A 57,671-nucleotide genomic window follows, 5' to 3' on the forward strand; every position below is an offset into this window, starting at 1 on the left:
ACCAGGGGGTGCCGCCCGCCCGGTTCCGTGTTCCGGTCGGAGGTACCACGGATGTCCCTGCCAGCGGAACGTCATTCCGTGGAGCTGAGTTGGCGAAGATTTTCGTGACGTACCCGGGCGAAGACACTGAGTTTCCAGTCAGTCCCGGGGTGCCCCGGGGACCCAAGACGGAGTATCCTGGCGTCAGTGGGAGGGGCCGCTTCCCCCGTGGCGGCCCCTCCCGCTTCTTGTTGTCCCGCCCCTTCCGAGTCCGGGTGGTGCGGTGTCGGCTATGCCGGGTGCGTCCGATACGGTGTCCGGCGTGCGTGGCCGAAGCGGCATTCTGACAGCGTCCTGGTTGGTCCTGCTGACCGCCGTGCAGGTCCTCGCGTTCGTCGTGGTCTGGCGGTTCGCCGTCGGCACCGAACACGGCCAACTGCTGGACACCATCGCGCTGACCGGGAACTCCATCGGGCAGCAGCGGATCGAGGGCATCGTCGGCGGTGTACTCAACGCGGTCTCGCTGCTCTCGCTGCTCGTCGCCACCGCGGTCATCGGCTTCATCGCGCTGATCCGGGTCCGGATCACCCTGGCGGTGGTGACCGTACTGCTGATCGCGGGGTCGAACTTCACCACCCAGATACTCAAGCACTTCATCGAACGGCCCGACTTCGACGTGGACGAGGCTCGGGAGGCAGCCGGCAACAGCCTGCCCAGTGGACACACCACGGTCGCCGCCTCGGTGGCGATCGCGCTGGTCATGGTGCTGCCGCCCCGGGTACGCGGCTGGGGTGCCCTGGTCGGCGCCGGCTACGCCGCCGCTGCCGGCGTCGCCACCCTGTCCGCCGGCTGGCACCGGCCCAGCGACGCGGTGACGGCGCTGCTGGTGGTCGGCGCCTGGGCGTCGGCGGCCAGCCTGGTGCTGCTGCTGACCCAGCGGGAGACCGCGCAGGTCGAGGCCGCCGACGGCAACCGCCGGGTCACCTCCGTACTCGCCATCGTCGGCCTGGCCCTGCTGCTGGTCGCCGCGATCGCCCTCGGCTGGACCGACGGCGTGCGGTCGACCCCGATCCCCGAGTTCGACCGGCACCAACTCCTGGTGGCGTACGGCGGCAGCGCGGCCGGAATCGCCGGCACCGCCGCCCTGATGACCGCACTGGTACTCGTCGCCCTGCACCGGGTGGTGCCCCGGCACACCGGCCGGGGCGCTGTCCCGGCCGAGGACGAGCCGGATGGTCCCTAGCCTGGTCGGCCGAGGCGCTGTCCCGGCCGAGGACGAGCCGGATGGTCGCTAGCCGGGTCGACCGGGGCGCTGTTCCGGCCGAGGACTAGCCTGGCGACGTGCGGGTGATCGAGGCGTTCCGGTCCGAGGCGGCCCGGCTCGCCGAAGTGTTGGCCGGGCTGGCCGAACCGGACTTCACGCGGCCCACGCCCTGTCCACCCTGGACCGTGCGGGAGCTGGCCGCGCACGTCGGCACCGGGGCCGGCCGGGTGGTCGGGATGTTGGCGGCGCCGGCACCACCACGCGCCGAGGTCGACGCCGCCCGGTACTTCGGGCCGGCCAAGTTCACGCCCGACACCGACGCCGCCCGGATCGACATGGCCCGGACCGAGGGCGCCGGGTTCGGCAGCGGCCGGGAACTGGCCGAGGACTTCGCCCGCACCTGGCGCGCCGCGTACGCGGCCAGCGTCGCGGCCCCGCCCGGACGGGTGGTCCGGACCAGGCACGGCGATCCGATGACCCTGGAGGAGTTCCTGGTCACCCGGGTGGTGGAGCTGGGCGTGCACGGACTCGACCTGGCCACCGCCCTGGACCGGGAGCCGTGGCTGACCGAGCCGGCCGGCGAACTGATCGCCGGACTGCTGACCGGAGCGGCCGGCCCGGCCGGCGCCGGGCTGGCCGAGGAACTGGGCTGGGACCGGCTGACCCTGGTCGCCAAGGCCACCGGCCGGCAACCGCTCACCACACCGGAACGGGCCGAGGTCGACCGGCGCGGCGTACGCTGGCTCGCCTTCGGCTGAAGCGTGCGCCGGCCGCGTTCCGGCTGGCTGGCGTGGTCGCGGTCTCCTGATCGACGCCAGGCTCGCCGGCTCCGCTTCCGGCTGACCGGTGCGGTCGCCGTCTCCCAGTCGGCGCGGCGTGCGCCGGCCGTGTTTCGGCTGGCTGGCGTGGTCGCCGACTCCCGATCGGCGCGGCGTGCGCCGGCCGCGTTTCGGCTGACCGCCATGCGCTCGCCGACGCCCGCACCGTCACCGCCGTGGTGCCGGCCCGCTCGTCAGGACCGGGCGCGCAGGTGGGCCAGCACCACCGGGTCGATCCTGGCCGGCACCAGCCGTTCCTCCAGGTTCTCCACGCCCGCCCAGGCGGCGAGCCGGGCGTCCAGCTCGGAACGGTCGCCCCGGAAGCCCAGCCCGGCCAGCAGACGGGACACCTCGTCGGCCAGCTCGCCGGTCAGCTCGCGCAGCGTCTCCGGGTCGGGCCGCTCGAAGAGCATCCGGTGCACCTCGAGCAGCCGGGCCAGCTCGGTAACCGGATCCGGATGGTCGTCCACCCGCAGGTCCACCACGACGTCGCTGCCGCCGCCGTACCCGCCACGGCGGCCGACCACCAGCAGGGCGGCGCTCTGCCGGCCGCGCCGGTCGCCACCGGCCAGGTCACCGGCCCGGAGCGCGTCCAGCAGCCGGTCCGGGAAGCGCCGGTCGACACCGCCCAGCCAGGCGTCCCGCATCTCGTCGACGACCTGCGGCCCGACCAGGATGTTGCCCTGGACCGCCCAGCCGGTACCGGCCTGCCCGCCGGCCCAGTCGTGGCAGTCGGCCCCGGTGTAGGTGGCACCCGTACCGTCCGCGTCGACCACTCCGAGCTGCCGGTGCGTACGGCCGGAGTCGGCGGCGACCAGCCCGGCCACCGCGTCGGCCGCGCCCAGACCCGTACGCAGGAAAGCCAGCCCCTGCGGCCGGTACGCCAGGTTCGCCTGCGCCTGGGTGGCCAGCGCGCCCACCTCGGCCTCGGCCGCCGGCACCAGGGCGCCGACCCCGAGGAACTTGCTCGCGACCGCGACACCGTGCAGCCGGCCGTCGTCGGATCGCGCCACGATGGAGAAGGTCACCCGGCAGAGGCTACAAGATCTGGCCGGAGATGTTGCCGGGGCAGAGCGGAGCGGGCACCATCGATCGGTGACCACACGCTGGGCAATGACGGTGCCGCTGAGCGGCGTGCCGCTGGACGGGCACGACGGGATCTACGCCGCGCTCGCCGAGGCGGGGTTCACCGACCTGTGGTCCGCCGAGGTGGCCGGCAGTGACGCCTTCACCCCGCTGGCGCTCGCCGCCGCCTGGCAGCCGGCGCTGCGGTTGGGTACCGCCGTCGCCCCGGTGTTCACCCGGGGCCCCGGGCTGTTGGCGATGAGCGCGGCGGCGCTGGCCGAAGCCGCGCCCGGCCGGTTCTCGCTCGGCATCGGCGCCTCGTCACCGGTGCTGGTGCAGGACTGGAACGCGGTCCGGTTCGACGACCCGTTCCGGCGCAGCCGGGACGTACTGCGCTTCCTGCGGGCGGCGCTGCGGGGCGAGCTGGTCGACGAGGTCTACGACACCTTCACCGTACGACGGTTCCGGTTGGAGCGTCCGCCGGCCGTACCGCCGCCGATCCTGCTGGCCGCGCTCCGGCCCCGGATGCTGCGGCTGGCCGGCGCCGAGGCGGACGGGACGATCCTCAACTGGCTGGCCGACGACGACGTGCCGAAGGTGCTCGCCGCGTTGGGGGAGCGCCGACCCGGGTTCGAGGTGGCCGCCCGGATCTTCGTCTGCCCGACCGAGGACGCCGGGTACGCCCGGACGTTCGCCCGGCGGCTGATCGCCACCTACCTGACCGTGCCGGCGTACGCCGCGTTCCACCGCTGGCTCGGCCGGGAGCCGGTGCTCGCGCCGATGTGGCGGGCGTGGGCGGCCGGCGACCGCCGGGCTGCCGCAGACTCGCTACCGGACGAGCTGGTCGACGCCCTGGTCGTGCACGGCAGCCCGGAGACCTGCCGGTCCCGGGTCCAGCGTTACGTCACGGCCGGAGTGGACGTACCGGTGCTGGCCCTGCTGCCCACCCCGGAACTGGCCGCCGGTGGCGCGGCCGCACTGACCACCCTGATCGCCCAGCTCGGCCCGGTGACCACACTGCCGGACTGATCCGGTGGTGGCTGCCGGTCAGCGGCGCCAGCGGAGCGGGCCGGGATGCAGCGACCACAGCACCCGACGCCACCACGGCCGGCCGGCGCGGAGTTCGGCCGCGTACGCCACGGCCAGCTCGCCCGCCTGTCGGGCCTGCTCGTCGGTGGCGTTGCCGGGCGCGAACGCGGCCAGGTTGACCAGCGCGGCCAGGTCGTCCACCGGCGGTGCGGCCGGACGGAGCGGCTCGGGACGGCCCGGCTCCGGCGTCTGCGGAACGAGGTCGGCGTGCGGCCCGAGGTCGGAGCCGGGGCCGGCCGCACCGGCCAGGCTGGACCGGGCGTGCGCGGCGACCTCGGTGGCCGCGAGATGCTCCGGCACCGGCCGTCCGGCCAGCCGCAGCGCGTCGGTCACCTCCCGCCAGGCACCGGCGATCCGCTGCGCCGGCAGCCCTTCGGCGAGCCGCCGGCGGCGCTGGGCCCGGCGCAGGCCGACGACCAGGGTGGCCAGCCCGGCCAGCAGGAGCAGCAGGCCACCGGTACCGCCGCCGACCAGTACCGGCGTGCCGAGCCCGGCGCCCCGGCCCGGACCGGCCTGTGGACCGGCGCTGCCGCTGGGTGTCGCCTCCGGGCTCTGCGTCGCCTCGTCCGGCGGCGGGGTCGGATCCTCCGGCTCCGGCTTGAAGTCCTGCTCGACCGGCTTGGGCCGGGTGTTCGGCTTCGGCAGCGGGTCGAACGCCACCCAGCCGAGACCGTCGAAGAGCACCTCCGGCCAGGCGAGCGCGTCCGCGCCGCGTACCGGTCCGGTGCCGGTGGGCGCCTGGAAGCCGACCACCACCCGGGTGGGCAGCCCGGTCATCCGGCCGAGCACGGCGAAGGCGGCGGCGAACTGCTCGGAGGTGCCGCGCTGCCCGCCGCCGGTGCTCGGGCCGAAGAGGAAGAAGTTGAGGTTGGGATAGGCATGCCCGCTGGGCGCGTCGGCGACCACCCGGTAGTGCTCGGCGAGGAACGTCGCGATCGCGTCGGCGCGGGCGTACGGCGCCCCGTTGTCCTCGGCGAGTTGGGCGGCGAGCTGCTGCATCTGCTCCGGCGCGCCCGGCTCGACCTTCAGGTATCGGGCCACCGCGTCCCCGGCCGGGACGTTCGCCGAGGTCAGCAGGCTGTAGTCCGGGTACTCCCGCCGCGAGGTGACCGAGTAACTCAGGCCCGGCGTCAGCCCCTCCGGCCGGATCAGCGTCCCGCTGTCCTGGTCGTACGCGACCCGGGCGCCGGTCACCTCGCGTGGCGTGGACACCGCCGGCAGCAGCCGACCGGTCAGACTGTCCACGGTGATCTGCTGCACGACCTGTTCCACCCGGGCGTCCGGCAGCGGGTCCGTCTCCGGCAGCACCCGCCCGGCGTTCCGGTACGTCGCGCCGACCCGCCAGGTCACCCCGTCGTAGTCGCCCAGCACCGCGAGCCGGATCCGCAGCCCGGCCGGCGGACCGTCCTCCTCCTCGACGGCCGGCTCCTCGCCCTCGCCGCTCGGGGTCGGCGCGGCGGTGGCCGCCGGAGAGCCGGCCGGCGCCGGTCCGCCCGGTCCGCCACTCGCCACGTCTAGCAACTTCTGGTCCGGGTTCAGCGCCCAGCCGGAGATCCGGATCAGTGGATTCTCGTCCAGGCTGTCCACCTGGGGCGGTTGGACGTAGCGGCGCGGATCGACCGGGGTGGTGCCGACCTGCCGAGCCACCACCGGAGCCAGCAGCGCGGCGAGCCCGAGTACCAGGACCAGGCCGAGTGCGGTGCTGGCGAGCGTCCGGGCCCGTAGCGCGGCCCGGACGGCGGGAGTCAGGTCGCCGGCCGGGTCGGGCGAACCGCTCCGGTCCGGCCGGGCCGGCCGTGCACCGGCGGCCAGTGCCACCGCTCCGGCGGCGGCGAACGCGATCGTCAACCAGGGCGTCGTGTCGGCGTTCGGGCCGACCACGTAGAGCGCGCCCGCGTACAGGCCGGCGGGGGCGGTCAGGCCGAGCAGCACCCTGTCCGCCCGGATCCCGATCTCGGCACCGGCCAGCCCGGCAAGCCAGGCCGCGACGAGTGGCACGATCACCGTGTCCGGCAACGGCTCCACCGGGATCAGCGCGGTGAGCAGCCGAGGAATGCCGTTGCGGGCGGCGTCCGCCGCCACGGTGCCGAGCGAGCCGGGCAGGTCGGCGCGCTGCGCGGTGAACCAGAGCGCGGCGGCGGTGTAGCCGAGCAGGGCCAGCACCGAGAGCGGGGCGACCAGCCAGGACGGCAGGCGCCGGGTGGCCAGGCTGACCCCGACGGAGCCGATGGCCGCGCCGAGAACCAGCCGGCTGAGCAGCGGGTCGGCGTACACCCCGCCGAGGACCGCGCCGGCCAGGCCGATCATCGCCACCAGGGCCAGCGGCACCGGCAGCGCCCGGAGCAGGCTCACCACCGGCGTACCCCGTCCCACTCGGCCGCGAACTCCGCCCCGTCGGCGGCGTCGATCACGACCAGTCCGGTCGAGCCGGCCGGGGTCTGGCCGCCGGCCCCGAACATCCCGGCCACCACCGACGGGTACGCGGGGCGCAGCGCGCCGACGTAGCCGAGGTCGGCGGCGGCGCCCGGACCGGTGAGGAAGACCAGGGTGTCGCCGAGTTTCTCCTGCCGCAGCCGCAGTGTCGTGGTGCGCAGCGGGTCGCCCTCGCCGCCCCGCGTCCCCGGCACCAGGTCGGCGGCGGCCAGCCGGTCCAGGAACTCCCCGGAGCCGTCGGTCTCGGCGACCAGCAGCAGGGTCACCGGCAGGTCCTCCCGACGGGCGGCCACCACCACCGAGGCCGCCGCCTCGCAGGCCGACTCGAACGTCTCGGCGACGCCGTCGACCCGCCCCGGATGGGCACCGGCCCGGTTGTCCAGCAGTACGACGATCCGGGGCAGGCTGGTGTCCAACTGCTCCTTGACCATCAGCTCGCCGACCTTGGCACTGCTCCGCCAGTGCACCCGGCGGAGTTCGTCGCCGACGACGTACTCCCGGAGCGAGTCGAAGGTGATCGAGCCCTGCGGCACCTTGTCGATCCGCCCGTCCATGCTCCGGGCGATCCCGGCGGGGACTGCGGCCAGCGGGTGGATCCGGGGGTGCACCCAGACCTGGGCGGTGTCGCCGTGCGAGCGGGCCACGGTGATCAGCCCGAGCGCGTCCCGGCCGGTGACCCGGAGCGGACCGACGGCGATCACGCCGCGCCGGGTGGTCGGGACCGGATAGCTGACCGTGGTGTCCCGGCCGGGACGCAGCCGGAGCAGTGGCACCGGCACTCCACGGTTGCCGCAGCGGTCCTCGGCGATCAGGTTGGCCGAGCGGAGCCGGGCGCTGTTACGCACCGTCAGGGTCATGCTGGCCGGCTCGCCCCGGCCCACCCGGTCCGGGTCGGCCACCCGGGTCACGCCGAGCCGGGGCCGCCAGGCGGCGTTGCCGGCGGCGCAGGCCAGCGCGATCGTCGCGGCCGTGCCGAGCAGGGCGAGCCCCGGGTAGCCGAACTGGAAACCGGTGACCAGGAGGATGGCGGCACCGACGAGCAGACCGATGCCACGTGAGGTGATCGTCATGACGCGGTCAGGTGCCTGCCGGGGCCAACTGCCCCGAGGGCAGCGGCACCGGCACCGACGCGACCGCCTCGTGCAGCACCTCGGTCGCGGTCACGCCCCGGACCTGGGCGTCGGGGGAGAGCAGGACCCGGTGTGCGAAGACCGGCTCGGTGAGGAGTTTGAGGTCTTCGGGGAGGATCCAGCCGCGCCCGTCGATCAGGGCGTACGCGCAGGCCGCGCGGGTCAGCGCGATCACGCCCCGGGGACTGACCCCGACCCGTACGTGTGGATGGTTGCGGGTCGCCGCAGCCAGCCGGACCGCGTACGCGTAGAGCGGGTCGGCGATGTGCACCCGCTGGGCCATCCGGACCATCTCCCCGACGGTGGCGGTGTCGGTCACCGGCTCCAACGCCTCCGGGGAGCGCATCGGGGCACCCCGGAGCACCTCGATCTCGACCGCCTCGTCGGGATAGCCGACCGAGAGCTTCACCAGGAACCGGTCGAGCTGCGCCTCGGGCAGCCGGTAGGTGCCGTCCATCTCGACCGGATTCTGGGTGGCGACCACCAGGAACGGCCTGGGCACCGGGTGCCGGACGCCGTCCACGGTGACGTTGCGCTCCTCCATCACCTCCAGCAGCGCCGACTGGGTCTTCGGGGACGCCCGGTTGATCTCGTCCGCGATGACGATGTTGGCGAAGACCGGGCCGGGGTGGAACTCGAAGCTCCGACTGCCCTGGTTGAAGATGGTCACCCCGGAGACGTCGGCGGGGAGCAGGTCGGGGGTGAACTGGATGCGCCGCCACTGACCGTGCACGGTGGCGGCGATCGCCCGGGCCAGGGTGGTCTTGCCCACCCCGGGCACGTCCTCCAGCAGGACGTGCCCCTGGGCGAACAGCGCGGTGAGCGCCAGCCGGACCACGTGCGGCTTACCCAGCACCACCGAGTTGATGTTCTCGGCGATCCGGGCGGCCAGGTTGGCGAAGCCCTGCACATGGTGCGGGGTAAGCGGCTCGTGGTTGTTCACGGTCGTGGTGCTCCTTGTTACCGCAGGGTGCTGCCTGTTACCGGTTGACGCGGTCAGCAGGTGGGCAGGATGTTGATACTGTCGCCCCCCTCGAGGTTGAGCCAGGCGAACGGGATGTACGGCGTACCGCCGTTCCACTCGATCCGGACCCACCACGTGCTGCGCTTGTCGTTGTTGTAGACGTACGCGTAGACCTCTTCACCGGATGCCTTGCAGAGCGACTTGATCCGGGTGCCCGGCTTCGCCCAGCCGGCCTTGCGGTCGTCGTCCTGCCGGGTCACCGAGAATATCTCGTTGCCGTTCCGGCCCGGACCGTCGGAGTCGCAGTACGTCCGCTGGTCGCCGGAGGAGCCGTTGTTGCAGGTGGCGATGCCGAAGACGGCAGCGGTCGCCTTGCCGACCGTGTCGGTGCCGTTGCCGGCCGCGTTGGTCGCCGTGACGGTGAAGTCGTAGTTGGTGCCAGGAGTCAGTCCGGTGACCCGGATGCTGGAGCAGTTGCCGTTGACCTTGGCCCGGCCGGCCGGGGTCACCGAGCAGGCCGCTTCGCCGCCGCCGTCGTTCACGGTGAAGTTGACCGTGACCGAGGTGGCGTCGGCGGTGGTGCCGGTGATGGTGACCCGGGGCGCGGCGACAGTGCTGGCACTGTCGGTGGCGGCGGCGCCGGGACCTGCCTCGTTGACCGCCTGCACCCGGACGGTGACGTTCGCGCCGTCACCCAGCTCTCCCACGGTGGCCTGGGTGTCGGTCACCTCGCTCTTCTTACCACCGGCGTCGACCACGTACTTCGTGATCGGGCGGCCGTTGTCGGCGGGCGGGTTCCAGCTCATCGAGATGGTGCCGCGCGAGCCGGCGACGGTACGCGCCTCGAGGCCGACCGGCGCCTCCGGAGTGGTGAACGGCACGACGCTGTTGCTGGCCGGCGAGGCGGCCGAACCGGCGCCCTTCTCGTTGATGGAGACGACGGTGAAGGCGTACTGGTTGCCGTAGTCGAGTTCGCCGGCCGGGATCACCAGCTCGGTCTTGGTCGACTCGCCGACGGGTGCGTTGGCGCCGGCCGAGATCGCGGTCACCGCGTACTTGTTGATCTTGTAGCCCTGCCCGTTGGCGGCCGGCCACTTGACCACGACGGTGCCGTCCGGTCGCTCCTCGGCGGTGACGCTGGCCGGCGGGTCCGGCACCTCGGAGGTGGGTACCACCGGGTTGCTCTTCTTCGCCGGGCCGGCGCCCTTGCTGTTCACCGCGTGCACGGAGAACTGGTAGGTCTCGCCGTTGGTCAGGCCGGTCACCTCCAGCGAGCGCTGGTTGGCGCCCACCTCGAAGGTCCGGCCGGCGCCCTGCACCACGTAGCGGGTGATGGCCGCACCGTTGGCGGCGGCGGGCCGCCAGTTCACCCGGGCCTGGGCGTTGCCGGCGGCGGCGGTCACCGACTTCGGCGCGCTCGGCTTGCTGATCACCGGCTTCGGCGGCGGCGGAGGCGGCGGCGGGTTCGGCGGCGGGTCACCACCGAGAATGTCGTTGGCGTACTTGTTGACGTCCTTGACCTGGTGCTTGTCGTCGATGACCCGGGCGACGGCGGAGTTCGGGGCGTTGATGAAGAGGTGGTTCTCCCGCACCTCCAGCTCCAGCGGCCCGTTCGCACCCGGAATCTCGATCTTCTCCAGCAGCTTCCCGGTCTCGTCGAACGAGTAGACCGTGCCGGTCTCCTGTTCCGCGCAGTAGAACCGGTTGGCCCAGGCGACGGCGGGGCTGAGCTGGCTGCCGGCGCCGGGCACCTTGAACTGCTGCCCGACGGCGCCGTTGTCGGCCACCACGACGTTGCGGTCGTCCAGCACCGTGACCGGCACCCGGGGGCCGGTGGTCCGGGGCGGCATGAAACCGGGCCCGGTCAGCGGCAGTGTGACCGGCCGCTTGTCCTTGCCGCGCAGCGTGGTCAGCGTGTTGGTGGTCCGGTCCAGCACGGCCACGCCGTCGTCCAGTGTGGAGATTCCCAGGTCGTGGCTCGGGTCGGCGACCGCGTCGTTGAAGACCTGCTCCGGGCTGACGCCGCCGCCGGTGCCGCCGCTGCCGGACTCCGGCAGCTTGGCGGCGGTGATGGCCGAGACGGTCCCCTCGCTGGGCACCGCGACCCAGAGCCGGCCGGTCCCGTCGAACTGGCCGCCGGTGATCCCCGGTGGATAGTTGATCTGCTCGCCGACCGGGGTCAGCGAGCGGGGGTCGAGCTGCCGCACGATGCCCTGCACCGCGTCGACGACGAATGCCGCGTCCTCGTGCAGCGCCACGTTGACGCCGAGTCCGGCGGTGGTCTTGGTGGTCGCGACGATCTGGAGGGTGGCCAGGTCCAGCGAGCTGACCTGGCCGGTGTTGAGGTCGCGCAGGATCAGCAGCCGGTCGGTCTGCACGACCTGCATCTGGTGGCTGCGGCCCTGCGGGACCTGCACCCGGGTGTCGACCCGACCGGTGACCCCGTTGACCCGGGCCAGTTCGCTCTTGGTCGTGCTCCACAGCCAGGAACTGGCGTCGAAGCTGGCCACGGCGTTGTCGGCGGCGCCGAGGCCGAGCACGGTCAGCCCCATCGCGGCGGCCAGCGCGGCCACGGTGGCGATGGTGACCACTCCACCCCGGAGCCGGGACCGACGGCGGGCTGGAGGCGCGCCCGGCGCCACATCGGCGGGAGGGGCCCCGCCGATGCCGTCACTGCCTGTCAAGCCGTTGCCTGTGGTGACCACAGCCGGCCGCCTCCCCACCCCGTGGGCGGTCGTGTCCAACCGCCGTTGTCAGCGAATCTTTCCCGAAACCGCGTGCCATCATAGGGCCCCGGCTATGCCTGCGGGTACCCGGAACGTGCCGTTGTGGACAGACGCGGCGTGAATTGTGGATAAGCTCCGTGGTCCGCTCCCGTCTCCGCAGGTCAGCGGGGTGGGAACGGTTGTCGAATTGTGATCAGCCTGGCGTCGCCCCGGCGCCGTCCCGCTTCGTGCAGGCGAGATCCGACGGGGCGAATTCGTTGGTCGAATAGACGGCGAGCACCGAGAAGCAGTAATCGAGCTTGGGGTTCAACGCGTTTACCTTGTACGTGGTCTCGCCAGCACTGAGCGTAGTCATCGGCTTGGTCTGCTGGCCCGCACGGGCAGCCGCGACGACGAACGGTACCGTCCCGCCGCTCGGGTCGGTCCAACTGATGGTGATCGCCGTACCCTCGTCGACCAGCTTCAGGTCGGTCGGCGGTTCACCGGCCACGACCGGCTCGCCGCGCTCGTCGGCCGGCCCGGAGTCCGGGGAGCCGCTCTTGTCGACGACGACTGCGACCACCACCACGATCGCGGCGACCACCGCTGCGGCGGCGGCCACCGCGGCGGCCACGGTCGAGCCACGGCCCCGGCTCGGCTCCGGGGCCGGTGCCGGCGCGGCGGAGGTGGGGGTCGGCGTGATCACCGGGTACGACTCGAGCTGCGCGACCGACTGCGCCGAGTACGGCGGGTACGTCGACGACGTCTGCTCGGCGGCGGTCGGCGCCCACGCCGAGGTCTGCGCTACCGCCGGATATCCCGACACCGGCTCGGTGGCCGACGGGTAGGTCGGAGTGCTGGCGACCGACTGGAACAGTCCGTCGCCGCCCGGCCGGGCCGGCGGTGCCTGCGTCGGGTGCGGTGCCGAAACCGGCGGCACGGGCGGTGCCGAGGCCACGGGCTGCGGCCCGGGCGGCGCGGAGAATGGGGCGGGTGGTGCCGACAGGGGAGCGGGCGGGGCCGAGTACGGTGCGGCCGGTGCCGAGACCGGCGCGGGCCCGACCGGTTCTCCGCCGCCGCCGGGCGCCTCGCCGAGGTAGTCCCGGGCCGCCCGGACCTGCCAGTGGTCGTCGCCGAGCACACCGGGACCGAACGACGCGACCCGGCCGAAGTTGCGGCGGGCCTCGTGCCGGTTGCCCAACTCCTCGGCGACGGCGCCGAGTTCGAAGCTGAGCGCCAGCATCAGCGGGTCGGCGTCACCACGGTGCTGGGCGTCGAGCAACGCCTCTTCCAGCAGCCGTCGGGCCGCCGCCGGGTCGTCGGCCTCCCGGTGCCACTGGGCCAGCACCTGTACGGTGCCGAGCACCTCCGGATGGTCCTTGCCATACGCCGGTCGCGCCGCGTCGAGTGCCTGTGCGAGCAGCCGCCGGGCGGCCGGATCGTCGCCGCCGTCGCGGAGTGCCCGGGCGCGGCCCTGTACGGCGGCGAGTTGTGGAGGCTGAGACACGCCCGCCATGCTGCCCCCTGGACGGGGTACGGCGCCAGCCGGGTCCCTGGTCCGGTCCCGCCGTTCCGGCGCGCTGCCGGCCGTTGTTCCGGCGTGGAAGGGCGCTGACCAGGGACGGCGACGGACGCCTCGATCCCGGTCGAAGTTTTGCGCCATCCGTCTTCAACGTTCCGTCACCGGCCCGGGTCCTTCTGGTGTCCGGAACTTCCGAACGGATGCGGGGAGTACTCATGCGAAGGAGATCCACACGGTGGGGCGGCGGCCTGGCGGTCGCCGCCTTCGTCGTCTCGTTCGGCGGCGCGGCCGGTCCGGCCGGCAAGGCGCCGGCAGCGGCGGCGCCGGCGCCGGCCGCCGACGTGGCGGAACGGCTGCCGGAGGCCCGGTCGGTCACCCTGGTCACCGGGGACCTGGTCACGGTGGGCGCCGACGGCAACGTCGGACTGGCGCCCGGCGCCGGTCGGGACGACATCTCCATCCAGGCCCGCCGGGTGGGCGGGCGTCTACACGTGATGCCGGCGGACGCGGAACCGCTGGTCCGGGCCGGCCGAGTGGACGCCCGGCTCTTCGACGTGACCACGTTGCTGGAGTCCGGTTACGACGACCGGCGGGCCGACCTGCCGCTGATCGTGACCTCGACGGGGAACCTCGGCGCGGCGCGGGGCACGGTGACCGGGCCGGGCGCCCGGGTGATCCGGGAACTGCCGGCGGTGCGCGGTCTCGCGGTCCGGGCCGACAAGCCCGAGCTGGCCGAGCTGTGGCGGGAACTCGCCGACGGTGCCGGCCCGGCCGCGCTGCGCGGCGGCGTCTCCACGCTCTGGCTGGACGGGGTACGCAAGCCGACGCTGGAGCAGAGCGTGCCGCAGATCGGCGCGCCGTCGGCCTGGCAGGGCGGGCTGGACGGCACCGGTGTGAAGGTCGCGGTGCTGGACGGCGGGGTGGACGCCGGCCATCCGGACCTGGCGGGTCAGGTGGCCGGCCAGGCCAACTTCACCGAGGGCATGGAGGACGACCGGGACCTGGACGGACACGGTACGCACGTCGCCTCGACCATCGCCGGCACCGGCGCGGCCTCCGACGGGAGGAACAAGGGGGTGGCGCCCGGGGCACGGCTGCTGGACGGCAAGGTGTGCGTGGTCTACGGGTGTCTCGACTCGTGGATCCTCGCCGGCATGCAGTGGGCCGTCGAGCAGGGTGCCTCGGTGGTCAACATCAGTCTCGGCGGCACGGACACCCCCGAGGTGGATCCGGTCGAGCAGGCCGTGCAGTCGCTCACCGAGCGGCACGGCACCCTCTTCGTGATCTCCGCCGGTAACGAAGGTGCGGACGCCACCATCGGCTCACCGGCGAGTGCCGAGGCCGCGCTCACGGTCGGTGCGGTCAACCGCGCCGACGAACTGGCCTGGTTCTCCAGTCGGGGCCCTCGGCTCGGCGACGGTGGGCTCAAGCCCGACCTCACCGCGCCGGGTGTGGACATCGTCGCGGCGAACAGCCGGGACGCGTCCGACGGTCCGACCGGGCAGCCGTACGTGACCATGTCCGGTACCTCGATGGCCACGCCGCACGTGGCGGGCGCGGCCGCGATCCTGGCCCAGCGGCATCCGGAGTGGACGGCCGGCGCGCTGAAGGCGACGCTGATGGCCTCCGCCAGGCCACGATCGGGCCTGAGCGCCTACGCGCAGGGCGCCGGCCGGGTGGACGTGGCCCGGGCGGTCGGCCAGACGGTCCGGGCCGACCCGCCGAGCGTCGGCTTCGGCCTCCAGATGTGGCCGCCGACCGACGACGTGCCGATGGCGAAGACGGTCACGTACCACAACCGCGGTTCGGCTCCGGTGACGCTGGCGTTGACGGCCGAGGGCACCGGTCCGGACGGCAGGCCCGCCCCGGCCGGGATGTTCACGTCGAGCGCGACCACGGTGACCGTACCGGCCGGCGGCAGCGCCCAGGTGACCCTCACCGCGGACACCCGGGTCGGCGGCCCGACCGGCTACTACACGGGCCGGCTCGTCGGCACCGCCGACGGCCTGGTCGTGCAGACCCCGTTCGCGATCGAGCGGGAGGCCGAGAGCTACCCGCTCACCCTGGTGCACACCAACCGGGCCGGTAAGGCGACCGACGACTACTACACGGTGCTGCACCGGCTCGACGAACCGGACGGGATAGGCGGGTACGAGCCGTACGACGCGGACGGCACGGTCACGATCCGCCTGCCGAAGGGCCGGTACGCGCTGGTGAGCGCGGTGAACGACCGGGACGGCGCCAACCGTGAGACCAGCCTGCTGGCCCAACCGGCGCTGGAGCTGACGGCGGCGACCACGGTGGCCGTGGACGGCCGTCGGGCGAAGCCGGTATCGGCGACCTCGCCGCGACCGGACGCGACCCCGCTGTTCTTCACCGTCGCGGCGGAGATCGAGATCGCCACCGGTACCGGCGGGATCGTCGTGGGCGGCGATCCGGCCGGCGGGACGTACACCGGGCTGCTCGGCGGCGGCGGGACGATCGTGCCCGGCTTCGTGAACCGGGTCTACGGGATGTGGGAGCGGGCGGGTACGACGGCCGAGGCGCCGAGCCCGTACCAGTACAACCTGGCCTGGTACGCCAAGGGGACGATGTTCGACGGCTTCCGGGGTACGGTCCGTCCGGGCGAGCTGGCCACGGTGCGGGCGCGGTACGACCGGGGAGCGTACGGCGACGGGGTGCGGCTCCTGGTCGGCGAGTTCCCGGTGATGCCCGGGTTCTCCGACTCCAGCCTGTCCCGCATGGTCGAGTTCGAGGCGCCGTTCGCGCGAACCGAGTACTTCAACACCGAGGGCGGCGTGCGGTGGGCCAAGGGGGTGCAGGAGTTGCTCCGCACCGATGAGGATCCGTTCGGGAGGAGGGTGTCGAGTCTCTCCGCGCCACCCGTGACCTACTGGTCTGGCACGGTGACGGCCACCCGGTGGAACCAGGCGGTCTTCGGGCCGACCTTCGAGGGCTACCCGGCGGGTTGGCCCTGGGTCGCTCGGCGGGGCGACGAACTGGACGTCCGGGTGCCGCTGTTCGGTGACGGCGCCGGGCGGTCCACCTGGTCGGCGATGGAGTCGGCACGGTTCGTGCTCTACCGGGACGGCGACAGGATCGCCGAGGCCGACAGTCTGGGCGCGCTGGTCGAGGTGCCGGCCGCTGCGGCCGACTACCGGATCGAGGCGACGGCGACCCGGGGCGCGCCGTTCGCGCTCTCGACCACGGTGGCGGGGGTGTGGACGTTCCGGTCCGGCCACGTCCCAGGTGACGGGCCGGTGCCGCTGCCGCTCGCCGCGGTGCGGTTCAGCCCCGAACTCGACCAGTGGAACGCCGCCCCGGCGGGCCGGCCGTTCAGCATTCCGGTGTCGGTGCGGCCCCAGCCCGGTGCGCCGGCCGCGCGGACCCGGTCGCTGACGGTCGACGTGTCGTACGACGACGGCGCGACCTGGCGCCCGGCCCAGGTCGTCGCGCCCGGCGGCACCGGCGTGGCGCGCGTCGCGCATCCGGCGGCGCCGGGCTTCGTCTCGCTGCGGGCCACCGCGACGGACAGCGCCGGTAACACCGTGCGGCAGACGGTGATCCGGGCGTACGAGATCAGGTAGCCGTCCGGATCCGGTGGGGCCGGTGCGTACGCGCCGGCCCCACCGGTCGGTCCTCCGGCCGACTTGGCCGGGTCAGCGGCTCTGCAACGCGTCCAGGCCGACCGCCATCGCGATGACCAGCCGGCGGTCGAGCTGCGGCAGGTGGACGTCGACGACGTACCGGTCGCGCAGGCCCCACTTCTTCACCACCGAGAACGCGGGCTGGCCACCGATGGTGAAGTCGAAGTGGTACGGCAGCCAGGAGAGCGAGTCGATGAACCGGCGCAGCAGCGCGACGGGCAGGCTGCGCTCCTGGCCGGTGGCCTGGCCGAGACCGGGCTGCTCGACGTGCCAGGTGGAGCGGAGCAGCGACGCCTTGAAGTCCTTGCGGAACAGTCCGATCGGGGTGCCGGCGGCGTCGGTCACGTCGTACGTGGCACCGAGGTCCATCACCTGACGGGCCTTGAAACCGAGCACCGGCTGCTGCTTGGTGTCGTCCGCATAGAGCGTGACCTGCTCCTTGAAGGCGAGCCGCTTCTGCTGGGCGAAGGCCAACAGCTCGCCCTCGGCGCCGTCCGGCCGGACCGCGTGCACCTCGTACTGGTTGACCATGAACCGGACTCGCTGCCGGATGTGGAACTGGCGCTGGGACTGGAGCACATCGAGCTGCATGGCGGAATTTCCTTTTTGTGTGGGGGTGCCCGGCGCACCTGGGGCCGGGATACCGCGACGTGGTACGCAGTGGCGCAGTCTCGGAGTGTGACACAGCGGGGCGACAGCCGGCCGCCCGGCAGCCAGGGCACATGATGGTGCATGGCCGGACGCGACCCGATCCAGATCAGCCGCCGCCCCGGTGACCGGGTGCGCTCCCTCGACCCGGTCTGGTACGCCGGCTACGGGTCGAACCTGGACGCCGAGCGGTTCCGCTGTTATCTCTCCGGTGGCCGGCCGCCCGGCGGTAGCCGTGATCATCCCGGCTGTCGGGACAGCAGTCCACCGCTGGACGACCGGCCGGTCCTGCTGGCCGGTGGGCTGTACTTCGCGCTCGAGTCGCGTACCTGGACCGGCGGAATGGCGTTCTACGATCCGGAGCTGCCCGGTGCGGTCGCGGCGCGGGCGTACCTCCTCACGGCCGACCAGTTCGCCGACGTGGCCGCGCAGGAAATGCACCGACTGCCGAGCGGACCGCTGGAGTTGATCGCCGCAGCGGTCGCGGACGGGCGGGCCAGCACGGGGCCGGGCCGGTACGAGACGGTGGTCTGCGCGGGCGTCCTCGACGGCTGTCCGGTGCTCACCCTCACCGCGCCGTGGCGGGCCGGGGACGTGCCGCCGAATCCGCCGGCACCGGCGTACGTCGCCACCATCGCCCGTGGGCTGCGGGCCAGTCACGGCTGGACCGACGAGCGGGTCGCCGACTACCTGGCCGGCTGTCCCGGCGGCCCGGCCAAGGCTCACCCGTGAATCTTCCACCGAGGTCAGGGCGACCGTCACCTTCGTCGGCATCACGGGGTGGCGCCGGCCGGTGGTGGCGCCGGCCGGTGGTGGCGCCGCCATCCGAGATCGACAAAACCGGGGCGCGGAGGCGATCGAGGCACGACGCGGTGTGGATGTTGTCGGCCTGCCACGGCTCGTTCCGGGGGGCTGCCGCGAGACGGCCGTCAGGACGCCGTGGCGCCGTGCAGGGTGCGGGCGAGCCGGCGGACCGCCTCGTCCATCAGGTCGGGTGGGGCGGCGGCGTAGCTGAGGCGTAGGTGTGCGGCCGGGGGCTCGGCGGCGTACCAGGGACGGCCGGGGAAGACGACCACGCCTTCGGCTGCCGCAGCGGTGGCCAGCGCGACGTCGTCGGTGCCCTCGGGCAGCCGGACCCAGAGGTGCAGGCCGCCTCGCGGAACCCGCTGCGGGACGAGGTCCGGCAGGTGCCGGCCGAGCGCGGCCAGCAGTGCCTCGCGGCGGGTACGCAGCGCAGTGCGCAGCGCCCGGCGGTGCCGCGCCCAGGCCGGGGCGGTGACGAACTCGACGGTGGCCTGTTGCAGGGGGCCGGCGACGAAGAAGTCGTCGAGCAGCCGGGCCGCGCGCAGCCGGGCACCGGCCGGGCCACGCGCGCCGATCGCGGCGACCCGTAGCCCGGGAGCCGCCGACTTGGTCAGCGACCGCAGGTAGACGACGTGCCCGTCGGGATCGTCGGCGGCCAGCGGTGCCGGGGGCTCCCCGTCGATGGTGAGGTCGCGGGCGTAGTCGTCCTCGATCAGGAACGCCCCGGCGTCGCGTACGGCGTCGGCGACCCGGCCCCGGCGACGGTTCGCCAGTGTCGCGCCGTGCGGGTTGGCGTGCAGCGGCTGGCAGTAGAACAGCCGGGCGCCGGTACGGGCGAACGCGGCGGCGAGCTGGTCGGGGCGTACCCCGTCGGCGTCGGCGGGTACCGGCACCACGCGTAGGCCGGCCGCCCGGGCGGTGGCCAGCGCGCCCAGGTAGGTCGGTGACTCGACGAGCACCGTGTCGCCGGGCGTGGCGAGCGCGCGCAGCGCCGTCGAGAGCGCGGCCTGTCCGCCCGGGCAGATCACCATGTCGTCGGCGCGCAGTCCGGCCCCGGTCTCGCGGGCGAACCAGGCGCGCAGGTCCGCGCGCCCCTCGGTCGGTCCGCGCTGCCAGGACGCCGGTTGCCGGGCGGCGCGGGCGAGCGCGGCGCCGAGCGCGGTGCCGGGTTGCAGTTCCTCGTCCAGGTAGCCGCCGGTCAGCGGGATCGCTCCGGCGGGCGGTAACGCCAGTAACGCCCGAAGCTCGTCCTCGCCGGGTCGGCGGGGGCCGAGCGCCACCGTCTGCCAGGACAGGTCGGCGTCGCGTCGCCGGTCCGGCGGTACGGCCACGAAGGTGCCCGTGCCGGACCGCGTCTCGACCAGCCCTTCGGCCACCAACTGCCGGATCGCCTCGGCGACGGTGACCGGCGAGGCCCGGTGCCGGGCGGTCAGCTCGCGTACCGGGGGCAGTCGGGTGCCGGGTTCGGCGGCGGTCGCCAGGGTACGCAGATCTTGGACGACGCGGGCCGCTGCGTTACCGTCATTCATGACAGGAAAGAGTAGCGCTACTGTCCCGAGTACGGTAACGGCGAACCGGCTGGTCGGCCTCGCCCTCGGCGCGCTGGGCGTACTCGCCTTCAGCGTGTCGCTGCCGGCCACCCGGGTCGCCGTGGGGCAACTCGATCCGTGGTTCGTCGCCTTCGGCCGGGCGGTCGGCGCGGCACTGCTCGGCTGGGCGTACCTGCGGATCACCGACGCGCCGCGACCCACCCGCGACCAGTGGCGGCGGCTGTCGGTCGTCGCCCTCGGCGTCGTCGTCGGCTTCCCGCTGTTCACCTCGCTGGCGCTGCTCACCCAGACCTCCGCGCACGGTGCGGTCGTCATCACCGTGCTGCCCGCCGTGACCGCCGTGTTCGCGGTGCTGCGCGCTGGCGAGCGCCCACCGCCGCTGTTCTGGGTGGCGGGCGCCGGTGGACTGCTGGCGGTGTCGGCGTTCCTCGGCGTCGGTGGCGCGGTCCACGGTGCACTGTCCCCGGCCGACCTGTTCCTGCTGGTGGCGGTGCTGCTCTGCGGCCTCGGGTACGCCGAGGGCGGCGCCCTCGCCCGCGAGTTGGGCGGCGCCCGGACGATCTGTTGGGCGTTGCTGCTCTCGTTGCCCGTCACCGGTCCCGTCACGGCCGTCGCCGCGCTTGCCGATCCACCGCGCGCCGACGGCGTCGCCTGGTCGGCGTTCGGCTATCTCACCGTGGTCTCCATGTTCCTGGGCTTCTTCGCCTGGTACGCGGGTCTGGCCCGAGGCGGCGTCGCCCGGGTCGGGCAGGTCCAGTTGGTGCAGCCGGTGCTCACCCTGGGCTGGTCGGCGCTGCTGCTGGGCGAGTCCGTCACCCCGGCCTCGGTCGCGGCGGCGCTGGTGGTGCTCGGCTGTGTGGTGCTGACCCAACGCACCCGGAGCGGCGGGTCCGGGGATCGCGGTGGGACGTGAATTGACTCCCCGGTTCCCGACCGACAGTATTCCTAGCTAATAGATAGGGATTATGGGTTGGGGCGCGGTGCCGGCGAGGATGGCCGGGCCGGTGCCGGCCCCGGGTCGCGATCGAACCGATCGGAGGCGCATCCGCGGTGCACATCTCCGCGCGTACCGACTATGCCGTCCGGGCGATGCTGGTCATCGCCGAAGCCCACCCGAGCCTGGTCAAGACCTCGGAGATCGCCGTTGCCGAGCGGATCTCGGCGAGTTTCCTGTCGGAGATCCTGATGGAACTGCGGCGCAGCGGGCTGCTGCTGACCTTCCGGGGTACCGAGGGCGGCCACGCGCTCGCCCGGTCGGCGGACGCGATCAGCGTCGGCGACATCCTGCGGGCCACCGACGGCGTCCTGATCACGACGGTACGGGGCCGGCCGACCGCCCTGGCCAGCTATCACGGGGTGGCCCGGGGCCTGCGCGACGTCTGGCTCTCGCTGGACCGGGCCATCACCGAGATAGTCGACCGGACCACCCTGGCCGACCTGCTCGCCGACGGGGCGCGGTCGCAGGCCGGGTGACGGTCGTCCAGGTCCGGCCCCGCCGGATCGGCTTCCCGGCCCAGGGTTGACCCTCCCGCCAGGTCCATGTCCCGGCGTACGTGCTCCCGCTCGGCCGAACGGCTGTTGACGCGTGAATGTGCGGGGCCTAGCGTAACCCTACCTAGCCGACCAAGTTGATAGGAAAACGAGGAGATAGATGAACCGGACCAGAGTGGCGGGCGCGCTCGCCCTCGCGGCGACCCTGGCCCTGTCGGCCTGCGGCGGTGGTGGGGCGTCCGGCGAGGGCACCACGACGCTGTCGATCGTCGGCTACGCGGTGCCGGAGGCGGCGAACAAGGCGATCATCGCCGAGTGGAACAAGACCGACGAGGGTCGGGGCGTACGCTTCCAGACCTCGTACGGCGCCTCCGGCGACCAGTCCCGCGCGGTGGTGGCCGGTCTCAAGGCCGACTACGTGCACTTCTCGGTCTCCAGCGACGTCACCCGGCTGGTCGACGAGGGACTGGTCGACCAGAACTGGGACGACGGCCCGAACAAGGGCATCGTGTCGTCGTCGATCGTGGTCCTCGCCGTACGGGACGGCAACCCGAAGAACATCCAGGGCTGGGACGACCTGGTCAAGCCGGGCGTCCAGATCGTCACCCCGAACCCCGCGTCCTCGGGTGCGGCCAGGTGGAACGCCCTCGCCGCCTGGGGACACATCTCGGCCAACGGCGGGACCGACGCGCAGGCCCAGGAGTACCTGACGAAGCTCTTCGCCAACGTGGTCTCGCTGCCGAACAGCGGCCGGGACGCCACCACCGCCTTCCTCGGCGGCACCGGTGACGTGCTGCTCGCCTACGAGAACGAGACGATCCTGGCCACCCAGAACGGCGAGAAGCTCGACTGGGTGATCCCGTCGACCACGATCCTGATCGAGAACCCGGGTGCCATCCTCAAGAACGCCGGCCCCAAGGCGCAGTCCTTCCTGAACTTCGTGCTCAGCCCGGCGGGGCAGCGCCAGTTCGCGCTCAAGGGCTTCCGGCCGATCGTCGAGGGCATCGACACGAAGGGCGTCGAGGGAGCACTGGACCCGAACAACCCGTTCCCGGCGCCGCAGAAGCTGCTGACCGTCAGCAAGGACTTCGAGAGCTGGTCGGCGTTGTCGAAGAAGTACTTCGACGAGAAGGAAGGGATCATCGTCAAGATCATTGCCGCTTCCGGGAAAGCGAAGTGACCTCGGCGACCCTCGCTCCGGACCGGCCGGCACCCCGCCGGACGGTCCGGAGCGGCCGGCGCCTGACCCGGGCCTCGGGCCTGGGACTCGGCGTGGCGATGCTCTGGTTCAGCCTGCTCGTGCTCATCCCGCTCACCGCCGTGGTGGTCACCGCCTCGGACGGCGGCTGGGCCGAGTTCTGGGCGACGGTCACCAACCAGCAGACCCTGGCCGCGATCGAACTCACCGTCGGCACCGCGTTCCTGGTGACCCTGATCAACATCGTGATGGGTACGACCATCGCCTGGGTCCTGGTCCGAGACGACCGCTTCGTCGGCCGGCGGGTCCTCGAAGTGCTCATCGACATCCCGTTCGCCCTGCCCACGATCGTCGCCGGCCTGGTGCTGCTGTCGCTGTACGGCCCGGACAGCCCGCTCGGGGTGAACATCGCCAACACCCGGGTCGCGGTCTTCTTCGCCTTCCTCTTCGTCACCCTGCCGTTCGTGGTCCGGACCGTCCAGCCGGTACTGGCCGAACTCGACCGGGAGGCCGAGGAGGCGGCGGCCTCGCTCGGTGCCAGCCGGTTCACGGTGTTCCGCCGGATCATCCTGCCCAGCCTCACTCCGGCGATCGCCGCCGGCGCCGCACTCTCCTTCGCCCGTGGCGTCAGCGAGTACGGCTCGCTGGTGCTGCTCTCGGGAAACCTGCCGATGCGGACAGAGGTGACCTCCGTGCGGATTCTCAGCAGCATCGAGAACGACAATCTCGAAGGTGCGGCGGCGGTGGCGGCGGTGCTGCTGGTGATCTCGTTCGTGGTCATCGTCGCCGTCGACGTCATCCAGCGCCGGGTGGTGCGCCGTGGCTGACCGCCGTACCGGCACTGCCGTGCACAACCGGCCCGGGCCGGCCCGGCACGTGCTGCGCCTGGTCGTCACGGTGTACCTCGTGCTGCTGGTCGCCTGGCCGGTGGCGCTGGTCGGACGCAACGCGTTCGGCAACGGCCTGACGGACCTGGAGGGCATCCTCAACGACCCGGACGTGGTGCACGCGCTCCGGCTCACGGTCACCGTGGCGGTCACCGCCGTGCTGATCAACACGGTCTTCGGGGTCGGCATCTCGCTGCTGCTGGTCCGCTACGACTTCCCCGGCAAGCGACTGCTGAACGCCCTGCTCGACGTACCGCTGTCGGTCTCGCCGATCGTGGTCGGCCTGGCCCTGGTGCTGGTGTACGGCGGTCGCAGCGGATGGTTCGGTCCCACCCTGGAAAGTGCCGGATTCCAGGTCATCTTCGCCACCCCCGGGATCGTGCTGGCCACCGTGTTCGTCGCGCTGCCGCTGGTGATCCGGGAGGTGGTACCGGTCCTCCAGGAGGTCGGCGACGAGCAGGAGCAGGCGGCCCGCAGCCTCGGGGCCGGCGCCGTGCAGACCTTCCTCCGGATCACGCTGCCCACCATCAAGTGGGGCGTCGTCTACGGCGTCGTGCTCAGCCTCGCGCGATCGCTGGGCGAGTTCGGCGCGGTCAAGGTCGTCTCCGGGAACGTACTCGGGCAGACCCGCACCGCCACCCTGGTGGTCGAGGAGAAGTACCTGAACTTCGACAAGGGCGGCGCGTACGCCACCGCGCTGCTGCTCACCCTCGTCGCGGTGGCCGCCATCATCGTCGTCTCCGTCCTCCGCCCTAAGGAACCACGTTGAGCATCGAGATCGCGAACGTCAGCAAGCGGTTCGGGAACTTCGTCGCCCTCGACGACGTCTCCGTCAGCATCCCGTCCGGCCGGCTCACCGCGCTGCTCGGTCCGTCCGGCGGCGGCAAGTCGACCCTGCTGCGGATCATCGCCGGCCTGGAGAGCGCGGACAGCGGCCGGGTGGAGATCGAGGGCCTGGACGCCACGAATCTGCCGCCGCAGCGCCGCAACGTCGGTTTCGTGTTCCAGCACTACGCGGCCTTCAAGCACCTGTCGGTCTGGCGCAACGTCGCCTTCGGACTGGAGATCCGGCGCCGCCCGAAGGCGGAGATCCGCAGCCGGGTCGAGGAACTGCTCGCGCTGGTGCACCTCGAACAGTTCGCCGACCGGCTGCCGTCGCAGCTCTCCGGTGGCCAGCGGCAACGGATGGCGCTGGCCCGCGCCCTGGCCGTGCAGCCCACCGTGCTGCTGCTCGACGAACCGTTCGGCGCGCTCGACGCCAAGGTTCGCAAGGAGCTGCGGGAGTGGCTGCGCCGGCTGCACGACGAGGTGCACGTCACCACCGTCTTCGTCACGCACGACCAGGAGGAGGCGCTCGAGGTCGCCGACGAGATCGTGGTGATCAACGAGGGTCGGATCGAGCAGATCGGGTCGCCCGACGAGCTGTACGACCGGCCGGCCAACGACTTCGTGATGCGCTTCCTCGGCCCCGTCACGCAGCTCGGCGACCGGCTGGTCCGCCCGCACGACGTGCAGATCCAGGTCGGCGAGGGGAAGGAGGACCCGGCGGAGGTGACCGGCCGGGTGACCCGGGTGACCCGGGTCGGTTTCGAGATCCGGGTGGAGGTCACCGGCAACGACCAGGTCGTCACCGTCACCCTCACCCGCAACGAGTTCCTGGCGATGGACCTCCAGGTCGGAACCACGGTACGGGTACGCATCGCGCCCGAGGTGCACGCCGGCACGGTCGCCGTCGACCAGGCCCAACTGCTCGCCACCTGACCAGCCTCGGAAGGCGTCGGTCGGTACAGGCGTCGACAGGCGGGCTCACGGCGAGCTGACCAGCCCAGGCAGGTAGTCGGTCGGTGCGGGCGTCGACAGGCGGGCTCACGGCGAGGTGGCGCCCGGCCGGGGTTTGACCGCCCGGGTGGCGAAGTAGCCGGGCAGCCAGCCGGCGGTGGCGTCCGAGTGGTGCGGTGCCTCCTCGAACCCGGTGACGACGAAGCCGGCGGCGAGCTGCCCACCGAGCTGCTCGGCCATGCTGTGGCTGTACTCCAGCGGTGCGTCCGCGCCCCACAGCCGCTCGCGCTCCTCGGCCGGTACGTGCGTCAGGTCGCTGTACGGCAGCCGGTGGCGTACCACCAGTTCGCCGCGCTTGTCCAACGCCTCGGAGTCGAAGAGGTAGACGTCGGGGTTGAGAAACCCGCACAGCAGCGTCCCGCCGGGACGCAGCACGCGGAAGCACTCCCGCCAGACCGGGGCGAGTTCGGGTACGAACAGGTTCGAGACCGGGTTGAGGACGAGGTCGAAGGAGCCGTCGGCGAAGACCGACAGGTCGCGCATGTCGCCGAGTACGGTCCGCAGTTCCAGGCCGTCCCGGCGGGCGACCAGCTCGTCCTGGGCGAGTTGGTTCGGCGAGTTGTCGAGGACGGTGACCCGCGCGCCGGCGGCCGCGAGCGTCGGACCCTGCTGACCGCCGCCGGAGGCCAGGCACAGCACGTCCGTGTCGGCGAGGTCGGCCGGGAACCAGGACCGGTCCACGGGCTGGTAGCCGATGAGTACGACGGACCAGGTCCCGGCCCGCGCCTGCGCGATCGTCTCGGACGAGACCGGACGGGACCACTCGTTGCCCTGCTCGACCTGCCGGTCCCAGGCGGCTCGGTTGTGCGCTACCGGATCGGGGTTCATCCGGGCCACGCTACTGGCCGGGCCCGCGGGTTTTCCCGAATTTCTGCCGGGCCGACTCGGTGTCGGCAGCGCCCCGACGGAGCCCGACCCGTGGTGCGGCGGCGAGGGCTCGTATCTCCAGGACCTGGGCCGGCCGGCGCCCCGTTTCGGATGCCCGATCGGTGATTCGCATGGTCGACTTCGCGCGGAAGGTATCTCTTTTGCTGGTCGGACCGCGCTGCCCGGATCGGTGGTCTCGCGCCGGGACTGGCGGTCCGATAACCTATTGAACCCATGGGATAAGTAGGCTGCCGTGGTCGGCTGCGGTGGGCCGTCCGTCCGCTGAGGAGGAAGGCTGAGATGGACCGCGACGAGTTGACGAACGAGGGTGCCTACGACCGGCTGCGGCTCCGGCAGTGGTTGCGCGGCGAGGCCCGGAGCGACGGACTGTCCCGCCGCGACATGCTCCGGGTGGCGGCCGGTGTCGGACTGCCGCTGATGGCGTCGCCGGTGCTGTCCGCGACGGCGGCGTCCGCCGCACCGGCCGGCCCCGCGTCGACGGCGGCCGGGCCGGTTCTGAAGCCGCTGCCGCCCGAGCTGTTCCAGGTGCACGGCACCAACGCCGAGACGCGCTGGGACGCGCTGCACGGCCAGGGGTACCTGGTGCCGATCGACCGGTTCTTCGTCCGCAACCACACCCAGACCCCGGTACTCGACCCGGTGACCTGGCGGCTGCGGCTCTACGGCACCGGACTGGCCGGGACGCCGACGGCGGAGAACCCGGTCGAGTTCGACCTCCGGCAGTTGCGCGCCCTTCCGGCCCGTACGCTGACCGCCTTCGTGGAGTGTGCGGGCAACGGTCGCAGCTTCTTCACCAGTCAGCAGGGCCAGCAGGTGTCCGGTACGGCCTGGAAGCTGGGTGCGGTCGGGGTGGCCCGCTGGCGCGGAGTGCCGCTCTCCACCGTGCTGCGTCTGGCCGGGCTGACCCGGGCGGCGGTCGACGTCATGCCGCAGGGGCTGGACCCGGACTTCGTCAGCGGCGGCGTGAACCTCGGTCCGGTACGCCGCCCGCTGCCGGTGGCCAAGGCGCTCCGTGACGTGCTGCTGGCGTACGAGATGAACGGCGAGCCGCTGCCGCCGGACCACGGAGCCCCGGTCCGCCTCGTGGTGCCGTCCTGGATCGGCATCTCGTCGATCAAATGGGTCGGCCCGATCGAGGTCTCCGCCAGCCCGCTCTTCTCGCCGTGGAACACCCAGTTCTACCGCCTGATCGGGCCGGACTATCCGGCGGAGGGCACACTGGTCGGTGCACAGGTGGTGAAGAGCGCCTTCGAGCTGGCCTGGGACGCGTCGCTCGCGGCGGGCCGCCGGCACGTGCTGCGCGGCCGGTCCTGGTCGGCGAACGGGCCGGTCCGGCACGTCGAGGTGAGCACCGACGGTTCCTCGTGGCGCCGCGCCCGGCTGGTCGGCCGTACCGTCGACCAGGGCTGGCAGCAGTGGGAGATCTCCTGGAAGCCGCCGGCCTCCGGGACGTACGCGCTGCGGGCGCGGGCCACCGACGTCACCGGGGCGACCCAGCCGGACACGGTGCCGCACAACACCCAGGGCTATCTGTTCGGGGCCGTCGTCCGGCACCCCGTCACCGTGGCCTGACCGCTCGACGGCGGCGGGGCGGACGGGTCCGCGCGAAGGCACGGAGCCGGTCGACCAAGCGGTCACACCCACTGCCGCCGACGATCGGCTCGGCATCGGTGAACCGGCCCGCCGTGCCCACCGTCGTCAGCCGAGGGTTACCTCGTCCGGGTTCCGGTCGGGGCGCAGTCCGCGCCAGGAGGAGTGTCGCAGCCGGCCGTCCGGCGTGACGGTGCGGTAGACCACCTCGCCGACCAGCACCGGTTCGACCCAGCGGGCGCCTCGGGCCTCCGACGCGGGGACCGGCGTGGCGAACGGCGACGTCTCCCGGGCCAGTGCCGGGAACCGCCGGTCCAGGTCGTGCAGCATCCCGGTGGTGAACCCGGTGCCGACCCCGCCGACGTACGCCAGTCCGCCGTTCCGTCGGTGCACGCCGAGCAGCAGGGAGCCGACGGTACCGGCCCGGCGGCCCGCGCCCGGCCGCCACCCGCCGACGAGCACCTCGGTGGTCTGGATCAGCGCGGTCTTGCGCCAGTCCGGCGAGCGTCGACCCGGCTGGTACCGGGAGTCCACCCGTTTGGAGACCACCCCTTCGAGGCCCTGCTCCCGGGCGGCGCGCATGACGCTGTCCGGGTCCCGGTCGAAGACGGGGGACTCTGTTACACGCGGATGGTCGAGTCCCAGTTCCCGCAGCGCGTCCCGCCGGACGGACCAGGGCCGGTCCAGCAGCGGCCGGTCCAGGCGGGGCAGGTCGAACAGCACGTACCGCACCGGGGTCGAGGCGACCAGGGCCGGGCTCGGCGCGACCACGTGCATCCGGCGTTGCAGCGCGGAGAAGCTCGGCGCGCCGCGCTCGTCCAGGGTGACCAGTTCGCCGTCGAGGACGACGTCCCGCCCCGGCAGCAGCGACGGCAGCACGTCCAGCTCCGGATAGCTGCCGGTGATGTCCTTGTCGTTGCGGGAGAGCAGCCGGAACCGGCCACTCCGGCTCAGGTACCCGAGTGCCCGTACCCCGTCCCACTTGAACTCGTACGCCCAACCCGGCTCCGCAGGCAGGTCACCCGCCACCGCCAGCATCGGTCGGATCAGGGTCGGCGAGCCGGTACCCCGCATACGCCGAGCCTGCCGCACCGGCCGACGCGTTGCCGGCGGAACGGGAAAGCCGCACCCCCGGCTGCCCGTCCCCGACGCCGACTCCCTGCCGTTTCCGACGCTCTGCGCGGCGCGGTTTGACACGAGGCGCGGTACGGTGCATATTCAACGAGTACGTTAATTAACCGAGCTGTTGAGGAAGGCGGATGTGGTGGACCGGCTGAGCGAGGTGTTCAGCGCCCTCGCCGACCCGACCCGGCGGGCGATCCTGGCCCGGCTGGCCGACGGCGAGGCGACGGTCAACCAGCTCGCCGAGCCGTTCCCGATCAGCCTCCAGGCCGTTTCCCGGCACCTGAAGGTGCTGGAACGGGCGGGACTGATCACCCGGGGCCGGGCGGCGCAGTGGCGGCCGTGCCGGCTCGACGCCGAGCCGTTGCGCGAGGTCGCCGACTGGGTCACCGAATACCGGCGCTTCTGGGAGCAGCGCTACGACGGGCTCGACGGATATCTGCGACAGCTCCAGCAGGACGGGACGCGACCGGAGGAGTGAGATGGGCGACGAACTGACGGTGACCCTGCCGTCCGACCTGGAGGTCAGGATGGTGCGGGTCTTCGACGCACCGCGCGACCTCGTCTTCGAGGCGCACACGAAGTGCGAGCACCTCAAGCACTGGTGGGGCCGGGGCAACCCGCTCGACTGCGAACTCGACTTCCGACCGGGCGGCGGCTACCGCTTCGTCGAGCACGCGCCGGACGGCCAGCAGTACGCGTTCCGGGGCGAGTACCTGGAGATCCGGGCACCCGAGCGGATCGTGCAGACGTTCGAGTTCGAGGGCATGCCCGGCCAGGTCTGCGTGGAGACGCTGGAGCTGACGGAGCAGGACGGCAGGACCACGGTCACCAGCGTCACCCGGTTCGACACCAGGCAACAGCGGGACGGGATGGTCGCCTCCGGCATGCAGGACGGCGCCCGAGAGTCGTACGAGGCTCTGGTGGCGTACCTGGCGGGGCGGGGATGAGCCCGGTGCGGGAACTGACGGTGGACCTGTTCAGTACCGTCGACGGCTGGCTCCGGGGACGGGACTCGCCCGCCTACTTCGGCTACGACGGCCCGGAGCTACAGTCCTGGATCGACGAGCAGGTGGCCCACCCGCACGTGATGTTGATGGGCGCCAACACCTACCGGGCGATGGCGGAGATCGTCGCCGGGGGAGGCGACCCGAGGTCCGGGCGGATGGACGAGCTGCCCAAGGTCGTCTTCTCGAAGTCGTTGCGACCGCCGCTGAGCTGGCACAACACCTCGCTGGTGGCCGAGGACGCCGCAGTTGCCGTACCCGCGATGAAGAACGAGCCCGGCGATCCGCTGCGGGTGATCGGCAGCCTGGCGCTGACCCGCAGCCTGTTCCGGCTCGGCCTGGTGGACCGGCTGCGCCTGATCGTGTTCCCGCAGGTGCTGGGGGAGAGCGGGGTGGAGCGGATGCTGGTGGGCGTGCCCGACGTCAACCTGCGGCTGGTCTCCGCCGACGTGCTCGACGAGCGGCTCGTCCTGCTGGACTACCGGCTCGACCCGTCCGCGACGGCGCCTCGGTAGGCGCGGTTCCCTCCGCTGGACGACGGCGACAGGCACCGGCTCGCCGTGGACGACGCGAGTTCCGAGATTGTCTTCGGTGTCGCCGGATCGGGGTGCGGCTCGGGCAGCCGTGACCGTCGGGCCGGTGACCTACCAGGCCACCGGCAGGGCGGCCACCCCGCGTACCAGCATCCCGGTTTTCCACCGGAGCTCCGCCTCCGGCGCCGCGAGCCGGAGGCCGGGCAGCCGCCGGACCAGCGTCTCCAGCGCCACCTGGAGTTCCATTCGGGCGAGCTGGGCGCCGAAGCAGTGGTGGATGCCGTGCCCGAAGCCGAGCTGCGGGTTGCTCCGGCGGTGGAAGTCGAGCCGGTCCGGCTCCGGGAAGACCCGCTCGTCCCGGTTCGCCGACGAGAGCGAGACCACCACCGCCTCGCCGGCCCGGACCAGCACCCCGCCCAGTGTTACGTCCTCGGTGGCGTAGCGGGCGAAGACGGTACCCGCCACCAGCGGGACGAAGCGCATCAGCTCCTCCACCGCGGCCGGTACCAGCGTCGGGTCGTCGCACAGTCGCCGGTAGGCGTCCGCCTCGGTCAGCAGGACGTACACGAAGTTGGGGATCTGGGTGACGGTGGTCTCGTGTCCGGCGGCGAGCAGCCCGGCGGCGAGGTCGACCAGCTCGTACTCGCTCAGCCGGTCGTGCTCGTCCCGGGCCCGGACCATGGCGCTGATCAGGTCGTCGGCCGGTGCGGCCCGGCGCTTCGCCACCAGGTCCGCCATGTACTCCATCAGCGCGCCCAGGTACTCCTCGATCTGCTCGCCGCTCAGCGACGTGCTGGAGACCACCGCCTCGGACCAGATCCGGAACCTGTCGTGGTCGGCGAACGGCACCCCGAGCATCTCGCAGATCACCCGCACCGGCATCGGTACCCCGAAGTGCTCCACCAGGTCGGCCGGCGCGCCCTGCCGGCACAGGTCGTCGACCAGCTCGTCGGCGATCTCGGCGGTGCGCGGGCGCAGCGACTCGATGCCGCGCGCGGTGAACGCCTTGGCGACGAAGCGGCGCAGCCGGGTGTGTTCCGGCGGGTCCAGGTTGAGGGTGCCGGCGTTCGGCGGGTGCGGCATCATCCGGGGCTCGTCGTGCCCGCCGGCCGCGGCCCGGCTGAACCGGGGATCGCTGAGCACCAGCCGGACGTCCTCGTGCCGGGTGGCGAGCCAGGCTTCCTCGCCGCCGTAGGGCAGCCGGACCCGGCTCACCGGCTCGGTCGCCCGCAGCCGCGCGTACGCGGGGTCGAGGCGGAGCCCGTCGAACGGGCTGAACGGGTAGGCGCGGGCGGGGGGCCGCTCGGTGGTGGTCACGATGTCCTCCCTGGGCTGCTGCCGACGAACAGGCCCCGACCGCCGGGGCCACCGGGCAGGTACTCCGCGACGCACCCGGCGGCGTCGAACGCCGTCAGGTACTCCTCGCGGCTGAACAGGGTGTTGCGGTGGCTCTCGGCGACGTGCCGGATCCCGGCGGAGTCGGCGAGCAGGTAGTGGATGTCCATCCGGACGGCCCGCCCGGTTCGGCGGGAGTGCGAGACCCGGGCGAGGGTACGGGCACCATCCCGGAGCACGTCGCCGGCGACGTACCCGTCGCGGAAGTCCTCCGGGAACCACAGCGGCTCGACCACCAGCACGCCGCCGGGGTCGAGGTGCCGGGCCATCGCGGCGACCGCCGCCGCCAGCTCCTCCGGGGAGTCGAGGTAGCCGACGCTGCTGAACAGGCAGGTGACCACACCGAAGGTGCGCCCGAGCGCCAGTTCGCACATGTCACCGAACCACACCGGTACGCCGGGCAGCTTGGCCCGGGCGACGTCCAGCATGGCCGGTGACCGGTCGACCCCGGCCACCTCGGCGAAGTGGGCCCGGAACCGGGCCAGGTGCTCGCCCGTACCGCAGGCGACGTCGAGCAGCGAACCGGCGTCGGGACGCCGCTGCCGGACCAGCCGGGTCACCCAGTCCGCCTCGGCCGCGTAGTCCTTGCCCCGCAACCGGTACGTCAGGTCGTAGATCTCGGCGAACTCGGCGCCGAACACGTCGTCCGCGCCGGCCGTCAGGGGATGTCGGCTGTCCGTGCTCATCGTTGCGCGTACACCTTCTCCAGTACGGCGACCGCGTCGGCGGCCCCGGTCTCGGCCCGGACCAGGGCGCCGAGCCGGGCCGCCCGGTCGGCCATCCCGACGTCGTCGTACGCCGTCCGGATCGCCCCGGCCAGCCGGTCGGCGCGCAGCGCGGGGGCCGGCACGGGCGGCGGGGCGACGCCGAGCGCGTGCATCCGGCGGGCCCAGAACGGCTGGTCGCCGACGGCCGGGCAGACCACCTGCGGCCGGCCGGCGGCGGCTGCCGTCCAGGTGGTGCCGCCGGCGTGGTGCACCACCACCGACATCCGGGGCAATAGCCAGTCGTGCGGGGCGGAGTCGATGGCCAGCACGCTCTCCGGCAGCGCGGTGCCGGGGGCGAGGCCACCCCAGCCGGTGGCCAGCACCGCCCGCACCCCGGCCCGGTCGAGCGCGGCCAGCACCTCGCGGGCGGTACCGGCCGGGTCGTAGCCGACGACGCTGCCGAAACCCACGTAGACCGGGGGCGGGCCGGCGGCGACGAACTCGGCCAGCCGGGGCGGCGGCGCCCAGCCGGGCTCGGTCGGCAGGTACCAGTAGCCGGTGGTGTGCACCGTCGGCGGCCAGTCCGCCGGTGGCGGCAGGACGTGCCGGCTGACCTGGTTGAGCACCGGGGTGGGCCGGCCGTCGGGGCGGCGCAGCGGGTCGTACCGGTGCCGGCGCCGGGGCAGGCCGAGGGTTTCGGCCCGCCACCTGTCGACGCCGAGGCCGGCGAGCCGGAGCTGGCCGCGTACGAAGGCGAGGTGGGTGAGCCGGTTGGCCGAGGCGGGCAGCCAGCTCGGCGCCAGGAGCAGCGGGTTGGCGAACTCGCGGGTGGGCACGTAGAGCGGGTCGAGCGCGGCGACCACCGCCGGGATGCCGAGCCGTTCGGCGAGGTGCGGGCCGGCGATCGCCACCGGGGAGTGCACCAGCAGTTCCGCGCCGCTGTCCCGGGCCGCCGCCCAGGCGCCGTCGAGGAGCCGCCGCACCGCCGGGCGCATCCGGGCGACCAGATCGGTGTACGCCCGCAGCGAGCGCAGACCACCCCGGCCGTGTCCCGCCGCCTCCTGGATCTCCGGTGCCGACCAGAGCCGGAGTACTCCCTCGTCCAGCCCGGCGAACGGAATCCGGTGGCCTCGGGCCAGCGGTGCGAACGAGGCCGGGGCGGCGAGCAGCGGCTCGTGCCCGGCGACCCGCAGGGCGTGTCCGAGGGCGGCCATCGGCTGTACGTCGCCCCGGGTGCCGTAGGAGAGGACGAGGACCCTCATCCGCCGGCACCGCGCCGGGGCACCGCGACCATCGGCAGCGAGCTGGGGTAGACGGTGGCGGCGACCGCCTCGGTCACCACGTGTCCCGGTCTCGGCTCCAGCCGCCACCGGGCGGCGATCGTGGTCAGCGCGATCATCGCCTCGGTCCAGCCGAACTCGTCGCCGATGCACTGCCGGTTGCCGGAGCCGAACGGGATGAACGCGTGCCGGGGGACCCGTCCGGCCCGCTCCGGCAGCCATCGGTCCGGGTCGAAGCGCAGCGGATCGGGGAAGAGCGCCGGGTCGCGGTGCATCGTCAGCGGGCTGAGCACCACCTCGGCGCCGGCCGGCAGCCGTACGCCGCCGAGCGTCACCCCGGTCAGCGACCGGCGCATCACCAGCCACAGTGGATAGAGCCGGACCACCTCCTTGAGCACCCGGCCGGTGTATTCGAGTTTCGGCAGGTCGGCGAAGGTGAGCGGCTCGCCGCCGAGCACCTCGTCGGCCTCCCGGGCCAGCCGGTCGGCGATCTCCGGGTGCCGGCCGAGCCGGTAGAACGCCCAGGCCATGGTGTTGGCGGTGGTCTCGCTACCGGCCAGCATCACGGTGACCACCTCGTCGCTGACCTGCTCGTCGGTCATCGACTCGCCGGTCTCCCGGTCACGGCTGCGGATCAGCATGGAAAGCAGGTCGCCCCGGTCCACCCCGTCCGCCCGGTACGCCCGGATGACCTCGTCGATGACCCGGCGGATCCGGACGATCGCCGCCTCGAAGCGCCGGTTGCCCGGGGTGGGCAGCTTCTCCAGCAGCTCGATCGGGGCGAGCGTGCGTCGGGTGACGCCGTCCCGGACGATCGGGATGGAGCGCTTCACCTCGGCGACCGCCTCCGCGCCGATGTCGGAGGAGAAGAGGGTCCGGCCGATCAGGGCCAGCGCCACCTCGTGCATGGTCTCGTGCACCGAGAGCGCCTGGCCGGGGCGCCACGACTCGGCGAGGTCGACCAGGTAGTCCCGCATGATGTCGGCGTAGTGCGCGATCTGCCGGTGGTGGAAGGCCGGTTGCATCAGCCGGCGCTGGCGCAGGTGGAACGTGCCGTTGGAGCTGACCAGGCCGTTGCCGACGATGGCGCGTACCTTGTCGAAGAAGGCGCCCTTGTCGTAGCGGCGGGCGTCGGTGACCAGCACCTGGCGGACGAGTTCGGGATGGTTGACCACGTACGCCGGGCGGGGGCCGAGCTGGATCCGGACCACGTCGCCGAGGCCGCGTACCGACTGGAGGAACGCCAGGGGCCGGCGCCGGAGCTGCACCGCGTGGCCGAGCAGCGGTAGCCGGTCGGGTGCGACGGGCGCGGACGTGTTCGGGCTGCTCACGATCGACCTCCCCGTGTGGACAGGGGCGTCCACGCCGCACCGGCGGCGACGACGGCGTGGCGGTTGATCACTGTCCGTCGCCACGATCTCACGGCTCGGAGCGAAATGCAATATAGGTAAATCTATCGATGGATGGCTAGGCTTGACCCGTGGCCCGCCGTCGTGCCGCCCGCTGGGACGACCGGGACGGCACGGGGGGATGGCGATGACGCGCGGATCGCAGACCGGGGTCGACGACCCCGCCGGCTGGCTCGCCGACATCCAGGCCCAGATCACCCCCGAGGTGATGTCCGCGGTCGACCGGCTGAATCCCTGGACGCGCCGGGTCTGCGGGTACCAGTTGGGCTGGCTCGACCGGCACGGCCGGCCGGACGGCGCGCCGGGCGGCAAGGCGATCCGCCCCGCCCTCGCCCTGGCCAGCGCCCGCGCCGTCGGCGGTGCCACCGCGACGGCGACCGCCATGCCGGCCGCCGTCGCGGTGGAGTTGCTGCACACCTGCACGCTGCTCCAGGACGACGTGATGGACCAGGACCCGACCCGGCGGCACCGGCCGGCGGCGTGGACGGTCTTCGGTCCGGCCCGGGCGATCCTGGCCGGCGACTCGTTGCTGGCGCTCGCCTTCGAGGTGCTGTCCCGGTCCGGCCATCCGGCGGCGGCACAGGCCGCCAACGACCTCGCCGCGACCATCGACGAGCTGATCGAGGGGCAGAGCATGGACCTGGCCTTCGAGGGAGCCGAGTCGGTCTCGCTGGCGGACTGCGTACGGATGTCCACGGCGAAGACCGGTTCGCTGCTGGCCTGTGCCTGCCGGCTCGGCGGTCTCTTCGGCGGTGCCGGCGAGGCGGCCCGGGACGTACTGGCCCGGTTCGGGCGGCACCTCGGGATGGCGTACCAGTTGCGGGACGACCTGTTGGGCATCTGGGGCGACCCACGGCAGACCGGCAAGCCCGCCCTGGTCGACCTGCGCCGGCGCAAGAAGAGCCTGCCGGTCGCCGCCGCGCTGGCCGCCGGCAACGACGCGGCCGACCAGCTCGGCCGGCTCTACACCGGAACCGATCCGCTCACCGGGGACCGGCTCGCCCGGGCCGCCCGGCTGGTCGAGGAGGCCGGCGGCCGGGCCTGGGCCGAGCGGGCCGTCGGCGAGGAGGTGGCGGCGGCCGGCCGGGCGCTGACAGAGCTGTCCCGGCACGGCGCCGCCAGTCGGCTACTGGCCGCGCTCGGCGACTTCGTCGCCGGCCGCGACCGGTAGCGGGACGCCGGGCTGATGCCCCGCCCGCGCCGCGCCGGACCGCCGGGCAACCGCCGCCTGCTCCGCCGGGCGGGCCAGCCGGGCCGCGACGACCGGCGCGTGCGCCGCCACCACCCGGACGACCTCGGCTATCCGGTCGATCTCCGCCGCCTCGACGGCCGTGCCGGTCGGCAGGGTGAGCAGGGCGTCGGCCAGGGCGTCGGCGTGCGGGAACGACCACCCGTCCGAGCGGTACGGCGCCATCCGGTGACACCCCGGATAGAAGTACCGCCGGGCGACGACGTTCTCCGCGCGCAGCACGGCCATCAGGTCGTCCCGGTGTACGCCCAACCGCTCCCGGTCCACCCGGAGCACCACGTAATGCTGGCCGTGCCGGGCGGCCGGATCCGGGTCCAGCAGCTCGACGCCCGGCACCCCGGTCAGGGCCGCCAGGTAGCGCCGGTGGTTGCCCCGGTTACGGGCCACGAAGTCGGGCATGCCGCGCAGCGAGACCAGCCCCATCGCGGCGGCGGCCTCGCTCATCTTGGCGTTGGTACCGGTCAGCGCCACCTCGTCCTCGCCGACGATGCCGAAGTTGTGCATCGCGCGTACCCGGGCGGCGAGGGCCCCGTCGTCGGTGACCACCGCGCCGCCCTCGAACGCGTTCACCAGTTTCGTCGCGTGGAAACTGAACACCTCGGCGAGCCCGGCCCCGCCGACCGGCCGCCCCGGGTACGCCGAGCCGAACGCCTGGGCCGCGTCGAAGAGCAGGGCGAGGCCGTGCCGCCGGGCGACCCGGGTCAGCTCGGTCACCGGGCAGGGCCGGCCCCACAGGTGCACCCCGATGATCCCGCTGGTCCGGGGACCGATCCGGGCGGCGGCCGAGGCCGGGTCGATCAGGCCGCTGTCCGGGTCGACGTCGCAGAGTACCGGGGTCAGTCCCATCCAGCGCACCGCGTGCACGGTGGCCGGGAAGGTGAACGCCGGCACGATCACCTCGCCGGTCAGCCCGGCCGCCCGGATCGCCAGCTCCAGTGCGGCGGTGGCGTTGCAGGTCGCCACGCAGTGGCGTACCCCGGCCAGGTCGGCGACCTGCCGCTCGAACTCCCGGACCAGCGGCCCACCGTTGGACAGCCAGCGTCGGTCCAGCGCCTCGCCGAGCAGCGCGAAGAGCTGGTCCCGGTCGCCGATGTTCGGCAGGCCGACGTACCGGGGCCGGTCGAAGGCCGGTGTGCCGCCGAAGATCGCGAGATCGTCCGGTCCGCTCTTCATTCACGTTCCCCCCGTGGAAGTTATGTTGCCGAATGTCTAGCATTGAGGCATATCAATGGATATGTCAAAGGGGGTCGGCCGATGAATCCCGTACCGACGCGTCCGGCCGCTCCCGACCCCGTCTCCGCCCCCGTTCCCGCGCCACCGCAGCCGCAGCCGTTGCCGATCGACGCGGCCGTGGACACCTGCGTCACCGCACTGCGCCTGATCGACCGGCTGGCGGACTGGACCGCCGCGAACGGGCCGCCGTTCCCCGCCGCACACGTCAACGTCTTCTGCCTGAGCACCGCGTTCGTCACGCCGTGGCTGGACGTCGACACGCTGCACCTGGCGACCCGGATCTGGAGCTGGATCACCGCACTGGACGACACCGTCGACAACCACCCGGGCGACCTCGCCGAACTCGACCCGATCCTGGCGAACTGCCGGGCGGCGGCCGGCGGGGCCCGCGTGGACGCCGCAGACCCGATCGCGGCGGCGCTGGCCGGGATCCGCGCCGACCTGGCCGACCGGTCGGGCTTCGCCACTGTCGAGCCGCTGTGGCGGGACACCGTGCACCGGCTGGTCGACGGGATGCGCTACGAGGCGGTGACCGGGCGGGCCCTCGCGACCGGCGCCGCACCCGCCGAGCCGGGCGAGTACCTGCGGCACGCCGTACACACCGTCGGGGTGCCGATGTACGTCACCGCGCTGTGGGCGGCGATGCCGCCGTTCGACGCCCCCGCCCTGCTGCCCGCGCTGCGGGACGCGGCGCTCGCCGTACGACTCGCCAACGACCTGCGCGGGCACGCCCGGGAGAGCGCCGAAGGCAACCTCGACGCCCTGCGGCTCGGGCTCACCACCGAGCAGGTCCGGGCCATGGTCGGCGACCTGCTGGCCCGCTGTCACGACCGGCTCGCCCCGCTGCTGGCCGCCGCCTTCCCGCCCGCCGTCGCGGTGCACCGGATGGCCGTCTGGGGCACCCGGATCTACCAGCACATCGACTTCCGCTCGCCGGGCGGGCGCGGGCCGGGAAAGGACGACTGGCAGTTTCTCGACTGGATCACGGGGGCGACATGACGTACGAGGAACCCGACCGGCTCGCCCACCGGGCGACCGTACTTGTCGACGGGCTCGGGGACGGGTCGATCCGGCCCATCGCCTACAGCACGTCGTTCGTGGCCCGGCTGCACCGACCGGACGGCAGTCCGCTGTTCCCCGGCGCGCTCGACTGGCTGCGCCGGCACCAGTGGCCGGACGGCTCGTGGGGCGGTGCCGTCCCGCAGCCGCCGGACCGGCTGGTCAGCACCCTGGCCGCGCTGCTGGCGCTGGCCGGCTCGGCCGAGGACTGGGCGCGGCAGGCGATCGAGTCGGCCACCGGGTACCTGTGGCGGCACGCCGCCGACTGGCGCGACGCCGGGTACGAGACGATCGCCTTCGAACTGGCCGTTCCGCACCTGCTCGCCGAGGCGCGGCGGGCGGGGCTGCGGCTGCCGTACGCCGAATTCGGCGACCTGGACCGGATGCGCGCCGACAAGCTCGACCGGATCCCGCCCGACGCGCTGCGCACCCGGCCGACCACGCTGCTGTACTCGCTGGAGGTGCTCGGCGACGTGTTCGCGCCGGGACTCGCCGGCAGGTTCCGCTCTGGGAACGGCTCGCTGGGCAACTCGCCGTCGGCCACCGCCGCCTACTGGGCCGCCACCGGAGACCCGGCCGCGCTGCGCTACCTGGAGCGGCTGGTCGACGCGAACCCCGACGGCGGGGTACCCGAGGTGTGGCCGGTGGCGACGTTCGAGACCGCCTGGGCGGTGTACCTGCTCAACCGCGCCAAGCTGCTGCCGGTGACCGCCGCCCGGCCGCATCTCGACCGGCTCCACCGGATTCTCGGTGACACCGGCCTGGCGGCGATCGACCCGAGCTTTCCGGTGCCCGACTCGGACGACACCGCGATGGTGTACAACGCGCTGCTCGACACCGGCTACCCGGTCGCCGGGCTCCTCGACCACCTGCTGGTCTTCGAGAGCGAAAGCTGCTTCCGCACCTTCCCGTACGAGCGGGTGGCGTCGGTCTCGGCCAACGCGCGGGTGTACGAGGCGTTCGCCCACCGACCGGACCGGTACCCCGGCCAGCTCGCGAAGATCCTCGACTACCTCCGGGGCGAGCGGCAGGACGGTGGTTGGTGGCGGGACAAGTGGCACGCCTCGGCGTACTACGCGACCGCGCAGGTGGTCTTCGCGCTGGCCGGACCCGCACACCGGTCGGGCTCAGCGGACGGCGTCGACGGGTGGCTGCCGCCGCCGGAGCCGCTGGCCGACACCTGGCGGTGGTTGGTCGGCGGCCAGCGCGCCGACGGTTCGTGGGGCGAGCCGGCCGGCACCGCCGAGGAGACCGCGTACGCCGTGCTCGCCCTGGACGCGCTCGACCACCGGCATCCGGTACCGCCGCAGGTCTTCGAACTGGCCGGGGCGTACCTGCGCGAGCACGTCGACGACGCCGATCCGCCCGAACTCTGGATCGGGAAGGGGCTCTACACCCCGGACGCGGTCGTCCGGGCGGCCGCGCTGGCGGCGTGCGCCGTCGCGGTACGGCGTACCGCCGCCGGTCACCTGGTCGGCTCGGCGGAGTGATCCGCGCCGTGGGGGTCCCCGGTCAGCAGCACCGGCAGGGCGGCGAGCCGGCGTACCGCCCCGGGCCGCCAGCGGATCTCGTCCGGCGGCACCGCCAGGGTGAGGTCGGGGAAGCGGTGCAGCAGGCCACCGAGCGCGATCTCCGCCTCCAGCCTGGCCAGCGGCGCGCCCAGACAGTAGTGGATGCCGTGCCCGAAGCTGAGGTGCGGGTTGTCGGCGCGGGTCAGGTCCAGCACGTCGGGGTGCGGGAAGCGTCCCGGATCGCGGTTGGCGGCCGGGGTACTGAGCAGTACCGGCTGTCCCTTCGGGATCGGCACCCCGGCGATCTCGACGTCCTCCGTGGTGTAGCGGACGACGCCGAGCACCACGGCACCGTCGACCCGGAGCAACTCCTCGACCGCACCCGGCACCAGCCCCGGGTCGCCCCGTACGGCGTCCCGCCGGCCCGGCTCTGCCAGCAGCCGCAGCGCACCGGTGGTGATCAGACCGGCGGTCGTCTCGTAGCCGGCCACCAGCAGCAGCACCCCGGTGGCCACCAACTCGTCGTCGGACAGCCCTCGGCCCGGCCCATCGGACGGCTCTCGTGCCGGCCCGTCGGACTGCCTTCGTGCCGGCCCGTCGACCAGCCCGGCGACGGGGCCGTCGAGCGGACCGGCGACCTGTCCGTCGACTGGCCCGCCGACCGGCCCGGCGGCCAGCGCGCTGAGCAGGTCGGAGCCGGGCACCCGGCGCTTCCGGGTCACCAGGTCGGCCAGGTAGCCGCGCAGGGCGCTCCGGGCGGTCAGCACCGCGGCCACCGCCGCCTCGTCCACCGGCGGGGCGAACAGCGCGTCGGACCAGCGGCGGAGCTGCTCACGGTCGGCGCGCGGCACGCCGAGCAGCTCGCCGATGACCCGCATGGAGAGCGGCAACGCGAAGTCCGCCAGCAGTTCGGCCCGGCCGCGCGGCGCGAGCCCGTCGAGCAGGTCGGCCACGAGCCGCTCGATCCGGGGGCGCAGCGCCGCGACCCGCCGGGCGGTGAACTCTTTCGAGACCAGCCGGCGCAGTCGGGTGTGGTCGGGCGGATCGGCGGTCAGCATGCTGCCGCCGAGGTGGTCGCCGTCGTCGACCTGCCCGGCGTTCGGCGATTCGGCCAGCAACACGTCGGCGGCGTACCGGGCCTCGCTGCTCAGGCGCCGGTCGCCGAACGCGGCGAGCACCTCGGGATATCCGGTGACCAGCCAGACGGCGGGCCCCGGACGCAGCCGCACCCGCTGGACCGGGCCGGCGGCGCGCAGCCGGCCCAGGATCTCGTGTGGACGCGCCGACCCGGCGAAGTCGGCCGGCAACTCGAACTCGTCCTCCATATCCAAACATATAAGCATATGAGGGAGTAGATCGCGATGGCGGCGATCCGGTCCGTGGAGATCACCTTCACCGGCGCCCGGGGCGGCACGGCACCGTTGACCTGGGGACAGCGCTCGGTCTGGCGCTGGGTCGAATGGCTCGGCCCGGACGAGACGAGCCTGAACCTCCCGTACGTGCTGCCGATCCCGACCACCGCCCGGCAGACGTCGACGGCATCGGCGCGGCCCGGGGAGGCGGCATCGGCCCGGTCAGGGGAGGCGGCGCCGGTCGGGCCGGAGCTGGCGGACGTGGCGGCTGCGCTCCGGGTGCTGGTCGAGCGGCACGAGTCGCTACGCACGGTCTTTCCGGACGGGCCGGACGGTCCCCAGCAGCACGTCGTGTGCGGCGGTCGGCTGACCGTGGCCGTCCGGAACGCCGGCACGAACCCGCCCGACGAGTTCACCGCCGACGTGGCGGGCGAACTCGCCGGCACGCCGTTCCGGCACGGCGGGGAACTACCGCTGCGCTGCGCGGTGGTCGTCGCCGCAGGACGGCCGTACGCGGTCGCGCTCGCCGTCTCGCACCTGGCCGCCGACTGGGCCGCCCTGCACGTCGTCGAGGCGGAGTGGACCCGGCTGCTGACCGGGGCGGAGCCGGGGCGTACCCCCGGATGGCAGCCCCTGGACCAGGCTGCCGCCGAGGCGGCCGGACCCGTCGCGGACCGGGGCGGCACGGCGCTGGCGTACTGGGAGGCCGGGCTGCGGGTCGCGCCACGGTCGCTGTTCGACGTGCCGACCCGTACCCCCGAACCCGACCGCTACCTGCGGCTCGGCATCGACTCGCCCGGCATCGCCGCCGCCGCCGAACTGCTGGCCGCGAGATGCCGGGTGAGTACGACGACGGTGCTCGCGGTCGCCTGCACCACCCTGCTGGCCACGCTGACCGGGCACGAGCGGGCAGCCGTGCGCCTGGTCTCGGCCAACCGGCGCGAGCCGCCGGTGCGGGACATGGTCGGCAAGCTCGCCCAGGACGCACTGCTGGTGCTGGACCTGACGACACCGACCACCCTCGCCGAACTCCTCCGGCACGGACACCAGCGGGCCCGGGCCGGCTACCGCAACGGCCAGTACGATCCGGCCGCGCTGGACCGGATCAAGAGCCGGATCCGGTACGAGCGCGGCGCCACCGTCGACCTGCTGGTCTTCTTCAACGACATCCGGATGGGACAGCCGTGGTCCGGGCTGCCCGCCCCGCCCGCCGCCGACGGCCGGGTCTTCGTCGACTTCAGCACCCCGAGGGCGCACGCGAAGGCGTTCTTCACCGTGGAGTACGCGCCGGACCGCTGCCTGCTCTACCTGCTCGCGGACACGGCGTACCTGTCCCGGGTCGCGGCGGCGAGCCTGCTGACCGGAGTGGAGACGCTACTCGTGCACGGCGTCGACGAGGACCTGCCGGTGCACCGGATCAGCGTGGTGACCGGGATCAGCCCGGTCCACCGTCCCGACGGCTGGATCCGGGTCGGGCCGGACTGGCTGAACCTCGACGCCGTCCGGGCGGTGCTGCGGACCGCCACCGGGGCCGAGGACGTCGCGGTGGCCGTCGAGCCGAGCACCGGCCCGGCCGGCCCGGCCAGCCCGGCCCGGCTCACCGGGTATCTGCCGGACCTGCTGAAACTGCCGGACGCGGCAGACCTGCCGGAGATGTCGAATCGGTCGGACGCGGCGGACCGGCCGGACCTGCTGAAGCTGTCGGACGCGGCGGACCGGCCGCACCTGCTGAAGCCGCCGGACGCGGCGGACCTGCCGGGCGTGCTGAAGCTGCCGAGCGTGTCGAATCCGCCGGAGGCGGGGGAGGTGCCAGGCTTGGGGGACGTCGACGTGCGGCGGGTACACGCGGCGGTGATGGCGGCGCTACGCGGCCGGACCGACGTACGGGCGCCGGACCACTACGTGATCTGCGCCGGGCCGCCCGAGGGTTATCCGCCGGGCGACGCGCCGGACCGGTGGCGGGCGCTGCCCCGGGTCGCCGAGGGCGACGGCCGGGCCACGACCGCGATACCCGACGCGGAGGACGGTCCCTGACATCCGGTACCCCGGGACGGTGCCCGATCGGCGGCACGGGAACATCGCGGGACGGTGCTGGCAAGAGAGGGTATGAAGACGCACATCGCCGACCGGGAGTCGGTCGACGCCGGCGACCTGGCCGGACTCTTCGACCGGTACGCCCGGGAGCTGTTGCGGTACTGCGCACGCCGGGTGGGCGACGACGTCGCGGAGGACGTGGTCGCCGAGACGTTCCTGCTCGCGTACGAGCGACGCGAGCGGTACGACCCGACCAGGGGTGCCCTGTTGCCCTGGCTGTACGGCATCGCCACCAACCTGTTGCGGCGGCACCTGCGCACCGAACTCCGGCTGCTGCGTACGGCCGTCCCGGCTGACCTGGTCAGCGAGGGTCCGGCACTGCGCAGCGCCGAACGGGTCGACGCCCAGCGATCCGTCGCCCGGCTCGCAGCCGTACTCGCCAAACTGCCCCGACGACAACGGGACGTGCTGATGCTCTACGCCGTCGCCGAACTGGAGTACGCCGAGATCGCCGCCGCGCTCGACATTCCGCTGGGCTCGGTCCAGTCGGCCCTGCACCGGGCCCGGACGAAGGTGCGCGCCGCCCTGCCCGCCGAAGGAGAGAACCGATGAGCCGAACCGATCCCGACCTGGTGGCCGTGCGTACCCTGCCGCCCGGACTGCCCGAGCCCGACGACGAGGCGGTCGCGCGTACCTGGCGGGCCGTCGTCAGCAAGCGTGCGGCGCGGCAGCGGCGGCCCTGGCGACCGCGCCTGGTCCTGCCGGTCACCGCCGCCGCCGTGGTGTGCGGCCTCGCCCTCGGCGCGGGCCTGCTGTTCGCCCCGTCGGACACCCGGGTGCCGGACGGTACGGCAACGCCGGCCGGCACAGTGCGGTACGACGGTCCGGTCGACGTCAGGGCCGCGCTCGACGAGTTGACCGCCCGCGCCGGCACGGTCGACCCGGTACGGATTCCCGACGGGCAGTTCATCTACGTGCACACCCGGACGGTGGCCGTGCCCCGGCTCGGCGACCCGGCGGGCAGCGGTACCGGTGAGCCCGGCCGGCCGACGGCGGGAATGGGACCGGGTGGACCCGCCAGCGGTGCGGGCACGACCCCGCCACCGGCGGCCGGCCGGTCGGACCCGTCCGCCGAGCCGCTGCCGACCGATCTCCAGATGTGGGTCGACCCGGCCGGCATGATCGTGCTCGACGCCCGCCGGAACGGGGTGCAGGTGCAGCTCGGGGGCGGCGAGACGGCGAGCGAGGCGATACAGCGGCTCTTCGCGGAGGGGCCGAGTCTGGGTCTGCCGACCGCGCAGTGGCTGGCCGAGCTGCCGACCGATCCCGCGCTGCTGCGTACCCAACTGCTGGCCGAAGTCGGCGAGCGGCGGGGCTCCCCGGACCGTTGGCTGGCCGAGGTGTTGGGCACCCTGCTCCGGACCGCCGACCCGGTGCTCACCCCGGCGGTACGGGTCGCGCTCTACCGGGTACTCGGCGGGCTTGACGGACTGAGCGCGGCCAGGGTCACCGTCGACGGCCGGGAGCAGTACGTGATCCGGCACACCGAGGGCGTCGACGTCACCGACCTGCTGTTCGATGCCGGTACCGGCCGGTCGGCAGGGCGGGCCACCGGTCGGCTGGACGGCGCGGGGGTCACCGGCTCCGGATCGGCGTCGACGTCGTCGGCCTATCCGTCCGGTCTGCGGAGCCAGGACCTGTGGTCCTGGGCGATCGTCCCGGAGCTGGGACGGACCCGTTGACGTGGCGAGTCCCGGCGACGCAGGCCAGACGATCCTCTGCGGTGGGGCGGACCCGTTGACCTGGCGAGTCCCGGCGACGCCGCCCAGACGATCCCGCGCGATGGAGCGGACGTTCGTCCCGACGCGTGGAAGCGTGAGACGAGTGGTCGGCGGCTGGCCGGGGCGACCGGCGGCACCGGTCAGGCGAGCAGTGCCGGTCTCATCTCCGCGCCCAGGTTGATCCCGTTGACCACCCGGTGGCTGCCGGAGTCGTAGACATCGATGGTGTTGTTGCGGCGCATGAGTTGCCGGGCCGGAGGCGGCAGCGGAGGTGGCTCGTCCATCGCCGCGCGGATCTTCGCGGCGCTGGAGATGAGCTGGTGGGCCAGGGCGGCGGCGTCGGTGTCCACCCGTACGCCGCCGTACTCCCAGCCGACGGCGGTGAGGTCGAGCACCTCGAACACGTGGGCCAGCAGCGGGTACGGGTCGGTCGCCTGGACGAGCCGGGGGGCGCGGGCGCCGACGACCGTGACGGCGGCGGCGACCTGCGCGTACGGGTGGAAGCCGCAGGGCAGCGCGAACAGCGGCCAACGCAGCTCCGAGCCGGCCGCCTCCCACAGTGGTCGGTAGTTCCGCCGGTTGACGCTGAGCCAGTGCCCCGTACGACGATGCAGGTCGACGGCTTGGGCGGAGAGTTCCCGATGCCCCTCGTCGGCCACCTCGCGGAGGATCCTGGCCGCCACGACCAGGCCGTCGTCGTCGTCCAGTAACCGGGCTGCCGCGTCGGCCTGGTCGGGAAACCGGGCCTGGACGCGAGCGCCGAACCGTTGCCGGAGGTCCTGGAGCAGTGCCTCCTGCCGGACCGGATCGTGTTGGACCTGCTTCCTACCCAGCAGAAGCCGGAACCACCGCATGTCGTCTCGTTTCAGCAGCCGCCTGGAGAACCCGGTCATGCTACAAGACGGCGGGCGGTGGCGACGTCAGCCGGCACCCCAGGGCACGGCTCGGCAGGCAGCCACGTTCGACCGGGCCCGACCATCCCGGCCCGGCAGGCAGCCACGTCCAGCCCGGGCCGACAGCCCGGCTCGGCAGACGGGCCGGTCCGCCCGGCAGCCCGGCCCGGCAGGTCGGGTCCACACTGCGGCTCGGCTACCGGCCGATGCCGCCCGTCCGCCCGGACAGGTGGTCGAGGACGAGGCGCTCCAGGCTGCGGCGTCCGAAAGCGGCCATCCCCGGGTTGCTCTCGACGTAGTACCAGACCACCCCCATGGACTGGACGAAGGCCCATGCCTTACCACGTTCCCATTCCTCGTCATCGCAGCCCAGCCGGTCCCGGAACACCTGCCTCGGTCCAGTGTCGAGCAGCTGCCACGCGGCGACGAGATCCAGGGCCGGGTCGGCCGGTCCGAACCCGCCGACGTCGATCACCCCGGCCAGCCGCCCGGCCGTCACCAGGACGTTCCCCGGGATCAGGTCGCCGTGGTTCATCACGTCCGTCGGGTCGGGTCGGGGAGTGATCCGCAGGGCTGCCCACATCCGCCGCAGCTCCGGCACGTCCAACAGTTCCTCGCTGCGGGAGAAACAGGTCTCCATCCAGCCGTCGTGCGAGGTCAGCGCGCCGCCCCGGCCGGAACCGCCGAACGTCCGGCCCCGGGTGTCGATCGCGCGTACCCCGGCGACGAAGTCGGCGAGGTCCTCGGCGAACGCCACCGATCCGCTCGGGTCCGCCTCGCTGGCGACCGTGCCGGGTATCCAGGTCTGGACCGACCAGGGCAGCGGATAGCCGTGGCCCGGCCGTCCCAGTGCGACCGGTTCGGGAGTCGGGAAACGGGTACGGCCGGCCAGCTCGCGGGCCGCCTCCGCCTCCGCTTCCAGCCACCGGAGCGTCCGGTCGACCTCGCCGGGCTCCAGCGGGAACCGGGCCCCCAGCCGGTCGCCGATCCGGAACAGCGCGTTGACGGTACCGTCCGACACCACGGCCCGGACCGGCAGCTCGGCCCACTCGGGAAACTGCTCGGCCACCAGCGCGCGTACGACGTCGACGGTCACGGTCAGCTCGTTGGGGTGCATCGCCACCCGGCGATCATCGCCGTCCCGCAATGGGCCGGCAGCCCAATTTCGGGCCGACGCCACCAGTCCGGTGCCGCTGCCGGCGGCACCGACCTGCGGATCCACGCACAGGGCGAACCGTCGGACAGTCAGTGCGGATCCGTTCCCGGATACGAGCGCTCGGCCGGGGCAGGTCGATTCGCGGGCATAAATCGGTGGACAGTGGAGATCTCCGGCAGCAACCTTGGCGGGATGCGACAGGAGGAGATCTGGGACGCCGAGGCCGCGCAGGGTTACGACAGTCCGGGCTCCGGCATGTTCGCCCCCGAGGTCCTGGGGCCCACCGTGGATCGCCTCGCCGAGCTGGCCGGTGCCGGGCCGGCGCTGGAGTTCGCCATCGGCACCGGTCGGGTGGCCGTGCCGTTGCGCCAGCGGGGAGTGCCGGTCACCGGCATCGAACTGTCCCGGCCGATGATCGACCAACTGCGTACGAAGGTCGACGAGGCGACCGTTCCGGTGGTCGTCGGCGACATGGCAACCGCCACCGCGCCCGGCGAGTACTCGCTCGTCTACCTCGTCTACAACACCATCTCCAACCTGCTCAGCCAGGCCGAGCAGGTCGCGTGCTTCCGTAACGCCGCCCGTCACCTGATCCCCGGCGGCCGGTTCGTCATCGAACTCTGGGTGCCCGAACTGCGCAAGCTCCCGCCCGGCCAGCAGGCGGTGGTCTTCCAGTCCAAGCCCGGTTACGTCGGTCTGGACACCTACGACGTGCTGCGGCAGCAGGTGGTGTCGCATCACTTCCGCTTCGGCGACGGCCGGCAGGCGCGGGTGTTCCGCAGCCCGCACCGCTACATCTGGCCGGCCGAACTGGACCTGATGGCGCAGTTGGCCGGATTCGAGCTGGAGAGCCGGCACGCGGACTGGACCGGGGCCGAGTTCACCGCAGACTCGCGATCACACGTCTCCGTCTACCGTCTCCCGTCGGGCCGCTGACCCTGGGCGAACTCGCCGAGTAGCCCCGGTCGTCCGGCGCCACCGGGCCGGCCCGGCGAACCCGCCCTCCACCGGGCGGCCGACGCGTCCGCTGCCGCACCCAGATCATCGGCGGCACCGGGATGACCATCGGGACGAGGTCACCGGCGGCGACGTGGTCCCCGGACCGGCGCACCTCGTGTCCGTGGTTCGCATCGACGGACGCCGTGCGGCCTGCTTGGATGGGGCGTCGATGCGATCCCGATCGGTGCGGGCCGAGGAGAGGGAGCAGGGAATGACCCAAGAGGACCGGTGGGACTTCTTCATCGCGTACGCCGCTGCGGACCGCACCGCCGCCGAAGAGCTGTACGACCTGCTCACTCCGCCCTTCCGGGTGTTCCTCGACCACCGGAGCCTGCTGCCCGGCGACGACTGGGACAGCCGGCTGCCCGCCGCGCAGCGCCAGGCGGCGATCACCCTGGTACTGATCTCCGCCAGCAGCGAGCGCGCCTACTACCAGCGGGAGGAGGTGGCCCGGGCCGTCGAGCTGTCCCGGCGGGAGGACGGCCTGCACCGGGTCGTGCCGGTACTGCTGGACGAGTCGGCCGGTGCCGACGAACTGCCGTACGGACTGCGGCTCAAGCAGGCCATCCCGGTCACCGCCGGAGGTGGACTCGGGCAGGTCGCCGAGCGGCTCCGGAGCACGCTGCGGCACCGCCTGGCCCTGCCCCCCGACGAGTTGCTGCGGCGGTACGAGGACCGGACGGTCGTCGAGCGGGCCGTCCGGCTGGTACCCCGGGACGGGTTCGATCCGACCGGCCAACTCGGACTGCCCAGCCGCAAGTACGTCTTCGTCGGCGACCACGAGGAGCAGCGGCACCGTACGCTGCGGCAGGTCCTCTCCAACCTCTGGATCGGGGACGCCTTCGAGCAGGTCGACAACTCCAACTGCCCCTGGCTGGCCCTCACCTTCGACCTCGGTGAACTCAACCGGCGCAAGATGGACCTGCTGCCGGCGACCTGGAAGGCCGCGTTCCGGATCCTCTCCGACCCGACCCGGGCGGCCTGCTTCGAGGCGACCGACGAGGAACGTGCGCTGCTCGGCCGGCCGCCCCGCAACTACTACTCGGACGACCAGCAGGCGTGGTATTCGAGCTGCACCACCCGGGAGCGCAGGTACACCCCGTGGGGCACCGACTACTTCATCCGGGAGGTGCTCGGGATCAGTTGGCTGTGTTTCACCGGTACCGGCATCACCCAGGGCGCCCGGCAGTCGAGCGGGCTGCCGTCGCGGGTCTTCTTCGTCCGGAACCTGCCCCTGCACAGCATCGACTACCAGGTCCAGGACCTGGGCGTACCCGACGACGACATCGTGCTCGACTAGCGGCCGTCTCGCCGAGATCCACGAGAAAGGCCCCTAAACGCCGCCGATGCGGGATTGGAGCCCTGCCGCGGGGGTACCCGGCGGTTCTCCTACCACGGGGGGTGGCAGATGTCGGAGCGGCATACCGTACTGCGTTCGATGCACGATCTCGGCCTGGCTGCCTGGTTCGGCGGCTCCCTGATGGGGGCGGTCGGGGTCAACGGCGCGGCGGCGAAGGTGAGCGACTCGAGGCAGCGGCTCGGGGTGGCCTCGGCCGGCTGGGCGCGCTGGACTCCGGTGAACGCGGCGGCGATCGGTACGCACGTGGCCGGCGCCGCCGGTGAACTGATCACCGAGAGTCCCCGGATGCTGGTGCAGTCCGGAGTCGGAAAAATGAGTGCCGTCAAGACCGGACTGACGGTGGCGGCGCTCGCGGTGACCGGCTACAGCCGGCTGCTCGGCATGCAGTTGCAGAAGAGCAGCGAGGCGCCGGTGGTGGCGACGACGGCACCGGAGAACGGGACGCCTCGGGACGTCGCGGCACGGCAGCGACAGTTACGGGTGTTGCAGTGGGTGATCCCGGCCCTGACCGGCGGGTTGATCGTGGTCACCGCGCTCGCCGGCGAGCAGCAGAAACCCGGCCAGGTGTACCGGGGTGTGCTGGCCCGGATGAGCGGGATCGGGCGGCGGAGCAGGGGACTCCAGCAGATGACCGCCGGAGGCATGGCCGCAAGGCGTATCCGGGGCATGGCCGGCAAGGGCATGGGCGGGATGGCCGGCAAGGGCATGGGCGGGATGGCCGGCAAGGGCATGGGCGGGATGGCCGGCAAGGCTATGCACGGGATGGCCGGCAAGGGCATGGGCGGGATGGTCGGCAGGGGCATGAGCGGCATGACCGGTAGGGGCATGAACGGGATGGCCGGCAAGGGCCGGAGCGGGATGACCGGCGAGGGCGTGCGGGCGGTGCTGACCCGCGCGACGTCGGGGATGGCCGGGATGCGGGTGGCCCGGATGGCGGTGGCGAAGCTGCGCCACTGACGGTCCGTCGAGGCGGCGGCCACGGCACCGGTACCTCCGCCGTGGCCGCCGGACGGCGTCCGCGCAACCCCGTTCCGGTACGCCGAGCGCGGCACCACCGTGGCGGATGGTCCTGCCTGCGGGACCGACGTTCCTACCTGCGGGACCGACCTGTCCCGTACTCCGGGAGGAACCGGGGCCGTACGGGCCGCCGGGGAGGGCGGGATCCGGAATTCCGCCCGCCTCCGGACGCGGCGTCGACCCCACCCGACCACGCCCGCCGAGCGCCGTCGGTCAGCCGTCTCCACCAGCACGAACGAGACCCAAGATCCCCAACGGCCGGGGAGACGGCGACGGCGACGGCATAAATTCTCGGCCCTGCGGTGTCAATGGACTGATGACTGCTGATTGTCTAACCCGATCGGTCTGGTATGGATAACGGTCGACACGGTTACCTCGGACCAGGATTGCCACATGTCCTGGAGGTCGCGGGTGCCGGTCGCATCACCGTCGGAGCCGAGTGCCGTACCGAAGCCGGGGGTGCCGGGCGTCGCCGCCCTGGTCGGTCGGGACGTCGAGGTGACCCGGATGGGCGCGCTGCTCGACGAGGACGAGGCACGGCCCCGTTTCCTGGTCCTGCACGGTGAACCGGGCATCGGCAAGAGCCGGCTCGTCGCCGAGTTGGCGACGGTGGCCGGCGGCCGGGGCCGGACCGTGCTGCTCGGCCGGGCGACCGAGTTCGAGCGCTCCCTCCCGTACGGCGTGCTGCTGGACGCGCTGGCCGACGTACCCGATCATCGGGCCGACCTGCACGCGCTGCTCGACGACCTGGTGACCCGCGACCCGGGCGGCCCGGGGCCGGACACCGCCGCCGTCGAGCGGCACCAGCGGCACCGGCGGCTGCGCAGCCTGGTCACCGCCGCCGCCGGGCCGGCCGGGGCACTGCTGGTCTTCGACGACGTGCAGTGGGCCGACGACGCCTCCGTCGAGTTCCTCGGCTACCTGCTGCGGCATCCGCCGGACACCCGGATGACCGTGGTGCTGGCGTTCCGGTCCGAACAGTGCCCACCGAGGCTGGCCGAGGAACTCGCCCACCTGGCACCGTCGCCGACCTGGCTGCGGCTCGGCCCGCTGACCGGCCCCGACGTCGACCAGTTGCTGCCGGCGCAGCCGGCGTCCCGGCGCCGGCTGCTGCACCAGGTCAGCGGCGGCAACCCGCTCTACCTGGAACTGCTCGCCGGCACCTCGACGCAGGTCCTCGGCGCGCTGCGTCGGGGCGACTTCCCGGACGAGCCGGTGACCACGGCGCTGCACGGCGCGATGGCGAACGAGATCCGGGGACTGAACCCGACCGAGCGGCTCGTGCTCCAGGCCACCGCCGTGGTCGGACCCGGGCTCGACATCGGCACCGTGGCCGCGGCGGCCGGGCTCGACCTGCCCCGGACCGCCGCCGCGCTCGACGGGCTGGTCGCCCGGAACCTGCTCCGCCAGGCCGGCGCGGAACTGGACTTCCGGCACTCGCTGGTCCGGGCGGTGGCGTACTGGCTGGCCGGCCCGGCCTGGCGGCTCGCCGCGCACCGCCGGGCCGCGTCCCATCTGGAACGCGGCGGCGCCCCGCTCACCCTGCGGGCCCACCACCTGGCCAAAGCGATCCGGCCGGGTGACGAGGCCGCTGCCGGAGTGCTGGCCACGGCCGCGATGACCACCCTGGGTACGGCGCCGAGCACCAGTGCCGCCTGGCTACGCGTCGCGCTGTCGGCGCTGCCGGACGACCCGGGCCGGACGGACCGCCGGGCCGAACTGCGCCTGCTGTTCGCCAAGGCGCTCGGGGTGACCGGCCGGTTCGACGAGGCGCGGATCGTACTGCACGAGCTGGTCACGGTGCCCGGCCCGCACCGGCACGCGGCGGTCGAACAACTCGCCGTGCTGGAGCGACTGGCCGGCCGGCTGGACGTCGCCAGCGCGCTGCTCACCACCGAACTGGAACGGCTCGACACCACCGGTGCGCCGCAGACGATGCTCCGGCTGGAACTCGCCGTCACGGAGATGCTGGCCGGTCGCTGGCGGGCCGGCGCCAGGCACGCCGGCAAGACCATGGACCGGGCCCGGCAGGGCGGGCACCGGGGGATCGAGGCGGCGGCGAGCAGCGTACTCGCCGCCTGCGCAGTGGCCCGGGAGCCGCTGTCCACCGCCCGGCTCCGGGTGTCGTACGCCAGCCGGCTGATCGACGCCCTCGGCGACGTCGCGCTCCGGGACGAGTTGGGCGCGATCGCGCTGCTCGCCTGGCTCGAGGCGATGCTGGACCGGGTCGACGACGGGCTCGCCCACGCGGAGCGGGGCATCGAGGTGGGGCTACGGTACGGGCGGATCCACGTGCACCCGCTGCTCTACGCGGCCCGGTCCGTCCTGTACGGCACCGTCGGTCGGGTCGACGACGCGCTGCGGGACGCCGAGGAGGCCGAGGAGATCGCCCGCTGGCAGGGCGGTGGCGAGGCGGCGACGCTGGCGGCGGCCGTCCGGCTCCGCCCGCTGCTCTGGCTCGCCGGCCCGGACGCGGTACGCCCGGCCCTGGACCGGTTGCGCGGCAGTGCCCCACCACGATCCATGCTGTCCCGGGCGGTGGTGCGGATGCACCTGGCCGAGGCGAGTTCCGCGGTCGGCGACGACGCCGGCTGCCAGGAGTTGCTGGCCGACGCGGAGACGTACCGCTGTCTCGGGCCGGCCGAGGCGAACGTCCTCGCCCTGCGGGCCCTCGCCTGCGCCGACCCCGTCCGGCCGGATCCGGCGAACGGGATACCGCCGCAGGTCCGGCGGTGGCTGACCCGGGCTGCCGGCACCGCCGGTGACCTGCCGGGGCGGCTCGGGTTGGTCGCGGTGGCCGGCGCGACGCTGAGCCTGGCCTACGGCACCCCGGGCGACGCCGTCGCCGCGCTGACTCCGGTCGTCGGCCAACTCGCCGCGGCCGGCATGCCGGTGGCCGAGGGGCGGGCCCGGCTGGTGCTCGCGGAGGCACGGGTGGCGACCGGCGATCCGCAGTCGGCCCGGGAGCAGCTCGGCCGGGCCAAGCAGCTCTTCGCGGAGTGCGGCGCGCGCTGGCTGGCCGGGCAGGCGGACCGCGCGCAGCGCCGGCTGGCCGCCCGGCTGTCCCGGCGTACCGCACCGGCGGACCGGCCCGGGGCGGTACCGGACGAGGGGCATCCGCTGGCGCTGCTGACCGCCCGGGAGCGGGAGGTCGCCGAGCTGACGGTCACCGGCGCCACCTCCCGGGTGATCGCCCGGCAGCTCCAGATCAGCCCCCGGACGGTCGACGCGCACCTGATGCGGATCTACCGGAAGCTCGGCGTCACCTCGCGTACCGCGCTGGTCAGCCTGTTGGCCAGGGGGTGACGGACAGTCTTGTACGTTTCCTGACATGGCAGCCCAGCGGCCCGGTACGACGATCAGCGCCTGGCGACCGCCGGTCCCGGGGATCGCCGAGGTCTTCCACGCGCACTTCACCGAGCACGCCTATCCGGCGCACACCCACGACACCTGGGATCTGATGATCCTCGACGGCGGTTCGGTCGACTTCGCGCTCGACCGGCACCGGCACGGCATCACCGCCGGCAGTACCGTGCTGCTGCTTCCGCCCGGGGTCACCCACGACGGCCGGACCGTCACCCCGGCCGGCTTCCGCAAGCGGGTGCTCTATCTCGACACGACGGTGCTGCCGGAGCGACTGGTCGGCAGCGCGGTGGACGGTCCGGTACTCGACGACGGGCTGCTCCGGCGCCGGATCCACCAGTTGCACACCTCGCTCGGGCACCCGGGCGACGGGTTCGAGGCCGAGTCCCGGCTGGCCCTGATCCGGGAACGGCTGCGCGGGCACCTGGACACGCTCGCGCCCGCCCCGCCCGCGAGCCGGTCGAATCGGCTGGCCGGCCGGCTGCGGGAGCTGCTGGATGCCAGGATCTCGGTCGGGATGTCCCTGCGGGAGGCCGCCGTACTGCTGGACGCCCATCCCAGCCACCTGATCCGGTCCTTCACCCGGACCTACGGCCTGCCGCCGCACGCGTACCTGACCGGCCGGCGCGTCGATCGGGCCCGCCGGCTGCTGCTGGCCGGTGAGCGGCCGGCCAGCGTCGCCGTGGCGGTCGGCTTCCACGACCAGGCGCACCTGCACCGGCATTTCGTCCGGCACCTCGGCACCACACCGGCCCGCTACGCGCGCCCGGACGGCCGGACCGCCGGAGGGTCGGCCGCCCCGCCGGCCGACGCGGCACATCGGGCCGGCCCCGATCCCGGCCTCGATTCCGGCCCCGTTCCCGGCCTCGATTCCAGCCCCGGCCCCGGACCGAGCCCCGTTCCCAGCCCCGGTCCCGGTCCCGGTCAACGGCCGCCGATCGTGACCTGACCGCCGGTGCGGAGGCTACTGGTGTCGCGGCTGCTGGTGCCGAGGCCGCCGGTGGGGGCCGGGCCGGTCGTGGCGGGGGTGGTGGGGGTCGAACCGGTGGTCGACGGGCCGACCGCCCCGGCGGTGCCGCCGGTGGGGAACGAGCCAGTGGGGAACGAGCCGGTGGTCGAGGGACTTCCCGGACCGGTGGTGACGCCGATGACGGCTGCCGCGCAGGAGTTCTCCGCCGCCACCCGGAACGCCTCGCTGAGCAGCCGGACCAGGCCCTGGGTCAACACCGCCGTCTCGTGGTCGATCTGCTGCCAGGAGGGGACCGGTGCGCCGGCCCGGTGCGGCTGGGCCAGCCGGTTGCCGGCGGCCGGCACCAGTTCGTCGGTGACCGGTCGGAGCCGTTCGAGTACGTCGCCCAGCAGGCGCAGGGCGGTCAGCACGGGTACTCCGGCGGAGTGCAGGTCGAGCGCCGGTTGCACGGCCCGGGGGCGGACGGCGGTCACCGAGCCGTCGTCGGCGCGTACCAGCACGCCGTGCCGGACCAGGCTGTGCAGCAGGGTCGGGTGCTCGTTGGCCAGCCGGTTCAGCGCTGCCGTCAGCGGTTCGGCGGGCGGGGGCGCCGGGCGGCGTACCCCGAGCATGGCCTCGATGGCGACCAGGTTGAAGCCCTGCCGTTGCAACGACTTGATGCTCTCCAACCGGCGGACGTGGCTGGCGCTGTAGTAGGCGGTCCGGCCGTATCTGGCCGGTGGCGCGAGCAGCCCGCGGGCCTGGTGCGCCCGGATGTTGCGCGGCGACATCCCGACCAGCCGGGCCAGGGCGTCGATGGTGTGCCGCGGGGCCGTCGGTGACGAGCCGACACGGTCGCCGAGCTGGGGAACGGTCACCGTCACGGCCTCTCCTCACATCCTTGGGCCATTCGAACCTACCGATGCGACCGGGCGCGGGGGTATTGGTGAAATTACTGCCGTCGTCCGGGGTGGATGTGCGATGCGCAAGATCGTTCTGTCGCCCCTCCTTCCGCTGACCGGCCCAAGCTTTCGCTGTTTGATGACGATCCTTCGGATTCGCCGGAATAATCGGGTTGTCGCGGCCCGGCAGCTCCGGGCCGACGACTCCTGAACCGGCGGTCACGTCGAAGGGAACGGGCCATGTCGCACGGGCGGATCGGCGACGCGGTGACCGGCGCGGCCGGTGCCGCCGCCGGCACCGTCGTCGACCCGAAGCGGGGCGTACGGGCGCTGCGCGGCCAGTTGACCGTGCCGGCCCTGGTCGCGTTCGGCGTGCTGCTGGGCTACCTGCTCGGCCGCCGACTGCACCACTGAGTTCCACAGCACCACTGGTCGCGGGGGAGCCGGAGCGGCGGGCTCACCGGGGGATCGGGACGGCGGGGTTCACGAGGGGATCGGCGATGCGGGAGATAGTCGGCGAAGCGCTCGCCGCCCGGCTCTGCGAGTGGGGCGTCGACACCGTTTTCGGCCTGCCCGGCGACGGCATCAACGGGCTGATGGAGGGGTTCCGCCGGTGCGCCGACCGACTCCGGTTCGTGCTGGTGCACCACGAGGAGGCGGCGGCCTTCATGGCCACCGGTTACGCCAAGTCGACCGGCCGGCTGGGGGTCTGCGTCGCCACCTCCGGCCCCGGCGCCATCCACCTGCTCAACGGCCTCTACGACGCGAAGCTCGACCACGTGCCGGTACTGGCGATCACCGGCATGCAGGAGACCTCGGTACTCGGCTCGTACTACCAGCAGGAGGTGCACACCCCGCAGTTGTACGAGAACGTCGCCGGCTACAACCTGATGGTGACGAACCCGGGGCAGATGCCGGGCGTCGTCGACATCGCCGTCCGGAGCGCCCTGGCCAACGGGACCGTGGCACACCTGAGCTTCCCCAACGACATCTCGGTCGCCGAGACCGGCAGTTCTCCGTACCGGCACGTCAGTCCGGGGACCCCGCCGGCGAGCAGCCCGGTGCTGTCGCACCCGCCGGTGCCGGCGGCGCAGGACGACCTCGACCGGGCCGCCCGGGTGCTCGCCGAGAGCGGGAAGATCGCGATGCTGGTCGGGATCGGCGCCCGGAACGCCCGGGACGAGGTGCTGGCCGTCGCCGACCGCCTCGCCGCGCCGATCGTCAAGACACTGCCCGGCAAGCACGTGGTGCCGGACGAGCACCCGCTGACCACCGGTGGTCTCGGGCTGCTCGGCACCCGGCCCAGCGAGGAACTGATGGAGGAGTGCGACACCCTGCTGATGGTCGGCACCTGCTTCCCCTACGGCAGCTACCTGCCGGCGCCGGGGCGGGTCCGGGTGGTGCAGGTCGACCGGGACGCCAGCCGGATCGGCGTTCGGCTGCCGGTGGAGGTGGCGCTGGCCGCCGACGCCGCGACCGCGCTGCGCCAGTTGCTGCCGCTGCTGGACCGGGCCGCCGACCGGTCGTTCCTGGAGAAGTACCAGCGTGCCGGCGCGGACTGGCGGGCCGAGATGGCGGCGCTGCGGGATCCGGCGCGGCGGCCGGTCGCACCGCAGTACTTCATCGGGTGCGTCGACGAACTCGCCGCCGACGACGCCATCCTGACCTGCGACTCGGGCACCATCGCCACCTGGTCGGCGCGGCAGTGGACGATCCGGGGCGGCCGGGAGTACTACCTCTCCGGCAACCTGGCGACGATGGCCTGCGGGCTGCCGTACGCGATCGCGATGCAGCTCGCCCACCCCGGCCGGCAGGTGATCGCGTACGTCGGGGACGGCGGTTTCGCGAT

Annotated in this window: 47 protein-coding genes (1 of these 47 running past the window's edge); 28 read left to right on the top strand and 19 right to left on the bottom strand. The window is 73.3% G+C overall.

All coding sequences use genetic code 11. The annotated features are described in order from the left end of the window. Positions 1-301 precede the first annotated feature (301 nt). A complete protein-coding gene (locus Pen02_RS16105) occupies positions 302-1,222 on the top strand; it encodes a phosphatase PAP2 family protein (RefSeq protein WP_239140827.1) in 921 nt (306 codons plus the stop codon). 98 nt (positions 1,223-1,320) lie between these two features. Next, entirely contained in the window at positions 1,321-2,001 is a 681-nt protein-coding gene (locus Pen02_RS16110) for a maleylpyruvate isomerase N-terminal domain-containing protein (protein WP_203866874.1), read from the top strand. 254 nt (positions 2,002-2,255) lie between these two features. Here the strand turns inward: Pen02_RS16110 and Pen02_RS16115 are convergent, their stop codons facing one another. Next, the gene (locus tag Pen02_RS16115) at positions 2,256-3,089 is read right to left on the bottom strand and encodes a DUF1028 domain-containing protein (protein WP_203866875.1); all 834 of its coding nucleotides are present in this window, start codon (positions 3,087-3,089) and stop codon (positions 2,256-2,258) included. Between the two features lie 85 nt (positions 3,090-3,174). On the opposite strand from Pen02_RS16115, the gene Pen02_RS16120 reads away from it, so the two are divergent. After that, entirely contained in the window at positions 3,175-4,155 is a 981-nt protein-coding gene (locus Pen02_RS16120) for an LLM class F420-dependent oxidoreductase (protein ID WP_203867272.1), read from the top strand. A gap of 18 nt (positions 4,156-4,173) precedes the next feature. Here the strand turns inward: Pen02_RS16120 and Pen02_RS16125 are convergent, their stop codons facing one another. The 5 genes from Pen02_RS16125 to Pen02_RS42560 all read right to left on the bottom strand — a co-directional run bounded on the left by Pen02_RS16125 (position 4,174) and on the right by Pen02_RS42560 (position 12,954). After that, the gene (locus Pen02_RS16125; protein WP_239140830.1) at positions 4,174-6,588 is read right to left on the bottom strand and encodes a transglutaminase TgpA family protein; all 2,415 of its coding nucleotides are present in this window, start codon (positions 6,586-6,588) and stop codon (positions 4,174-4,176) included. Continuing rightward, positions 6,564-7,718 carry a DUF58 domain-containing protein gene (locus Pen02_RS16130; protein ID WP_203866876.1) on the bottom strand — a complete coding sequence of 385 codons (1,155 nt, stop codon included), beginning with the start codon at positions 7,716-7,718 and terminating at the stop codon, positions 6,564-6,566. The genes Pen02_RS16125 and Pen02_RS16130 overlap by 25 nt, the downstream gene beginning before the upstream one ends. A gap of 7 nt (positions 7,719-7,725) precedes the next feature. After that, on the bottom strand, positions 7,726-8,721 hold the full coding sequence (locus Pen02_RS16135) for an AAA family ATPase (protein ID WP_203866877.1): 996 nt from the start codon (positions 8,719-8,721) through the stop codon (positions 7,726-7,728). 53 nt (positions 8,722-8,774) lie between these two features. After that, positions 8,775-11,408 (bottom strand): fibronectin type III domain-containing protein, encoded by a 2,634-nt coding sequence (locus tag Pen02_RS16140; protein ID WP_372445618.1) that lies wholly within the window; start codon positions 11,406-11,408, stop codon positions 8,775-8,777. Positions 11,409-11,661: 253 nt separating this feature from the next. After that, positions 11,662-12,954, bottom strand: coding sequence for a fibronectin type III domain-containing protein (locus Pen02_RS42560; protein ID WP_275413582.1), 1,293 nt, complete (start codon positions 12,952-12,954; stop codon positions 11,662-11,664). Positions 12,955-13,184: 230 nt separating this feature from the next. Between Pen02_RS42560 and Pen02_RS16150 the strand changes: the two genes are divergently transcribed. After that, the gene (locus tag Pen02_RS16150; protein WP_203866879.1) at positions 13,185-16,556 is read left to right on the top strand and encodes a S8 family serine peptidase; all 3,372 of its coding nucleotides are present in this window, start codon (positions 13,185-13,187) and stop codon (positions 16,554-16,556) included. Between the two features lie 72 nt (positions 16,557-16,628). Here Pen02_RS16150 and Pen02_RS16155 read toward each other — a convergent pair whose 3' ends face one another. Further along, complete coding sequence (locus Pen02_RS16155; RefSeq protein ID WP_203866880.1) at positions 16,629-17,207, bottom strand: LURP-one-related family protein; 579 nt, start codon at positions 17,205-17,207, stop codon at positions 16,629-16,631. Between the two features lie 141 nt (positions 17,208-17,348). Between Pen02_RS16155 and Pen02_RS16160 the strand changes: the two genes are divergently transcribed. After that, a complete protein-coding gene (locus Pen02_RS16160) occupies positions 17,349-17,996 on the top strand; it encodes a histone deacetylase (protein ID WP_203866881.1) in 648 nt (215 codons plus the stop codon). A 197-nt stretch (positions 17,997-18,193) separates the two neighbouring features. On the opposite strand, the gene Pen02_RS16165 is transcribed toward Pen02_RS16160, so the two are convergent. Beyond that, positions 18,194-19,597 carry an aminotransferase-like domain-containing protein gene (locus Pen02_RS16165; protein ID WP_203866882.1) on the bottom strand — a complete coding sequence of 468 codons (1,404 nt, stop codon included), beginning with the start codon at positions 19,595-19,597 and terminating at the stop codon, positions 18,194-18,196. On the opposite strand from Pen02_RS16165, the gene Pen02_RS16170 reads away from it, so the two are divergent. The 6 genes from Pen02_RS16170 to Pen02_RS16195 all read left to right on the top strand — a co-directional run bounded on the left by Pen02_RS16170 (position 19,596) and on the right by Pen02_RS16195 (position 24,955). Further along, a complete protein-coding gene (locus Pen02_RS16170) occupies positions 19,596-20,531 on the top strand; it encodes a DMT family transporter (protein WP_203866883.1) in 936 nt (311 codons plus the stop codon). The genes Pen02_RS16165 and Pen02_RS16170 overlap by 2 nt on opposite strands. Positions 20,532-20,668: 137 nt before the next feature. Continuing rightward, positions 20,669-21,091 (top strand): RrF2 family transcriptional regulator, encoded by a 423-nt coding sequence (locus Pen02_RS16175; protein ID WP_203866884.1) that lies wholly within the window; start codon positions 20,669-20,671, stop codon positions 21,089-21,091. 178 nt (positions 21,092-21,269) lie between these two features. Next, complete coding sequence (locus tag Pen02_RS16180; protein WP_203866885.1) at positions 21,270-22,289, top strand: sulfate ABC transporter substrate-binding protein; 1,020 nt, start codon at positions 21,270-21,272, stop codon at positions 22,287-22,289. Further along, a complete protein-coding gene (cysT, locus tag Pen02_RS16185; RefSeq protein WP_203866886.1) occupies positions 22,286-23,134 on the top strand; it encodes a sulfate ABC transporter permease subunit CysT in 849 nt (282 codons plus the stop codon). The genes Pen02_RS16180 and cysT overlap by 4 nt, the downstream gene beginning before the upstream one ends. After that, on the top strand, positions 23,127-23,963 hold the full coding sequence (locus Pen02_RS16190) for a sulfate ABC transporter permease (RefSeq protein WP_203866887.1): 837 nt from the start codon (positions 23,127-23,129) through the stop codon (positions 23,961-23,963). Before cysT ends, Pen02_RS16190 begins: the two co-directional genes overlap by 8 nt. Continuing rightward, positions 23,960-24,955 carry a sulfate/molybdate ABC transporter ATP-binding protein gene (locus Pen02_RS16195; protein ID WP_203866888.1) on the top strand — a complete coding sequence of 332 codons (996 nt, stop codon included), beginning with the start codon at positions 23,960-23,962 and terminating at the stop codon, positions 24,953-24,955. The genes Pen02_RS16190 and Pen02_RS16195 overlap by 4 nt, the downstream gene beginning before the upstream one ends. 105 nt (positions 24,956-25,060) lie before the next feature. On the opposite strand, the gene Pen02_RS16200 is transcribed toward Pen02_RS16195, so the two are convergent. Next, positions 25,061-25,861: a class I SAM-dependent methyltransferase gene (locus tag Pen02_RS16200; RefSeq protein WP_203866889.1), complete on the bottom strand. Its 801-nt coding sequence runs from the start codon at positions 25,859-25,861 to the stop codon at positions 25,061-25,063. A gap of 339 nt (positions 25,862-26,200) precedes the next feature. Between Pen02_RS16200 and Pen02_RS16205 the strand changes: the two genes are divergently transcribed. Then, a complete protein-coding gene (locus Pen02_RS16205; RefSeq protein ID WP_203866890.1) occupies positions 26,201-27,493 on the top strand; it encodes a sulfite oxidase in 1,293 nt (430 codons plus the stop codon). Between the two features lie 126 nt (positions 27,494-27,619). Here the strand turns inward: Pen02_RS16205 and ligD are convergent, their stop codons facing one another. Continuing rightward, positions 27,620-28,585 carry a non-homologous end-joining DNA ligase gene (gene ligD / locus Pen02_RS16210; protein WP_239140831.1) on the bottom strand — a complete coding sequence of 322 codons (966 nt, stop codon included), beginning with the start codon at positions 28,583-28,585 and terminating at the stop codon, positions 27,620-27,622. A gap of 187 nt (positions 28,586-28,772) precedes the next feature. Here ligD and Pen02_RS16215 point away from each other — a divergent pair, with 187 nt between their 5' ends. Genes Pen02_RS16215 through Pen02_RS16225 form a run of 3 tightly spaced genes read left to right on the top strand, consistent with a single transcriptional unit; the run spans position 28,773 to position 30,155 of the window. After that, positions 28,773-29,114: an ArsR/SmtB family transcription factor gene (locus Pen02_RS16215; protein ID WP_203867276.1), complete on the top strand. Its 342-nt coding sequence runs from the start codon at positions 28,773-28,775 to the stop codon at positions 29,112-29,114. A 1-nt stretch (position 29,115) separates the two neighbouring features. Then, a complete protein-coding gene (locus Pen02_RS16220) occupies positions 29,116-29,583 on the top strand; it encodes an SRPBCC family protein (RefSeq protein ID WP_203866891.1) in 468 nt (155 codons plus the stop codon). 5 nt (positions 29,584-29,588) lie between these two features. After that, positions 29,589-30,155, top strand: coding sequence for a dihydrofolate reductase family protein (locus Pen02_RS16225; RefSeq protein WP_203866892.1), 567 nt, complete (start codon positions 29,589-29,591; stop codon positions 30,153-30,155). Between the two features lie 129 nt (positions 30,156-30,284). Here the strand turns inward: Pen02_RS16225 and Pen02_RS16230 are convergent, their stop codons facing one another. From Pen02_RS16230 to Pen02_RS16245, 4 genes are read right to left on the bottom strand one after another with little or no spacing between them, the layout of a single operon-like run. Then, entirely contained in the window at positions 30,285-31,490 is a 1,206-nt protein-coding gene (locus tag Pen02_RS16230) for a cytochrome P450 (protein ID WP_203866893.1), read from the bottom strand. Further along, positions 31,487-32,209: a class I SAM-dependent methyltransferase gene (locus Pen02_RS16235; RefSeq protein ID WP_203867277.1), complete on the bottom strand. Its 723-nt coding sequence runs from the start codon at positions 32,207-32,209 to the stop codon at positions 31,487-31,489. The genes Pen02_RS16230 and Pen02_RS16235 overlap by 4 nt, the downstream gene beginning before the upstream one ends. Positions 32,210-32,250: 41 nt before the next feature. Next, a complete protein-coding gene (locus Pen02_RS16240; protein ID WP_203866894.1) occupies positions 32,251-33,537 on the bottom strand; it encodes a glycosyltransferase in 1,287 nt (428 codons plus the stop codon). Further along, positions 33,534-34,886, bottom strand: a complete 1,353-nt coding sequence (locus tag Pen02_RS16245) for a cytochrome P450 (RefSeq protein WP_239140838.1) — start codon at positions 34,884-34,886, stop codon at positions 33,534-33,536. Before Pen02_RS16245 ends, Pen02_RS16240 begins: the two co-directional genes overlap by 4 nt. 205 nt (positions 34,887-35,091) lie before the next feature. Here Pen02_RS16245 and Pen02_RS16250 point away from each other — a divergent pair, with 205 nt between their 5' ends. Beyond that, the gene (locus Pen02_RS16250; protein WP_203866895.1) at positions 35,092-36,135 is read left to right on the top strand and encodes a polyprenyl synthetase family protein; all 1,044 of its coding nucleotides are present in this window, start codon (positions 35,092-35,094) and stop codon (positions 36,133-36,135) included. On the opposite strand, the gene Pen02_RS16255 is transcribed toward Pen02_RS16250, so the two are convergent. After that, positions 36,091-37,386, bottom strand: coding sequence for a DegT/DnrJ/EryC1/StrS family aminotransferase (locus Pen02_RS16255; RefSeq protein WP_203866896.1), 1,296 nt, complete (start codon positions 37,384-37,386; stop codon positions 36,091-36,093). The genes Pen02_RS16250 and Pen02_RS16255 overlap by 45 nt on opposite strands. 81 nt (positions 37,387-37,467) lie before the next feature. On the opposite strand from Pen02_RS16255, the gene Pen02_RS16260 reads away from it, so the two are divergent. Both Pen02_RS16260 and Pen02_RS16265 read left to right on the top strand, forming a co-directional pair. Then, positions 37,468-38,445 (top strand): terpene synthase family protein, encoded by a 978-nt coding sequence (locus Pen02_RS16260; protein ID WP_203866897.1) that lies wholly within the window; start codon positions 37,468-37,470, stop codon positions 38,443-38,445. Further along, the gene (locus tag Pen02_RS16265; protein ID WP_203866898.1) at positions 38,442-39,995 is read left to right on the top strand and encodes a prenyltransferase/squalene oxidase repeat-containing protein; all 1,554 of its coding nucleotides are present in this window, start codon (positions 38,442-38,444) and stop codon (positions 39,993-39,995) included. The genes Pen02_RS16260 and Pen02_RS16265 overlap by 4 nt, the downstream gene beginning before the upstream one ends. Here Pen02_RS16265 and Pen02_RS16270 read toward each other — a convergent pair. Continuing rightward, positions 39,971-41,341, bottom strand: a complete 1,371-nt coding sequence (locus Pen02_RS16270) for a cytochrome P450 family protein (RefSeq protein WP_239140921.1) — start codon at positions 41,339-41,341, stop codon at positions 39,971-39,973. The two genes, Pen02_RS16265 and Pen02_RS16270, sit on opposite strands and share 25 nt — an antisense overlap. Before the next feature lie 36 nt (positions 41,342-41,377). Between Pen02_RS16270 and Pen02_RS16275 the strand changes: the two genes are divergently transcribed. The 3 genes from Pen02_RS16275 to Pen02_RS16285 all read left to right on the top strand — a co-directional run bounded on the left by Pen02_RS16275 (position 41,378) and on the right by Pen02_RS16285 (position 45,144). After that, positions 41,378-43,402: a condensation domain-containing protein gene (locus tag Pen02_RS16275; RefSeq protein ID WP_203866900.1), complete on the top strand. Its 2,025-nt coding sequence runs from the start codon at positions 41,378-41,380 to the stop codon at positions 43,400-43,402. Between the two features lie 72 nt (positions 43,403-43,474). Next, positions 43,475-44,014: an RNA polymerase sigma factor gene (locus Pen02_RS16280; RefSeq protein WP_239140840.1), complete on the top strand. Its 540-nt coding sequence runs from the start codon at positions 43,475-43,477 to the stop codon at positions 44,012-44,014. Continuing rightward, positions 44,011-45,144, top strand: a complete 1,134-nt coding sequence (locus Pen02_RS16285; RefSeq protein ID WP_203866901.1) for a hypothetical protein — start codon at positions 44,011-44,013, stop codon at positions 45,142-45,144. The genes Pen02_RS16280 and Pen02_RS16285 overlap by 4 nt, the downstream gene beginning before the upstream one ends. Positions 45,145-45,323: 179 nt before the next feature. Here Pen02_RS16285 and Pen02_RS16290 read toward each other — a convergent pair whose 3' ends face one another. Next, positions 45,324-46,037 (bottom strand): hypothetical protein, encoded by a 714-nt coding sequence (locus Pen02_RS16290; RefSeq protein ID WP_203866902.1) that lies wholly within the window; start codon positions 46,035-46,037, stop codon positions 45,324-45,326. Positions 46,038-46,272: 235 nt separating this feature from the next. After that, positions 46,273-47,193, bottom strand: a complete 921-nt coding sequence (locus Pen02_RS16295; protein ID WP_203867280.1) for an aminoglycoside phosphotransferase family protein — start codon at positions 47,191-47,193, stop codon at positions 46,273-46,275. Between the two features lie 231 nt (positions 47,194-47,424). Here Pen02_RS16295 and Pen02_RS16300 point away from each other — a divergent pair, with 231 nt between their 5' ends. The 5 genes from Pen02_RS16300 (at position 47,425) to Pen02_RS16320 (ending at position 54,920) form a co-directional block, all read left to right on the top strand. Beyond that, on the top strand, positions 47,425-48,168 hold the full coding sequence (locus tag Pen02_RS16300; RefSeq protein ID WP_203866903.1) for a class I SAM-dependent DNA methyltransferase: 744 nt from the start codon (positions 47,425-47,427) through the stop codon (positions 48,166-48,168). Positions 48,169-48,442: 274 nt separating this feature from the next. Continuing rightward, entirely contained in the window at positions 48,443-49,531 is a 1,089-nt protein-coding gene (locus tag Pen02_RS16305; protein WP_203866904.1) for a toll/interleukin-1 receptor domain-containing protein, read from the top strand. 108 nt (positions 49,532-49,639) lie between these two features. Beyond that, positions 49,640-50,548 (top strand): hypothetical protein, encoded by a 909-nt coding sequence (locus Pen02_RS16310; RefSeq protein WP_239140842.1) that lies wholly within the window; start codon positions 49,640-49,642, stop codon positions 50,546-50,548. Between the two features lie 453 nt (positions 50,549-51,001). Further along, positions 51,002-53,914, top strand: coding sequence for a helix-turn-helix transcriptional regulator (locus Pen02_RS16315; protein ID WP_203866905.1), 2,913 nt, complete (start codon positions 51,002-51,004; stop codon positions 53,912-53,914). A gap of 25 nt (positions 53,915-53,939) precedes the next feature. Continuing rightward, positions 53,940-54,920 (top strand): helix-turn-helix domain-containing protein, encoded by a 981-nt coding sequence (locus Pen02_RS16320; protein ID WP_239140844.1) that lies wholly within the window; start codon positions 53,940-53,942, stop codon positions 54,918-54,920. Here Pen02_RS16320 and Pen02_RS16325 read toward each other — a convergent pair. Continuing rightward, entirely contained in the window at positions 54,896-55,804 is a 909-nt protein-coding gene (locus tag Pen02_RS16325) for a MerR family transcriptional regulator (protein ID WP_203866906.1), read from the bottom strand. The genes Pen02_RS16320 and Pen02_RS16325 overlap by 25 nt on opposite strands. A 258-nt stretch (positions 55,805-56,062) precedes the next feature. On the opposite strand from Pen02_RS16325, the gene Pen02_RS16330 reads away from it, so the two are divergent. Together Pen02_RS16330 and Pen02_RS16335 are read left to right on the top strand one after the other, a co-directional pair. Beyond that, the gene (locus Pen02_RS16330; RefSeq protein ID WP_203866907.1) at positions 56,063-56,236 is read left to right on the top strand and encodes a hypothetical protein; all 174 of its coding nucleotides are present in this window, start codon (positions 56,063-56,065) and stop codon (positions 56,234-56,236) included. A gap of 86 nt (positions 56,237-56,322) precedes the next feature. Continuing rightward, positions 56,323-57,671: the 5' portion of a thiamine pyrophosphate-dependent enzyme gene (locus Pen02_RS16335; protein WP_203866908.1), read on the top strand. The gene runs 418 nt beyond the window's last position; only the first 1,349 of its 1,767 coding nucleotides appear in the window; it begins with the start codon at positions 56,323-56,325; its stop codon lies beyond the right edge, outside the window.

The organism is Plantactinospora endophytica (assembly GCF_016862915.1).
Lineage (GTDB): Bacteria > Actinomycetota > Actinomycetes > Mycobacteriales > Micromonosporaceae > Plantactinospora > Plantactinospora endophytica.

Excerpts from the sequence above, each read along its gene's own strand:
- Pen02_RS16120 (WP_203867272.1), top strand. The coding sequence starts at position 3,175 with ATGACGGTGCCGCTGAGCGGCGTGCCGCTGGACGGGCACGACGGGATC.
- Pen02_RS16130 (WP_203866876.1), bottom strand. The coding sequence starts at position 7,718 with ATGACGATCACCTCACGTGGCATCGGTCTGCTCGTCGGTGCCGCCATC.
- Pen02_RS16150 (WP_203866879.1), top strand. The coding sequence starts at position 13,185 with ATGCGAAGGAGATCCACACGGTGGGGCGGCGGCCTGGCGGTCGCCGCC.
- Pen02_RS16155 (WP_203866880.1), bottom strand. The coding sequence starts at position 17,207 with ATGCAGCTCGATGTGCTCCAGTCCCAGCGCCAGTTCCACATCCGGCAG.
- Pen02_RS16160 (WP_203866881.1), top strand. The coding sequence starts at position 17,349 with ATGGCCGGACGCGACCCGATCCAGATCAGCCGCCGCCCCGGTGACCGG.
- Pen02_RS16170 (WP_203866883.1), top strand. The coding sequence starts at position 19,596 with ATGACAGGAAAGAGTAGCGCTACTGTCCCGAGTACGGTAACGGCGAAC.
- Pen02_RS16165 (WP_203866882.1), bottom strand. The coding sequence starts at position 19,597 with ATGAATGACGGTAACGCAGCGGCCCGCGTCGTCCAAGATCTGCGTACC.
- Pen02_RS16180 (WP_203866885.1), top strand. The coding sequence starts at position 21,270 with ATGAACCGGACCAGAGTGGCGGGCGCGCTCGCCCTCGCGGCGACCCTG.
- Pen02_RS16200 (WP_203866889.1), bottom strand. The coding sequence starts at position 25,861 with ATGAACCCCGATCCGGTAGCGCACAACCGAGCCGCCTGGGACCGGCAG.
- Pen02_RS16205 (WP_203866890.1), top strand. The coding sequence starts at position 26,201 with ATGGACCGCGACGAGTTGACGAACGAGGGTGCCTACGACCGGCTGCGG.
- ligD (WP_239140831.1), bottom strand. The coding sequence starts at position 28,585 with ATGCGGGGTACCGGCTCGCCGACCCTGATCCGACCGATGCTGGCGGTG.
- Pen02_RS16220 (WP_203866891.1), top strand. The coding sequence starts at position 29,116 with ATGGGCGACGAACTGACGGTGACCCTGCCGTCCGACCTGGAGGTCAGG.
- Pen02_RS16240 (WP_203866894.1), bottom strand. The coding sequence starts at position 33,537 with ATGAGGGTCCTCGTCCTCTCCTACGGCACCCGGGGCGACGTACAGCCG.
- Pen02_RS16250 (WP_203866895.1), top strand. The coding sequence starts at position 35,092 with ATGACGCGCGGATCGCAGACCGGGGTCGACGACCCCGCCGGCTGGCTC.
- Pen02_RS16255 (WP_203866896.1), bottom strand. The coding sequence starts at position 37,386 with ATGAAGAGCGGACCGGACGATCTCGCGATCTTCGGCGGCACACCGGCC.
- Pen02_RS16260 (WP_203866897.1), top strand. The coding sequence starts at position 37,468 with ATGAATCCCGTACCGACGCGTCCGGCCGCTCCCGACCCCGTCTCCGCC.
- Pen02_RS16265 (WP_203866898.1), top strand. The coding sequence starts at position 38,442 with ATGACGTACGAGGAACCCGACCGGCTCGCCCACCGGGCGACCGTACTT.
- Pen02_RS16270 (WP_239140921.1), bottom strand. The coding sequence starts at position 41,341 with ATGGAGGACGAGTTCGAGTTGCCGGCCGACTTCGCCGGGTCGGCGCGT.
- Pen02_RS16275 (WP_203866900.1), top strand. The coding sequence starts at position 41,378 with ATGGCGGCGATCCGGTCCGTGGAGATCACCTTCACCGGCGCCCGGGGC.
- Pen02_RS16280 (WP_239140840.1), top strand. The coding sequence starts at position 43,475 with ATGAAGACGCACATCGCCGACCGGGAGTCGGTCGACGCCGGCGACCTG.
- Pen02_RS16285 (WP_203866901.1), top strand. The coding sequence starts at position 44,011 with ATGAGCCGAACCGATCCCGACCTGGTGGCCGTGCGTACCCTGCCGCCC.
- Pen02_RS16290 (WP_203866902.1), bottom strand. The coding sequence starts at position 46,037 with ATGCGGTGGTTCCGGCTTCTGCTGGGTAGGAAGCAGGTCCAACACGAT.
- Pen02_RS16295 (WP_203867280.1), bottom strand. The coding sequence starts at position 47,193 with ATGCACCCCAACGAGCTGACCGTGACCGTCGACGTCGTACGCGCGCTG.
- Pen02_RS16300 (WP_203866903.1), top strand. The coding sequence starts at position 47,425 with ATGCGACAGGAGGAGATCTGGGACGCCGAGGCCGCGCAGGGTTACGAC.
- Pen02_RS16305 (WP_203866904.1), top strand. The coding sequence starts at position 48,443 with ATGACCCAAGAGGACCGGTGGGACTTCTTCATCGCGTACGCCGCTGCG.
- Pen02_RS16310 (WP_239140842.1), top strand. The coding sequence starts at position 49,640 with ATGTCGGAGCGGCATACCGTACTGCGTTCGATGCACGATCTCGGCCTG.
- Pen02_RS16315 (WP_203866905.1), top strand. The coding sequence starts at position 51,002 with ATGTCCTGGAGGTCGCGGGTGCCGGTCGCATCACCGTCGGAGCCGAGT.
- Pen02_RS16320 (WP_239140844.1), top strand. The coding sequence starts at position 53,940 with ATGGCAGCCCAGCGGCCCGGTACGACGATCAGCGCCTGGCGACCGCCG.
- Pen02_RS16330 (WP_203866907.1), top strand. The coding sequence starts at position 56,063 with ATGTCGCACGGGCGGATCGGCGACGCGGTGACCGGCGCGGCCGGTGCC.